Below are 57,671 nucleotides of genomic sequence, written 5' to 3' on the forward strand. Positions count from 1 at the left end.
CGGCCGACGTGCGGCGCGCCGCCGCGGCATCCGACCCGGTCGAGGCGCTCGTCGCGCTGGTGTCGCCGACGCTCGCGGCGCACCCGGCCTTCGTCGCCGCCGTGCGGGAGCGGGTCGCGGCCGTCGCCGTCGCCGCAGCCGACCGCTCGACGCCCGCCGATCCCGGCACGCTCCACGAGCCCGTCCCCTCATGACCGACCACACGACGAGCACCACCGAACCGTCCCGCGCGACGCCGCGCAGAAAGGCCACCATGCTCAAGCCCCAGACCTCCGCCACCCGCGAACTCGTGCGCCTCGACGGGCTCTGGCGGTTCGCACTCGATTCGGCCGACGTGCCCGAGCCGTGGGCGGCGCCGCTCGACACCCCCCTCGAGGCGCCCGTGCCCGCGAGCTACAACGACCTCTTCACCGATCCGCGCATCCGCGAGCACGTCGGCTGGGCCTGGTACCAGCGCTCCGTGCGCGTGCCGCGCGGCTGGGCCGGCGACCGCGTGATCGTGCGCGTCGATGCCGCGACCCACGAGGGCGTCGTGTACGTCGACGACGTGAAGGTCGCCGAGCACGTCGGCGGGTACCTGCCGTTCGAGGCCGACATCACCGAGCACGTCACCCCGGGAGCGGAGTTCCGCCTCACGATCGGGGTGGACAACGAGCTCACGATGGAGACGATCCCGCCCGGCACCATCGAGGTCGCGGCCGACGGCCGGCGCGTGCAGCGGTACTTCCACGACTTCTACAACTACGCCGGACTCGCGCGCTCGGTGTGGCTCGCGAGCCGCCCGGCGGTGCACGTCGACGACGTCACCGTGGTCACCGAGCTGGAGGGAACGACCGGCATCGTGCGCGTCGACACGGTCGTCTCGGCGGATGCCGCGGTGCGCGCCACGCTGCGCGATGCATCCGGAACCGTCGTGGGCACCGCCGACGGCGCATCGGCGACGATCCGGGTGGCGGACGCGACCCTCTGGCAGCCCGGCGCCGCCTACCTCTACCAGCTCACGCTCGAGGCGCTCGTCGACGGCGAGGTCGTCGACGAGTACGCGCTCCCGGTCGGCATCCGCACGATCGAGGTGCGCGGCGCCGAGTTCCTCATCAACGGCGAGCCGTTCTACTTCACGGGCTTCGGCAAGCACGAGGACACGGCCGTGCGCGGCAAGGGCCACGACGACGCCTACCTCGTGCACGACTTCCAGCTCATGGACTGGATCGGCGCGAACTCGTTCCGCACCGCCCACTACCCCTACGCCGAGGAGGTCATGGAGTTCGCCGACCGCCACGGCATCGTCGTCATCGACGAGACCCCGGCCGTGGGCCTCAACCTCGGCCTCATCGGCGGCATCACGGGCGCGCCGAAGCTCGCCACCTGGTCGCCCGGGACCATCGGCGACGCCGCGCAGGCCGCGCACGCGCAGGTGCTGCGCGAGCTCGTCGCCCGCGACAAGAACCACCCGAGCGTCGTCATGTGGTCGATCACGAACGAACCCGCTTCGAACGAGGAGGGCGCCCGCGAGTACTTCGAGCCGCTCGTGCAACTGACCCGGGAGCTCGACCCGAGCCGGCCCGTCACGTTCGTGAACGTCATGATGGCCCCGGCGGGCACCGACCTCGTCGCCGACCTCTTCGACGTCATCTGCCTCAACCGCTACTACGGCTGGTACGTGAACACGGGCGACCTCGCCGCCGCCGAGGCCGGCCTCGAGACCGAGCTGCGGGCCTGGGAGTCGCTCTACGGCAAGCCGCTCATCATGACCGAGTACGGCGCCGACACCATGCCCGGCGTGCACTCGGTGTGGGACCAGCCGTGGAGCGAGGAGTACCAGACCGCGGTGCTCGACATGTTCCACCGCGTGCACGACCGCGTCCCCGCGCTCGTCGGCGAGCAGGTCTGGAACTTCGCCGACTTCCAGACGAGCGCGGGCATCTTCCGCGTCGACGGGAACAAGAAGGGCGTGTTCACGCGCGACCGCAAGCCCAAGGCCGCGGCGCACGCCCTGCGCACGCGCTGGACCGCCATGCGGGATCGCGCGAGCTGACGGATCCGGCGGGCCCGCGGCATCCGCACCACCGCCGTCGGTGCGACCAGCCCCACCCGCCCTGCACCACCGCACCACCACCACCCACCCACCACTGCACCATCACCACGGCAAAGGAGCCCCCTGTGACCACGACCGACACCCCGACCCAGGCGACCGCCGCCGGGCCGAGCGCGCCGCGCCTGCGCCCGCTCAGCATCATCGGCTACGGCGCCGGCGATGCCGCGAACAACCTCGCCTTCACCACGGCGACCATGTTCCTGCTCGTGTACTACACGGATGTCGCGGGCATCTCCGCGGCGGCGGCCGGCACCCTGCTGCTCGTCGTGCGCATCTTCGACGCGTTCGCCGACGTGTTCGCCGGTCGCGTCGTCGACCGCACCTACAGCAAGCGGTTCGGCAAGTTCCGGCCGTTCATCCTGTTCGGCTCGGTGCCGCTGCTCGTGCTCAGCGTGCTGACGTTCTCGGTGCCGCAGATCGGCGCGACCGGCATGCTCATCTACGCCTACCTCACGTACGCGGCGCTCGGCCTCGCCTACAGCCTCGTCAACATCCCCTACGGCTCGCTCGCCGGGGCGATGACGCAGAACCCCTCCGACCGGGCGAAGCTCGGCACGGCCCGCACGATCGGCGCGGCCGTCGTCGGCGCCGGGCTCGGCATCTTCGTCGCACCGCTGCTCAAGCCCGACGCCGACCTGCAGTTCCTCTTCACGGCCATGACCCTCGGGTTCGTCGTCGTGGGCACCGCCCTCTACCTCTTCACGTTCTTCACGGCCAAGGAGGTCGTGCAGCGCGACGTGCCGCGCGTGACGATGAAGCAGAGCGTCGCGACCCTGAAGGGCAACACGCCCCTCCTGCTGCTGTGCATCTCCTCGCTCCTGCTGCTCACGGGCATGCTCTCGAGCTCGACGGCGCAGATCTACTTCCTCCGCGACGTGTTCGGCGCGCTGAACCTCTACCCGATCCTCTCCCTGCTGCAGCTCGTGCTGATCTTCGTCGTGGCGCCGTTCGTGCCCCGCATCGTGCGCCGGTTCGGCAAGCGCAACGTCTACATCGCGTCGGGACTCGTCTCGGCGGCCGGCAGCACCGTGGCGTTCCTCGCGCCCACCGTGTGGGTCGCCTTCGCGGGCATGGTGCTCTCGATGGTGGGCCTGCTGCTCATCAACATGCTCATCTGGGCGCTCGAGGCCGACACCGTCGAGTACGGCGAGTGGAAGACCGGCGTGCGCACCGAGGGCATCACGTACGCGCTCTTCTCGTTCACCCGCAAGACCGGGCAGGCCATCGGCGGCGCCCTCGCCGCGTATGCACTGGCGATCGGCGGCTACGTCGCGGGCGCCGAGGTGCAGACGGATGCCGCGACCTGGGGCATCCGCGCCGGCGCCGCGCTCGTCCCCGCGGTGTTCGCCCTGCTCGCCGTGCTCGTGATGCTGCTCTACCCGCTCACCGACAAGCGCCACGCGGAGATCGTCGCGGAGATCGCCGAGCGCCGCGCCGCCGCGGGATCGGCCGTGCCGATCGCGCCCGACCTCTCGACCGCGGCGTTCCGCGCCCAGGACGCGACCTCCCCCCGGCCGTCGGAAGACGACTGACCCTCCCGGGAGGGGCGGCCGCGGTCGCCCCTCCCGCACCGGCACCGACCCCTCCGACGAGGGAAGAAAGCGAGCACCACCGTGATCATCGACAGAGCCGAGATCATCGTCACGAGCCCCGACCGCAACTTCGTGACGCTGCGACTCACGACCGACGACGGCCTCGTGGGCATCGGCGACGCCACCCTGAACGGGCGCGAGCTGGCCGTCGTCGCCTACCTCAAGGAGCACGTCGCCCAGTTGCTCATCGGCCGCGACGCGAGCCGCATCGAGGACACGTGGCAGTTCCTCTACCGCAGCGCCTACTGGCGCCGGGGGCCCGTCACGATGGCCGCCATCGCCGCCGTCGACATGGCCCTCTGGGACATCAAGGGCAAGGCCGCCGGCATGCCGGTGTACCAGCTGCTCGGCGGCGCGAGCCGCAACGGCCTCATGGCCTACGGGCATGCCTCGGGCAAGACGAACGAGGAGCTCTTCGACTCGATCCGCGCGCACCAGGAGCAGGGCTACCGCTCGATCCGGGTGCAGACGGGCGTGCCGGGCCTGAAGTCGATCTACGGCATCGCGTCGAACGCCACCTTCGAGGCGAACGAGGGCGTGCGCTACGACCACGAGCCCGCCCAGCGCGGCGCGTTCCCGGCCGAGGAGGACTGGGACACGCGCTCCTACCTGCGGCACATCCCGACGGTGTTCGAGGCCGTGCGCAACGAGTTCGGCCCCGAGCTGCCGCTGCTCCACGACGGCCACCACCGGATGACGCCCATCCAGGCCGCGCAGCTCGGCAAGTCGCTCGAGCCCTACGACCTGTTCTGGCTCGAGGACTGCACGCCCGCCGAGAACCAGGAGGCGCTGCGCCTCGTGCGCCAGCACACGACCACGCCCCTCGCGATCGGCGAGATCTTCAACACCGTGTGGGACTACCAGCAGGTCATCCGCGAGCAGCTCATCGACTACGTGCGGTCGGCCGTGACCCACACGGGCGGCATCACGCATCTCAAGAAGGTGCTCGACTACGCGGCGCAGTACCAGATCAAGTCGGGCATGCACGGGCCCACGGATGTCTCGCCCGTCGGCATGGCCGCGGCGATGCACCTGGGCCTCTCCATCCACAACTTCGGCATCCAGGAGTACATGCAGCACGGCGCCCGCACGAACGAGGTGTTCCGGCAGACGTTCTCGTGGAGCGACGGTTTCCTGCACCCGGGCGACGAGCCCGGGCTCGGTGTGACCCTCGACGTCGACGAGGCGGGCAAGTACCCGTACGAGCAGGCCTACCTGCCGTACAACCGGCTCGCCGACGGCACGGTCCATGACTGGTGACGCATCGCGCGCGCCCGTCGTCGTGATGGGCGTCGCCGCGGCGGGCAAGTCGACGGTCGGCCAGGCGTTGGCCGCGCGGCTCGGTGTCGCCTTCATCGATGCCGACGACCTGCACTCCGACGCGAACCGGGCGAAGATGTCCGCCGGCGTGCCGCTCGACGACGACGACCGCGCGCCGTGGCTCGACGCGGTGGGCGCGGTGCTCGCCGCGCGCGGGCCGGCGGACGACGAGGGCGACGGGCCCGCGGCATCCGTCGTCGTCGCGTGCTCGGCGTTGCGGCGCCCGTACCGCGACCGGCTGCGCGCGCACGCGCCGGCGACCGTGTTCGTGCAGCTCGACGCCGCGCCCGAGGTGCTGCGGTCGCGCGCCGAGGCCCGCACGGGTCACTTCATGCCACCCGAGCTCCTCGACTCGCAGCTCGCGACCCTCGAGCCGCTCGCGGCCGACGAGCCCGGATGCCGCGTCGACGTCGGGGCCCCGGTCGCCGAGGTCGTCGCCGACGCGATCGCGGCCCTCGACGCGCTCGATGGAATCGCCGAGCTCGGCCGCGACCCTCACGGCGAGTCCGCCGGGCCCGACCGCGACGCGCTCCCCGTCTCGGGCTGATCGCGCGCCGATGGCCCGGCTGACGGCCGTTGCACGGGACCGGCCAATACAATCGCCCTCGATGACAGAAGCGCACCCCGAGCCTCCCGCGGCGGAGGCGGCTCCGTCGCGACGGCAGCCGAGGAAGAGCGCGCCGACGATCTACGACATCGCCGAGCTGGCCGGCGTCAACCCGTCGACGGTGTCGCGGGCGCTCGGCAAGCCCGGACGCGTGAGCGCGAAGACGGAGGCGAGGATCCGGGCGGCCGCCGCCGAGCTGAACTTCCGGGTCAACCCGATCGCGCGGGCCCTGCCCACGGGACGCACCAACACCCTCGCGCTCGTGGTCGCCGACATCACGAACCCGATGGTGTTCGGCATGGTCCGCGGCGCCGAGCATGCCGCGACGGCCGCCGGCTTCACGCTCGTGATCGCGGAGTCGCAGGAGTCGGGCGAGACGGAGTCCGCGGCCATCGAGCAGATCATGCCGAGCGTCGACGGCATCGTGCTGGCAACGACCCGCCTGGGCGGCGAGCGCATCGCGGACATCGCGGATCGCAAGCCGGTCGTGCTCATCAACCGCGAGGTCGCGGGCGTGCCGAGCGTCGTCTCCGACGTCGAGGTGGGCGTGCGGCAGCTCGTGACGCACCTGCACGCGCTGGGGCACCGCTCGATCGCCTACCTGTCGGGTCCGCCCGCCTCGTGGATCAGCGAGCGGCGTTGGGCGTCGCTCCTCGACATGGCCGAGGAGCTCGACCTGGCGCTCGTCGAGATCGGCCCGAGCCCGCCCACCATCGAGGGCGGTCGTGCGGCGCTGCGGCGCGTGCTCGCCTCACGAGCGACCGCGGTCGTCGCCTACAACGACCTCATGGCCATCGGCGTCATGAAGGAGGCGGCCGAGCGCGGCACCGCCGTGCCCGGAGAGCTCAGCGTCGCCGGGTTCGACGACATCTTCGGAAGCGACCTCATCAGCCCGCCGCTCACGACCGTGCGCGCGCAGCTCGTGACCGCCGGCGAGCGCGCCGTCGCCCGGTTGCTCGCCCAGGTGGTCGACGGCGAGGTGCCGCCCCCCGATGCGCCGCTCGCGACGGAGCTCGTGGTCCGCGGGTCGACCGGCCCGGCCAGCGCACCGAACGCCGGCTGACCGGGACTCCGGACTCGCCGACCCGCCGCCGACTGCCCCGCCCTCAGCGCCCGGCTTCGGGCCGGAGCAGCTCGAACTCGGTGCGGGTCGGCGCCGCCGGGCACCCCTCCCACTGCAGGCGGAACCGCTCCGCGTAGAGCAGCTCGCCGCGCGCGTCGCGCGCCGCGAGGGTCACCGACTCCGGCTGGTCGGCCGCGAGGTGCGCCGTCCACTCGCCCTCGCCTCCGGCGGGCTCGAGCTCGCGTCCTCCCGGTTCGCAGCCCGACCAGCACTGCACGGCGGAGACCCCCGGCTTCACGACGTGCACCGCGACGGCGCGCGAGTGCTCGGAGGGGCTGCAGTCGGGGGTGCCGCTGCATCCGGCCAGCGCGAGCACCGCGCACGCCGCCACCGTCGCGAGGGGGCCGAGGCTCGCGCCGAGCCCCCTGCTGCGGGCACCGCCCCGCCTCATTCCAGCGGCCCCGCCGGTCCGTCGGCGACCCCGAAGCCGGCCCCGGCTCCCGTGCCCGGGTCGAAGCGCCACCCGGTGATCCACTCCGGGTCCTCGCCGTGCTCGTAGGCGTGGGCGCGGGCCTCAGCGCGGGCGGCGTGCCACTCGTCGGCGATCTCGGCGACTCCGGGCCGCTCGGCCAGGCCGGGCACCCGATGCACGACGTCGAGCGCGAGCCGGTACCGGTCCAGGTCGTTGAGGTGCAGCATGTCGAACGGGGTCGTCGTCGTGCCGCGCTCGTTGAACCCGCGCACGTGCAGGTTGTCGTGGTTCGTGCGGCGGTACGTGAGCTGGTGGATGAGCGTCGGGTACCCGTGGAACGCGAAGAGCAGCGGCGAGCTGCGGGTGAAGATCGCGTCGAACTCGAGGTCGGGCAGGCCGTGCGGGTGCTCGCGCGGGTCCTGCAGGCGCATCAGGTCGACCACGTTCACGACGCGCACGGTGAGCTGCGGCATCCGCTCGCGCAGCAGTTGCGCCGCGGCGATCGCCTCGACGGTGGGCACGTCGCCCGCACACGCGATGACGACGTCGGGCACGGATGCCGCGGGGTCGGCCGGGTCGAACCCCGGCTCGTTGCCCGCCCACGGCCACACGCCCACGCCCGCCTCGACGTGGGCGACCGCCTCGTCGTGGTCGAGCCACTGCTGCTGCGGCTGCTTGCCGGCGACCACGACGTTGACCCGGTTGTGCGTGTCGAACACGTGGCGCATCGTCGCGAGCAGGGTGTTCGCATCGGGCGGCAGGTAGACCCGCACGACCTCGGCCTTCTTGTTCACGACGACGTTGAGGAACCCGGGGTCCTGGTGCGAGAAGCCGTTGTGGTCCTGCCGCCAGACGTGCGACGAGAGCAGGTAGTTGAGCGACGGGATGTCGCCGCGCCAGTCGATGTCGCGGGCGGCGTCGAGCCACTTGGCGTGCTGGTTGAACATCGAGTCGACGATGTGGATGAACGCCTCGTAGCTCGTGAGCAGCCCGTGCCGCCCCGTGAGCAGGTAGCCCTCGAGCATGCCCTGCATGAGGTGCTCGCTGAGCGCCTCGATGACGCGTCCCTCGCGGGCGAGGTGCTCGTCGAGCGGATGCAGCTGCGCCGCCCAGGCCCGCTCGGTCACGTCGAACACCGCGCCGAGCCGGTTCGAGAGCACCTCGTCGGGGCCGAAGAGGCGCACGTCATCGGGATGCTCCCGCATGAGCGCGGCGAGCCACGAGCCCGCCACCCGGGTCGCCTCGCCGATCGCGCCGCGGCCGCCGCCCGTGCCGTCGGCGGGGGCCGGGTCGATCCCGAACTCCGCCGTGCCGGGCAGGTCGAGCGGCCGCCGGATGCCGCCGTTGGCGTGGGGACTCGCGCTCATGCGCAGCTCGCCGCGGGGTCGCAGCGCGTCGAGCTCGGCGCTAGGCCGGCCGTCGTCGCCGAAGAGTTCGTCGGGGCGGTACGACCGCAGCCACGTGTCGAGCTGGGCGAGGTGCTCGGAGTTCTCGCGCACCTCGGCGAGCGGCACCTGGTGGGAGTGGAAGGTCCCCTCGACCTGCACGCCGTCGACGACCCGCGGGCCGGTCCAGCCCTTGGGGGTGCGCAGCACGATGCAGGGCCATCGGGGTGCGTCCTTCGCGAAGGCGCCGGCCGCGGCATCCGCCCGCATGTCGGCGAAGCGGTCGTAGGCCATGTCGAGCGCCGAGGCGAGCTGCGCGTGCACGATCATCGGGTCCTCGCCGTCGAACCCGCCGCTCACGATGGTCGGCTCGTAGCCGTTGCCGCGCAGGAACGCCACGAGCTCCGACTCGGGGATGCGCGCGAGCAGCGTCGGGTTCGCGATCTTGAAGCCGTTGAGGTGCAGGATCGGCAGCACGGCGCCGTCCGTCGTGGGGTTGAGGAAGGTGTGCCCGCGCCAACTCGCGTTCAGCGGCCCGGTCTCGGCCTCGCCGTCGCCGATGACGCACGCGACCACGAGCCCGGGATTGTCGAGCGCCGCGCCGTACGCGTGCATGAGCGAGTAGCCGAGCTCGCCGCCCTCGTTGATGGAGCCGGGCGTCTCGGGCGCCGCGTGCGAGGGGATGCCGCCGGGGAACGAGAACTGCCGGAACAGCCGTTCGAGCCCCTCGCCGTCGAGCGTGACCTTCGGGAAGAGCTCCGAGTAGGTGCCGTCGAGCCACGCGTTCGCGACCATCGCCGGGCCGCCGTGGCCGGGCCCGCACACGTAGATCGTGGGCGTGCCGCGCTCGACGATCACCCGGTTGAGGTGCGCGTACACGAGGTTGAGCCCCGGGGAGGTGCCCCAGTGGCCCAGCAGCCGGGGCTTGATGTCGTCGGCGCGCAGCGGCCCGTCGAGCAGGGCGTTCCGCAGCAGGTAGATCTGCCCGACGCTCAGGTAGTTCGCCGCGCGCCACCAGGTGTCGACGAGTTCGAGGGGCACGGACGCCGCGGCCGCACCGCTCGCCTCGTCGTCGTGCCGTGCGTGTGCCCCGCCCATGGGAACCCCCGTTCCGCTCGCCTTCGTGCGGTTCGAGCCTAGGTGCGGGGTGCGTCCCGCTGCCAGAGGTTGGTCCCGATGGCCCGCCGTCGGCGCTCGCGGCGCGGCGGTAGGGTCGGGGTGATGGACGCTGCGCGACGACCCCGACGCCGGGGCGGGCGCGCGTGATCGACATCCTCACCGGGTTCGCGGTCATCGCCCTCGCGGTGTTCCTGGGCTGGCTGGCCGGACGCACCGGGGTGCTGGGGCCCGAGGCGCGGCCGGTGCTCGTGCGCTTGACGTTCAACGTGCTCTCGCCGTTCCTGCTGTTCTCCGTGCTCGCGACGGCCGACGTGCACGCCCTGTTCTCGGCGCTGCTGCCGGTCTCGGCGATCGCCGCCGTCTCGGTCATGGCGATGTTCGCGCTCGTCTCGCTCGCGCTGCTGCGCCGCGGGATCGCCCGCACCACGATCGGCGCGCTCGCGGCCGGCTACGTCAACGGCAACAACATCGGCATCCCCATCGCGCTGTACATGCTCGGCGACGCGGCGTACTCGGCGCCCATCGTGCTGCTGCAACTGCTGCTGTTCGCGCCGCTCGCGCTCGCGATCCTCGGTGCGACGGTGGAGGGGCGCACCTCGTTCACGGGCATCCTGCGGTCGACGTTCACGAACCCGATCATCATCGGGTCGCTGCTCGGCGTGCTCGTGTCGGTCTCGGGCATCGAGTTGCCGCCGATCGTCCTCGACCCCGTGCAGCTCATCGGCCACGCGGCCGTGCCGGTCATGCTCATCGCCTACGGACTGTCGCTGCATGGCGGGCGGATGCTGGAGCCCGGCACGGGACTGCGCGACGTGATCCTCGCGAGTGCGCTCAAGCTCCTCGTGATGCCCGTCGTCGCCTGGGCCGTCGGTTCGTTCGTGTTCGGACTCGAGGGCATCGACCTCTTCGCGGTCACCGTGCTCGCGGCGCTGCCCACCGCGCAGAACGTGTTCACCTACGCGCAGCGGTACGAGACCGCCGAGATCGTGGCGCGCGACACGGTGTTCGTGACCACGATCGGGTCGGTGCCGGTGCTGCTCCTCGTGGCGGTGCTGCTCGGCTGAGCCGCGCCGGCCGTGCCGGCGCCGGTCGGCACCGGCATGATGGGGGGCGAGCCGAAGGAGACCCGATGCCGTTCCGCACCGACGACGACCAGCCGCTCGAGGAACTCCTCCTCGCCCAGCGGCCCGCGACCGGCTACCGCTTCGAGCTGCGCGCGCCCGTGGTGTACGTCGACCCCGTCGCGGGGCACCGCTATCGGGCGCCGGCCCGCGACGAGGCATCCGGATCGCACGGGTTCACCGACCTCGCGTCGGTGCCGACGCCGTTGTGGGGCTTCATCGCGAGCTACGGGCGGCAGTCGGCACCCGCGGTACTGCACGACGAGCAGTCGCTGCGTGCCGACGAGCTCGGCGACCGGCGGGCGGCCCTCGCCGCGCGACGGGAGGACGACCGCGTGTTCCGCACCGCGTTGCGCGAGCAGGGCGTGCCTCGGCTGCGCGCGCTCCTCATGTGGGCCTGGGTCTCGGCCGACCGCGAGCGCACCTTCGCGGGAGCAGCGGGGTGGCTGCTGCTCGCGCAGGTCGCACTCGGCGTGGTCGCGCTCGTCGCGGCGGTGGTGTTCGCCGTCGTGCCGTCGTGGTGGCTCGCGCTCGCGCTCCTCGTCGCGCCGGCGCTCGCCGCGCTCTGGTGGCGTGGCCTCGCGCGGCTCGTGATCGTGCTCACGTACTCGCTCGCGGCGTTCGGCCCGCTGTTCGTCGTGTCGCTCGCGGCGATCGGGGTGTTCCGCGTGGTGGAGGGGGTCGTCGAGCTCGTGGCAGGCGGAGACCCGCGCGACGTGGTGCGGCCGACGCTGCGGCCCGATCACGGCTGAGGCGAGGCGCCCGGCGTCGCGCCGGCCGCCGAATCCGGCGTCGAATGCGACGGCCACTTCGGGGGGTGGAAGAACCAGTCCTCGATCCGGCGGAGGAGGCGGCGTCGCACCCGGAGACGCAGCCGCCAGAACCAGCTCTCCCGGCGGGCGCGAAGGTCGTCTGCCTCGTCCTGTGCGTCGTACGCGCTCCTGCGCTGCTGCATGCGCGTGGTGAACTCGTTCCGGAACGCGTCGCTGCGCACCGAGTCACCGAGGGTGAGCCGGGACGGCTCGGGCGCGACGGGCGCCGGCGGCACGGCTCCCTCGGGCGCGGGCCTGCGCGCGGGGACCCGCACGGGCGCCGGCGCCACCAAGGGGGCGACGAACGCGAAGATCGCGGCCACGATCACGACCACCGCCACGAGTGGAAGCCAGGGTTGTCCTGCGTTCAGGCTCGAGCTGAGGAACCACAACGCGAGTGCGGCGATGAGCGTGTACATCGCGCGACCGACCGACGAGACGACGAGCCACCGCCAGGGATTCGGGGAGCACCGGTTCCAGAGGAGCGCTCGGGTCGTGCGCCCCGCCAGCAGCTGGTTGAGCCAGACGAGCAGCGCGAGGAGCAGGGCCGACGCGAACGCCCAGCCCCAGTCGCTCAACTGGGTGCCCTCGTCTCCCGGAGCGGTCAGGAACGAGATGGACCAACCCGGGAGGGCGTCCTCGGAATCGACGAAGGGCAGAATGCCCAGGAGCGCTGCGATCCACCCGCCCACCGTTCCGACCAGGCCCGCGAGGAATCGTGACACGGCCGGGATGCCGGGCACGCAGGCGGCGATCACCACGGCGAGCAGGATGTTGATGCCGAGCGATTCCCTGTCGATGACCATGAGGCGGTTCGCGACGTAGGCGACCTCGGGGGCGGGCTTCGGGAAGCGCTCGGGCAGCAGCGCGCGGGCCGCCGGCTCGACGACCTGCAACGTGTTGGCGTAGTACATCGCGTGATCGAGGAACGGCTGGCTCGTGTTGTGCACCGCCTGTTCGGCGGGCCCGTCGGGCGGTGCGTCGGCCCCCTGCTCGGGCACCCCCGGGAAGTAGCTGGCTCGCCAGCGCTCGCGCGCCGACCGGGTGTCGTCGGCGATGGGACCTGCGGCGAACGGATCCCAGACCGCCCACTGGTTCTCCCAGATCACGTCGCGGCTGTGATCGATCCACGCCTGCACGGGGTGGTACTCGTCCGGGCGGCCCTTCCACTTGTCGCGGCCGAGCAGCACCACGGCTGCGCCGACGGTCGTGAGGCGCAGCACCCGGTAGTCGCTCGGCACGAGGGTGTCGCTGAAGAGCGCGTAGGCCGCGACCGCTGCGCCCTGCGAATGGGCGAGCACCTGCACATGCGGCTCGGCCGGGCTGGGCGGCGCGCCGTCGCGGGGCCCGCCCCCAGCGACGCGCGCCTCCCGCGCAGCAGCCTCGGCATCGGGGTCCACGCCGACGAGCCGGGCGGCGTGGTCGAGGGCATCGCGGAAGACGAGGCGCATCGCAGCGGCCCGGAGCGGACGCTCCTTCCACGTCGCGACATCGCCGATGGACTCGATGATCCCGTCGATCACCTCCTGCGCCCGCTCCTTCACCCAGGGGATGAGCAGCAGCGGGCTGAGCAGCGGCATGACGATCGTCGCCACGGCGCCGAGCGCGACGATGACGACGTCGAGCGCGATCACCACGATCGCACCGGCGAGGAACCGGAGGGCATCGAGCAGGACGACGACGATCTTCCGCATGAGCGGCAGCGCAGCGCGTGCGTGCGCACGTGCCCTGAGCAGTGGAATGAGTGCGACCGTCCGGCCGTATTGCACGAGCATTCGCGAGATCGCCCGCCAGAGGAAGGTGACCGCCCAGCGGAACACCTGCCGGCGCGTCATCGGAGCGAAGGATTCGGACCACCTCGCCTCGACGATCGCGATCCGGCGCTCGACGATGCCGTCGGGCGCGTCGGCGTCGGGAACCCCGACCGTCGCCGTCACGATGGGGACCGGTCCGGACAGGTCGGACCTGGCGACCGTGACCCCGAAGCGCGGATCATCCTTCCTCGCGCCGGCCGCGAGGTCGCGGGTCATCCAGTCGATGCGCTCGAGCAGGGGCTCCGCCCATTCGAGCAGGATCTGGCTCTTGTACGCATTGCCCATCCCGTGCACGACCACGAGGGCGACGTCGAACGGATCCGCAGCGACTCCCTCGGGGGTGAAGTCGGCCGGCTTCGGCTTGGGTGCGATGAGCATGACGTCCTCCTGCTGGGCCGCATGATGGGAGGTCCTGTCCGCACGCTAGACCCGGCGCGGCGACGCGACAATCAGTGGTAGCACTGATCCCGCGTCGGCCCGAGGCTCGTAACGTTGGGTTCGGTCGAGCACCGCGGACTGCAGGGGGAACTGTCCCCGCGGACGCCGACCGGAGAGCCGGCCCCGCACGCCAACCCGAAACTGGCGGCGGAGGGCCGGCTCCCCCCTTTCCTCCGGCGGCGACTCGCTCAGGCGCCGACTTGCTCAGGCGCCGACGCGCTCGGGGGCCGACGCGCTCAGGGGCCGACGCGCTCAGGCGCCCGTGCGCCTCGCCGCCCGCGCAGCGCGCATCGCGCCGTGCGCCCGCAGGAGCCGCGGCACCACGACGTAGACCGCGAGCGGCACGACGACGAGGGTGAGCACGAACGCGCGAAGCACGGGGTGCCAGTGCTCGGAGAGGCGACCGAGCAGCATCATGCCCACGGCGACCATCGGGAAGATCGCGATCCAGGTGATCACGGCGCGCACGTGCACCGAGGGCGGCGCCGGTGCGACGGGGGCGACGGCGGATGCGGCCGCCTCGCCGGACGCGGTGGCGTCGACCGCCTCGACGGGGTCGAGGCGGTCGGAGGCTGCGTCGCCGGTGCGGACGACGGGGGTGGATGCGGTGGCGGTCATGGCGACGTCCCTTTCGCTCGAATCAATCTCCAACTGAATGGTTGTAATCGAATCACGCGCTCGGATATTCCGCAACCATCCAGTTGGGAATTGGTACACTCGCCCCATGGCCTGGGACACGGAACGCACGAAGCGCCTGCTCCTCGACGCGGCGACCGAGGAGTTCAGCCGCCACGGCCTCGCCGGCGCGCGCGTCGATCGCATCGCGGCATCCGCCGGCGTCAACAAGGAGCGCATCTACCAGTACTTCGGCAAGAAGGACGAGCTCTTCGAGATCGTGCTCACCACGCGCCTGCAGGAGCTCATCGACGCGGTGCCCATGCACGGCACCGGCCCCGAGGCGGTCGGCGACTACGCGGGCCGCCTGTTCGAGCACCACCTCCGCGACGAGATCATCCCGCGCCTCATCTTCTGGGAGGGGCTCGAGCTCGGCACGGCATCGCTTCCGCGGTCGCGCGCCGAGTACCACGCGGCCAAGATCGCGAGCTTCCAGGCGATGCTCCCCGGCATCGATCGGGTCATGGCGGGGGAGCTGCTGCTCACGATCGTGAGCCTCGTGAACGCCTGGCCTGTGCTCGCGCAGCTCGACCGGCAGCTCGTCGCCGACGAGCAGGGCGTGCGCCCCGACCGCGTCGCGCGGGTCGCCGCGCGCCGCGCCTACCTCGTCGCCGTCGCGGTCGCGCTCGCCGAGGCCGCACTGCGCTCCGAGGGCGCGCTCGCGGGGGCCGGCCGCACCGGCGGGCCCGCGGATGCCGCGCATGCGGCAGACTCGAACGGATGACCCAGCCGCTGCTCGACCGCGCCCCGCGCCCCTACGACGCCGACGCGATGTACGACGCCTTCGTCGACTGGGCCGGCGACCGCGGCCTCTCGCTGTATCCCGCGCAAGACGAAGCCGTGATCGAGATCGTCTCGGGCGCCAACGTGATCCTCTCGACGCCCACGGGCACGGGCAAGTCGCTCGTCGCGGTGGCCGCGCACGCGGCATCCGTCGCCCGTGGCGGCCGCAGCTACTACACGGCGCCCATCAAGGCGCTCGTGAGTGAGAAGTTCTTCCAGCTCGTCGACATCTTCGGCGCCCAGAACGTGGGCATGGTCACGGGCGACAGCTCGGTGAACCCCGACGCGCCCATCATCTGCTGCACGGCCGAGATCCTCGCCAACCTCGCGTTGCGACAGGGTCCGGATGCCGCGGTCGACCAGGTCGTCATGGACGAGTTCCACTACTACGGCGACCCCGACCGTGGCTGGGCGTGGCAGGTGCCCCTCATCACGCTGCACCGCGCGCAGTTCATCCTCATGTCGGCGACGCTCGGCGACGTCACGGCGATCGCCGACGACCTGAGCCGCCGGACCGGCCGCGAGACCGCCCGCGTGACGGGCGTCGACCGCCCGGTGCCGCTGCACTTCTCGTACGCGAAGACGCCCGTGCAGGAGACCGTCGAGGAACTCATCGAGACCCGGCAGGCGCCCGTGTACATCGTGCACTTCTCCCAGGCCGCCGCGATGGAGCGCGCGCAGGCGCTCTCGTCGATCCGCGTGGTCACGCGCGAGCAGCGCGACGAGATCGCGGATGCCATCGGCGGGTTCCGCTTCACCACGTCGTTCGGCAAGACCCTCTCCCGGCTCGTGCGCGCGGGCATCGGGGTGCACCACGCCGGCATGCTGCCGCGCTACCGCCGGCTCGTCGAGACGCTCGCGCAGCGCGGACTCCTGCGCGTGATCTGCGGCACCGACACGCTCGGCGTCGGCATCAACGTGCCCATCCGCACGGTCCTCATTACGGCGCTCGCGAAGTTCGACGGGCAGCGCATGCGACAGGTGAGCGCACGCGAGTTCCACCAGATCGCGGGGCGCGCGGGGCGCGCGGGCTACGACACCGCCGGCACCGTCGTGGTGCTCGCGCCCGAGCACGAGATCGAGAACGAGGCCGCCGTCCGCAAGGCGGGCGACGACCCGAAGAAGCTCAAGAAAGTCGTGCGCAAGAAGGCGCCCGCCGGCCAGATCACGTGGGGCGAGGGCTCATACGAGCGACTGGCGGCCGCCGAGCCCGAGCCGCTCCAGCCGCACCTGCAGCTGAGTGCCGCGATGCTCATCAACGTGATCGCCCGCGGGGGCGACGTGATCGGCGACATCCGCTCGCTCGTGCTCGACAACCACGAGCCGCGGGCTCGCCGGTACGAGCTCGCCCGCCGCGCGCTCGAGATCTTCCGCACGCTGCGCGACGCGGGGGTCGTCGAGATCCTGCCTGCCCCGGATGCCGCGAGCCCGCCGGTCGTGCGCCTCACCGTCGACCTGCAGCCCAACTTCGCCCTCAACCAGCCGCTGTCGCCGTTCGCGCTCGCGGCGATCGAGCTGCTCGATCAGGAGGCCGAGGCCGGGACCGGCATTGCGACCGGGCACTACGCACTCGATGTCGTCTCGATCATCGAGTCGACCCTGGACGACCCGCGACCGATCCTCTCCCAGCAGCAGTACAAGGCGCGCGGCGAGGCCGTCGCGGCGATGAAGCAGGAGGGCATCGAGTACGACCAGCGCATGGAGCTGCTCGAGCAGGTCACCTGGCCGAAGCCGCTCGACGAACTGCTCTCGCAGGCGTTCGAGACCTTCGCGTCGAGCCAGCCGTGGGTGCGCGACTTCGAGCTGTCGCCCAAGTCGGTGGTGCGCGACATGTTCGAGCGATCGATGTCGTTCGGCGAGTACGTGTCCTTCTACCAGCTCGCCCGCAGCGAGGGGCTCGTGCTGCGCTACCTCTCCGACGCGTTCCGCGCGATCCGGCAGACGGTGCCCACCGAGGCGAAGGACGAGGAACTGCTCGACATCATCGAGTGGCTCGGCGAGCTCGTGCGGCAGGTCGACTCGAGCCTCGTCGACGAGTGGAACGAGCTCGTCGATCCCACCTCGCACCTCCCCGAGGACGACGTGCCCGTCGTGCCGCCGGCACCGCCGTCGGTCGTGACCAACCGCCGCGCCTTCACGGTGCTCGTGCGCAACGAGCTGTTCCGCCGCGTGCAGCTCGCGGCCCTCGAGCGCGACGACGAGCTCGCCGAGCTCGATCCGGATGCCGGGTGGCCCGACGCGCTCGACCGCTACTACGCCGAGCACGACGACATCCTCACGGGCGGGGCGGCGCGCTCGCCGCGACTCGTCACGATCGACGAGTCGGATGCCGCGGCCGGCCGGTGGCGGGTGGAGCAGACCATCGACGACCCCGCCGGGGACCACGACTGGCGGATCCGCGCCGAGGTCGACCTCGAGGCCTCGGCCGAGGAGGGCGCCGCAGTCGTGCGCGTGACGGAGGTCGTGCGGCTGTAGGGGTGGACCCGCAGGCGTCAGGCGAGGGCGAGCATGCCCGCCGCCGTGAGCGCGAGCACGAGGCCCGCCCACTGCACCGGGGCGATCCGCTCCTTCAGCACGATGGCGGCCAGTAGGATCGTGCCCGCGGGATACATCGCACCCAGCACGGCCGCGACCGAGAGGTCGCCGGCCCGGATCCCGAGCAGCAGCAGCACGTTCGCCACGACGTCGACGACGCCGCACGCGATCGCCAGGCGGATGCCCGCCGCGAGGTCCGACGGCGCGGGGCGCGCGAGCGTCCTCGCCGGACCCGCGGTCCGCGTGATCGGGGATGCGGGCGGATCCGTCGGGTCGACGCCGACCACCGACGGGGCGGCGGAGCGCGGCATCCACTCGCCCATCACCGCGCCCGGACGGCGGTGGCGCACGAGCGCGACGAGCGCGAGCACCCCGATGACCGCGAACATGATCGCCGCGTTGACGAGCCGGTTGAGCAGGAGCGGCACGACCCCGCTCGCGTCGGAGGTCTGTGCGATCGTGATGTAGAACGCGCCGATCGCGATGCCCGAGCCGATCGCCATGAGGATGCCGCGCAGGCTCGGGCGCACGGCGCCGCGCTCGGGCACGAAGCCGACGAGCACCACGGCGACGAGGGCGATGCCGAGGGCCCAATAGCCGATGGCGGCGAGCCGCTCGGCGCTGACGAGGAGTCCCCAGGCCAGGGGCACGATCGCCGAGACGAGCGCGGTGAGCGGCGAGAGGATGCTCATCGGGCCGATCGCGAGCGACGCGTAGAGCAGCGAGATCGCCACGGCCCCGGTGACGCCGGACACGACGCCCCACATGACGTCCTCCGCGCGCCATTCGCCCCCGAGCACCGGGTACGCCGCCACGAGCACCACGAGGCCCGAGAGCGCACCGACGGCCGTCACGAGGATCGCGCTGACGCGCTTCGAGGCGAGGCCGCCGAGGAAGTCGGCCGCGCCGTAGACGAGGGCGCCGGTGAGTGCGAAGACGGCGGTGAGCATGGTCGCTCCAGCCTAGGGCGGAGCGTGACATCCGCTCATTCGCGCGCTCGTTCGCCTACTCGCTGCTCATGTGAGCGGCCTATGTAAACGATTGGTGTCGGGTGTGGGATGAATGGCTTGTGGGGCCTTCCCCCGCCCTGTGCCGCGTCGTAGGCTGCGAGGGCTTCCCCCCTCTCGGGGGAGCACTCGTCGGGGGGCGTCGGATCCGTCGCACCCTCGCCGCGACTCGCAGAGGAGACAACGGAATGCACGAACGTTCCATCGGCGCCGAGGCCCCAGCAGCCCGGCGCCCGCGTCGCAGCAGGGGCCGGGTCGGCGCCCTCGCGGCGCTCGCCACCGCATCGGCCGTCGGCCTGTCGCTGCTCGGAGGCGCCCCTGCCTTCGCCGCCGACGTGACGAACACCATCGCGCAGGTGCAGGGCACCTCGGCGAACCAGGGCCCGAACGCGGCCTCGCCGCTCGCCGGCTCCGTCGTCACGGTCGAGGGCATCGTCACGGGCGACCACCGCACGGGCGGCTACCGGGGCCTGTACGTGCAGACTGCCGGCTCAGGCGGGTCGACGGATGCGACGCCCGGTGCCTCCGACGGCATCTTCGTGTTCCTCAGCGGCAACCCCGCCGCCGGCGTCGCGATCGGCGACAAGGTCAAGGTCACCGGCCGCGTCAGCGAGTTCAACACCGTGACGCAGATCAGCGCCACCGCAGCAGGATCGGTCGAGCTCGTCCAGGCCGGCGTCGGCGTTCCGGCCGTGACACCGCTCGCGAACACCGTGCTCGGCAGTTCGCGCGAGCAGTTCGAGGGCATGCTCGTGCGCCCCAGCGGCACCTACAAGCTCGTCTCGAGCCACAACCTGCAGAGCTTCGGCGAGCTCTGGACGAGCGCTGGCAGCACGATGCCGGTCGAGGCGTTCGAAAGCCAGACGCCGAACACCAAGGCGGCGAACGACATCACCGCGGCGAACAACAATGCGCGGCTGCTCCTCGACGACGGCTACAGCATCCGTGTCGACAACGCGGGGCACCCCGGCGACCAGCCCTACTTCACGAAGGACGCCGTCGTCCGCAACGGCGATGTGGTGAATTTCCCGGCGGGCGGCTCGCTGCTCAGCTACGACTTCGGCAACTGGCGCCTCCAGCCGCCGACGCCGATCAACGACGCGAGCGATCCGGCCCTCAAGCCGACGTTCTCCACGGTCGACGAGGACGGAAAGGTCATCGGCAACCCGCGTCCGGCCGACCCGCCGGTCGTCGCGGGCGACATCCAGGTCGCGTCCTTCAACGTGCTGAACTACTTCACGACCCTCGGCGAGGACAACCCCGACGCCCGCGGCGCCGAGACGGCCGAGGAGTTCGCGATCCAGGAGTCGAAGATCGTCACGGCGATCAACAAGCTCGACGCCGACGTGGTCGCACTGCAGGAGATCGAGAACTCGGTCAAGCTCGGCGAGGCACCTGACGAGGCGCTCTCGACGCTCGTGAAGGCGCTCAACAAGGCCGCCGGATCGAAGGTGTGGGACTACGTCCGCACGCCCGCGGCACTGCACGACGCCGCGATCACCGACTACATCACGAACGCGATCATCTACAAGCCGTCGGTCGTGAAGCCCTCCGGCGAGGCGCAGACCGTCATCGACGAGTCCGTGTGGGACATCGCGCGCGAGCCGATCGCCCAGACCTTCAAGTACGGCAACCAGTTCGCAACGGTCATCGCCAACCACTTCAAGTCGAAGGGCGGCACCGACCCGACGCCCGAGACCGGGCAGGATGCCTTCAACGGCGAGCGCACGAAGCAGGCACAGTCGCTCCTGACGTTCGCGACCGCGCTCTCCGAGGGCAAGAAGAACGCCGTCTACCTGGTCGGCGACTTCAACTCCTACGCCAAGGAGGACCCGATCCAGGTCTTCGTCAAGGCAGGCTGGACCGACGTCCTCTTCAGCAAGGCGCGTGGGCAGTACACGTACACGTTCGACGGCGAGCTCGGCTCGCTCGACCACGTGATCGCCTCCCCCGCCGCGAACGACCGGATCACCAAGGCGGGCGTGTGGTCGATCAACTCCCCCGAGTGGTCGCAGCGCGAGTACTGGGGCAGCGCCGCCGAGGCGGGCACGCCGTTCCGCTCGAGCGACCACGACCCGATCCTCGTCGGCGTCGGCTCACCCGTCGTCTCCTCCACGGTCGACATCGACCTCGTGACGGTGAACGACTTCCACGGGCGCATCGAGCAGTCCGCGCCGTCGGGCGGCATCGCCGCGCTCTCATCCGCGGTCAAGCAGATCCGCGCGGCGAACCCGAACACGATCTTCGCCGCAGCGGGCGACATGATCGGCGCGTCGACGTTCACGTCCTTCATCCAGCAGGACAAGCCGACGATCGAGGCGTTGAACGCGGCCGGACTCGACGTGAGCGCCGTCGGCAACCACGAGTTCGACCAGGGCTTCGCCGACCTCACCGACCGCGTGATGCCGCTCGCCCTCTGGGAGTACCTCGGTGCCAACGTCTACGAGAAGGGCACGACGCAGCCGGCGCTTCCCGAGTACTGGGTCCAGGAGTTCCAGGGCGTCCGGGTCGGCTTCGTGGGTGCGGTGACCGACGAGCTGCCGTCGCTGGTGAGCCCCGACGGGATCAAGGACATCGAGGTGGGCGACCCCGCCGAGGCCGCGAACCGCGTCGCCGCGCAGCTCAGTGACGGCGACGATGGCAACGGCGAGGCCGACATCGTGGTGCTCCTCGTGCACGAGGGCGCGGCCACCACGAAGATCGAGGACGCGACCGACCCGAACTCGAGGTTCGGCGAGATCGTCAACGAGACCGTGATGCAGCCGAACTCGCTGATCGACGCGATCGTGTCGGGCCACACCCACCTCGCGTACAACCACGTGATCAACGGCCACCCCGTGATCTCGAGCGGCCAGTATGGCGAGCGGTTCTCGCGCATGGACATCCAGTTCGACAAGAAGACCAAGACCTTCACCATGAAGAACGAGATCTTCAACCTCATGGATGGCAGCACGGCGCTCTACCCCGACGACCCCGCGGTCGTGCCGATCGTCGCTGACGCGGTAGCCAAGGCCAGTGTGCTCGGCAGCGTGGTGCTCGGCCAGACCACCGGTGACTTCGGACGCGCGGTCTCGGCGAACCCCGTGGGCGCCTCGTCGTTCCCGGAGAACCGCGGCGGCGAGTCGACGCTCGGCAACTTCGTCGCCGACGTGCAGCGATGGGCCCTGAACGAGGACGGCACCCGTGACGTGGACATCACGTTCATGAACCCGGGCGGCCTCCGCGCGGACATCGACACGGGCGACGTCACGTACAAGGAGGCGGCGAACGTCCAGCCGTTCGCCAACACCCTGGTCACGCTGAACCTCACGGGAGCCCAGGTCAAGTCCGTGCTCGAGGAGCAGTGGCAGCCCACCGGGGCGACGCGTCCGTTCCTCAAGCTCGGCGTCAACAAGGAGCTCACGTACACGTACGACCCGGCTGCGGCCAAGGGCTCGCACATCACCGAGATCCGGCTCGGCGGCCAGCCGCTCGACCTTGCGGCCACGTATAGCGTCGGCGCCAACTCGTTCCTCGCGGCGGGTGGAGACAACTTCTTCACGCTCGCGCAGGGTACGGGCAAGGCCGACAGCGGCAAGATCGACCTCGAGTCGATGGTGGACTACTTCGACGCTTTCGGCACGGCAACGCCCGATCCGAAGCAGCGCGCCGTCGGCGTGGTCGTGCAGGGCGACGGAACGTACGCCCCGAACGAGTCGGTGACGGTGAACCTGTCCTCGCTCGACTTCACGCGCACCGAGATCGACGCCGACGAGGCGCGGATCACTCGTGCGGGTGGTGACGGCACGGTGCTCGGCAGTGCGCCGATCAACACCGCGTACACGCCCACCACCGACGAGGTCGGCAAGGCGAGCGTGACGTTCACCATCCCCGCCGACGCGAGCGGAGTGACGCGGTTCGACGTGACAGTGCCCAGCACCGGAACGACGAGCTCGTTCACGCTGAACATCGGCTGACCCGCCCCCAGCGGACGAACGGCCCCGGGCGCGAGCCCGGGGCCGTTCGGCGTCGGCGGGCCGTGAGGCCGGCCGGTTAGGCTGGACGGGTGATGTCCCGGGGAGCGCGCGCAGCCCGCGGAGCGGCAGTCGCCGTCTTCGCGACCTTCGTGGCCTCGCTCGCGCACACGATCGGCGGTGGAGCCCTGCCCGGCCCGGTCGCGGTGCTCGTCGCCCTCGCGTTCTCGACGCCGCTCGCGGTGCTCCTCACGGGCGCACGGATGCGGCTGCTCCGCACCTCGGTCGCCGCGCTCCTCGCGCAGGCCGCCCTCCACCTGCTGTACGCCATGGGCGGCAGCTGGACGGCCGTGCCGGTGAGCGATGGAATGACCGGCCACGCGGCGCACGCGGCATCCGCTGTGCACCTCTCGGCGGGCGGCCCGGCGCTCGACCACGGCCACGCCGCGATCATGCCGCTCGCCCACGTCGTCGCGGCGGCGCTCACCGTGGCGTTCCTCGCAGCGGCCGATCGCGCGATCGCCGCGATCGCCGTCGCCTTCGGCACCGTCGTGCGCGGCATCCGACTGCTGATCGCCGTGCTCGCCGGCTTGCCGGTGCCCACTCGGCCGGGCACGCTCGCGGCGACCATCGTTCCCGACGTCTCGCCCAACCGCGAGGCGCTCCTCCTCTCGTCACTGCGGCACCGCGGTCCGCCGGTCGCGACGCTCGCCGCCTGAGCGGCGCACTCGCACCCACCTCCGCAGAATCCGCACGCGCGGGCGCACCGACCCCCTCGGACCGACCGGCCACGTCACGCCCGGCACGCCCGCGCACCCGACGAAGAGAGACCCTCCCCGAATGCGTACCACCACCCGCACCACCCGCACCACCCGCACCACCCGCACCACCCGCACCACCCGCACTGCCCTGGCCGCCGCGACCGCCCTCGGCGGCGGCGCCCTGCTCGCCCTCGCGGCCCCGCTCGCCGCGCAGGCGCACGTCAGCGTCGCCCCGACCTCGACCGCGGCTGGCGCCTCCACCGTGCTGACGTTCTCGTCGGCGCACGGCTGCGAGGGCTCGCCCACGACGGCCTTCACCGTCGACATCCCCGAGGGCGTCGAGTCCGTCGCACCGACCCTGAAGTCCGGGTGGACGGTCGAGAAGGTCATGGTCGACCTCGACGAACCCATCGACGACGGCCACGGCAACACCATCACCGAGCGCGTCGGCCAGGTCGTGTACACGGCGGCCACGCCGGTTCCCGACGGGTTCCGCGACACCCTCGAGATCCAGCTGCGGCTCCCCGAGGACGCCGCGGGCGAGCGGCTCGAGTTCCCCGTGCTGCAGGAGTGCGAGGTCGGCGAGACCGCCTGGAACGAGTCGCCCAGCGCAGACGGCGCCGAGCCCGAGCACCCGGCGCCGGCGATCGAGGTGACGGACGCGGCCGCCGAGGGCGACGGCCACGGGCACGACGACGCCGCCGGATCGGCCGACCACGCGGCATCCGACACCATGGCCGACGCCGAGTCGACCGCCGTGACGAGCGACGACGACGTGCTCGCGCGGGTGCTGGGCGTCGCCGGCCTCACGGTCGGCGTCGTGGGCATCGTACTCGCCGTGAACGCCCGACGCTCCGGGAAGGCCTGACATGCGTCGCGTGACCGCGATGCTCGGACTCGTGCTCGGCGCGGCGGTGCTCGCCGTCGCCCCGAGCGCGCCCGCCTTCGCGCACAACTACCCGGTCGCCGAGTCGCCCGACGAGGGCTCGACGATCGACACGCAGCCCGAGGTGGTGTCGCTCACGACGAACGACGCACTGCTCGACTTCGAGGACACCGCCGTCATGGACGTGCTCGGGCCCGACGGCCGGCACTACGCGACGGCGTGCGCGACCGTCTCCGGCGCCACCGTCGAGGTGCCGGCGACGCTCGGCACGCCGGGCGACTACACGGTCGAATGGCAGGCGGTCTCGACCGACGGCCACCCGATCTCGGGCGAGTTCGGGTTCACGTGGGCGCCCGCCGATGGGGTCGAACTGGCCGAGGGCGCAGCCACGGCCGTCTGCCCGGCCGCGGCGGGTGAGCCCACGGATGCCGCGACCGACGATGCCGGCACCGGGGTCGACTCCGAGGGCGTCGCCTCGAGCGACCTCTTCTGGGTGCTCGGCGCGTTCGGCGTCGTCATCGTCGCGGGGATCGTGACCTGGCTCCTCGTGCGCCCGCGCGGCGCCGGTCGGCACGAACCCGAGCCGCACGCACCGGACCCGCACGAACCAGACCCGCACGAACCGGACCCGCACGTACCAGACCCGCACGTACCAGACCCGCACGAACCGGACCCGCACCGCCCGCTGGAGTGAGGTTTCCGCGCCGGAGTGATCGTTGCTCGATCACTCCGGCGCAGAAAACGGCCTCCGGCGCGGAAACCGACTCCTGCGTGGCAACCGGCCCCCGGGGCGGCCGTTGCCGTCAGGCGTCCGTGAACGCGCTCGCGGGCAGCGAGGTCTCGCCCTCGACGATCGCGCGCACGACCCGATCCGCGACGGCGGCCGGGTCGTGTCCGGCGGGGAAGGCGGGCGCCGTTCCGAAGAGCGGTCGTCCGGCGAGGCCCGTCTCGGTGTGGCCCGGGTGGGCGTCGAGCAGTCGGATGCCGCTGCGCCGCAGTTCGCGTCCCGCCGCCGTCAGGTACGCCGCCAGGGCGGCCTTCGAGGCGGAGTAACTCGCCAGCCCCGCGGTGGGCAGTTCGGCGACGATTCCCGTGAGCGCCAGGACCACGGGCTTGCGGCCCGCGCCCGCCGATTCCGCGAGGGCGGGGATCGCCGCCGAGATGATGCGCATGGGTGCGAGCGCGTTCACGGTGAACAACGTCTCGAGGTCCTGGGCAGCGGTCTCGGCGGCCGTGTCGAACCCCACGACTCCCGCCGCGAGCACGATGACGTCGAGCCCGCCGAGCGCGTCGACGGCGCGCGAGACGATCGTCTCCGGCGCATCCTCGTCGGTGAGGTCGACGGCGATGACGAGCGTGTCGCCCCCGCCCGCCCGCTCGGCGAGGCGCGCCTCGTCGCGTCCGCTCAGCGCGAGGCGGGCGCCGGCGTCGCCGAGACGTTGCGCGATGAGCGTGCCGAGCACGCCGGTCGCGCCGACGATGAGGGCGCGCGAGCCATCGAGATCCGTCATGGCGCGAGCCTACGTCGGGGCACCCGTCCTCCCCATGGCTTCACAGCAAGCTCGCACGCTCATCGCACCTGATCGACCGGCGACGGTGTCGTCGACTGCGGGTATGGTCATCGGGTGAGTTGGAACGAGAACGGAGCCGCGCGCGAGTCCGGCGCACCGTCGTGGGCCGACGATGCCCCGTGGGATCCCGACGAGCTCGTTCCGCCCGACGACGAGTGGGGTGCGCCGCCGCCGCCGGCCGACCCCGTGTTCGGCGGGGGCGCGGGCACGCGCGGGGGAAGCCCGGCCGCCGGCGGCGCGCCCGCGGCATCCGCTCGCATCGCGGTCGCGCCTGCGCGGTTCGACTCGGCGCTCGAGGCGCTGCACACGGTCTACGGCTACGACGCGTTCCGCGGCGAGCAGGCCGAGATCATCGACCAGCTCGCCCGCGGCGGCGACGCGGTCGTGCTCATGCCCACCGGCGGCGGCAAGAGCCTGTGCTACCAGATCCCGTCGCTCCTGCGCGAGGGCACGGGGGTCGTCGTCTCGCCGCTCATCGCGCTCATGCACGACCAGGTCGACGCGCTCATCCGCAACGGCGTGCGGGCCGCCTACCTCAACTCGAGCCAGACCGCGTTCGAGCGTGCCGAGGTCGAGCGGGCCTACCTCGCGGGCGAGCTCGACCTGCTCTACGTCGCGCCCGAGCGCCTCGGCTCCGAGGCGACGAAACGGTTCCTCGAGCGCGGCACCGTGGCCCTCTTCGCGATCGACGAGGCGCACTGCGTGGCGCAGTGGGGCCACGACTTCCGTCCCGACTACCTCGCGCTCTCCGAACTCGCCGAGCGCTGGCCCGGGGTGCCGCGCGTGGCCCTCACGGCCACGGCCACCGAGGCCACCCACCAGGAGATCACCGAGCGGCTCTCGTTGCAGGGCGCACGGCACTTCGTCTCGAGCTTCGACCGGCCCAACATCCAGTACCGCATCGCACCGAAGCTCGAGGTGCGCAAGCAGCTGCTCGACTTCATCCGCACCGAGGGCCGGGATGCCGCGGGCAATGCGGTCGCGGGCATCGTCTACGCGCTCTCCCGCGCGAGCACCGAGAAGATCGCGGCGTTCCTCGCGCAGAACGGCATCGACGCGATGCCGTACCACGCGGGCCTCGACGCGGCCACGCGCCGCCGCACGCAGGAGCGCTTCCTGCGCGACGACGGCGTGGTGGTCGTCGCCACGATCGCCTTCGGAATGGGCATCGACAAGCCCGACGTGCGCTTCGTGGCGCACATCGACCTGCCGAAGTCGGTCGAGGGCTACTACCAGGAGACCGGTCGTGCCGGCCGCGACGGCCTTCCCGCCACCGCCTGGCTCGCCTACGGGCTCAACGACGTCGTGCAGCAGCGCCGCATGATCGACGAGAGTCCGGGCGACCTCGCCCATCGTCGGCGTCTCGCGAGCCACCTCGACGCCATGCTCGCGCTCTGCGAGACGGTGTCGTGCCGCCGCCAGAACCTGCTCGGCTACTTCGGCCAGCAGAGCGAGCCCTGCGGCAACTGCGACACCTGCCTCGAGCCGCCGGCTTCGTGGGACGGCACGGTCGCCGCGCAGAAGTTCCTCTCCACGGTCGTGCGCCTCCAGCGCGAGCGCAACCAGCGCTTCGGCGCCGGACACCTCATCGACATCGTGCGCGGCAAGCGCACCCCGCGCGTCGACCAGTACGGTCACGATGCGCTCGCCACGTGGGGCATCGGCCAGGATCTGAGCGAACAGCAGTGGCGCGGTGTCGTGCGGCAGCTGCTCGCACAGGGCCTGCTGCAGGCCACCGGCGAGTACGGGGTGCTGACGCTCACCGACGAGTCCGCCGCGGTGCTGTCGGGGTCGCGCACCGTCGCGTTCCGCACCGAGCCCGAGCGCGCGGTGCGCTCGACGCGACGCGCGGCACCTGCGGCAGCCGATCTCGATCCGGTCGCCGCCGAACTCTTCGAGGCGCTGCGAAGCTGGCGGGCGGGGGAGGCGCGCGAGCAGGGCGTCCCCGCGTACATCGTCTTCGGCGACGCGACGTTGCGCGCCGTCGCGGAGGCCCGCCCGGCGACGGCGCGCGAGCTCGACGGCATCACCGGCATCGGCGCGAAGAAGCTCGCGTCCTACGGCGAGAAGCTGCTCGCGGTGGTCGCCGAGCACGGCTGAGCGAGGGAGAGCGCCGCCGCCGGAGCAGCCAGGCCGGAGCCCGTCGCCGTGCCCGGCTGCCGGTTGCGATCGACGACACCTCGGGAGCGCCCTCCCGGGCGAGCGCACCCGCCCGCTAGGATCGCCGCATGCAGGCCGGGCCCGCGGCATCCGGGCGGCACCGTCTCCGCACGATCCCGAGGGAGCACCATGGCAGATCAGTTCGGACCGAAGCGTCCCCTCGGCGTCACGATCGTGGCGGCGCTCGCGATCGTGTCGGGAGTGTTCGACGTGATCGGCGGCGTCTCGCTGCTGGTGGCCGGCGATGCCGAGGCCGCCGATCGATTCGGCGGGGCGGGCGTGCTCACCACGGTCGCGATCGTCTCGATCGCCACCGGCGTCCTGATGCTCGTCATCGCCGTCGGCCTCCTGCGCGGCAACGCCGTGGCGCGTGTCGCCGCGACGATCGTGCAGGCCTTCTCGCTCGCCTCCTCGATCTGGATCGGCATCGCGGAGCCGTCGCAGCTCGCGACCGAGATCGTGAGTGCGCTCATCGCGCTCGCGATCCTCCTGCTGTTGTGGTCGGGGGAGTCGTCGCGCTACTTCCGAGGCCTCGCGCCCGACCAGCCGACTGCCTGAGTCGCACGACCAGCGAGCGCCGACCCGCACGATGACGCGGGGTCGGCGCTCTCGTCGTCTGCGCCCGCAGCCGGATGCGGCGGCCGCGCGCACCACGCGGCGCAGCGGCGTTCGTCCACATCGCAGTCAAAAACCTAGCGATATTCGGTTTATGATGGACCGCGATGCCGGTGCCACCCCGCCGGCACGAGCATGAAGGAGTGCTGCGGATGACCGACACGACCACCACGACCCACTCGACGAACGGCGCGCAGGTCGATTCCCGCTACCTCGACCCGAGCCTCCCCGTCGCCGAGCGCGTCGAGATCCTCCTCGGCCAGATGACGCTCGAGGAGAAGGCCGGCCTCTTCTTCCAGACGATGATCACGATCGGCGAGGGCGGCGAGCTCGCGGGGACGAACCCGATGTTCGGCACGCCGTCGACCGACGAGTACGTGCTCGGCCGCGGACTGACGCACTTCAACGTGCTCGGCGCCGCCCCGACCGCGCGCCAGATGGCGGAGTGGCACAACCGCCTGCAGGAGTTGGCGGCATCCACCCGTCTCGGCATCCCCGTCACGATCTCGACGGATCCCCGCCACTCGTTCAGCGACAACCCCGGTGCCGCGATCATGGCCGGCCCGTTCTCCCAGTGGCCCGAGTCGGTCGGCCTCGCCGCGATCGGCGACGAGGCGCTCGTCGAGCGCTTCGGCGACATCGCACGTCAGGAGTACACGGCCGTCGGCATCCGCGTGGCCCTGCATCCGCAGGTCGACCTCGCCACCGAGCCGCGCTGGGCGCGCCAGGTCGCGACGTTCGGAGAGGACGCCGAGCTCACGTCGAGGCTCGGAGCCGCCTACATCCGCGGATTCCAGGGCCCCGAGCTCGGCCCCGACTCGGTCGCCACCATGACGAAGCACTTCCCGGGCGGCGGCCCGCAGCAGGACGGCGAGGACCCGCACTTCCCGTACGGGCGCGAGCAGGTCTACCCGGGCGGGCAGTTCGAGCTGCACCTCACGCCCTTCGAGGCGGCGTTCGAGGCCGGCACGAGCCAGATCATGCCGTACTACGGCATGCCCGTCGGAACCGAGTACGAGGAGGTCGGCTTCGGCTTCAACAAGTCGGTCATCACGGGCCTGCTGCGCGAGCACTACGGCTTCGACGGCATCGTGTGCACCGACTGGGGCCTGCTCTCCGACGCCGAGATCATGGGGCAGCCGTTCCCGGCCCGTGCTTGGGGCGTCGAGCACCTCTCCACCCGCGAGCGCATGCTGAAGGTGCTCGAGGCGGGCGTCGACCAGTTCGGCGGCGAGGCGATCCCCGAACTCCTCGTCGAGCTCGTGCGGTCGGGCGAGGTGAGCGAGGCCCGCCTCGACGTCTCCGCCCGGCGCCTGCTGCGCGAGAAGTTCGTGCTCGGCCTGTTCGACCGCCGCCTCGTCGACGTCGACGCCGCCGAGCGCATCGTCGGCGCGCCCGAGTTCCGCGCGGCGGGCGAGGCGGCGCAGCGCGCGTCGATCACGCTGCTCACGAACGTCGAGCGAGCGGATGCCTCCGGCGAGCGCCGGCCGACGCTCCCGTTCACGCGCGGCATCCGCCTGTACGTCGAGAGCGTCGCGCCCGAGCTCGCCGCCGAGTACGGCGAGGTCGTGGCGACCCCGGAGGAAGCCGACCTCGCGATCCTGCGCCTGCAGGCGCCGTACGAGCAGCGCACCACCGTGTTCGAGAACTTCTTCCACGCGGGCTCGCTCGACTTCCCCGACGAGACGGTCGCGCACGTGCGCGAGGTCGCGGCATCCGTGCCCACCGTCGTCGACGTGTTCCTCGACCGACCGGCGATCCTCACCCCGTTCGCGGGCGAGGCGGCGGCCCTCGTGGGTGACTTCGGCGCGAACCCCCGCGCGCTGCTCGACGTGCTGTCGGGCGCGGCGCGTCCAGAAGGGCGCCTTCCGTTCGACCTGCCGAGCAGCATGGCGGCGGTCGAGGCGAGCCGCCCCGACGTGCCGTTCGACACGGCAGGTCCGCTCTTCCGCTTCGGCCACGGGCTCGCCTACGGCGAGTGAATCCCGGGCCGCTCGGGCGCGGGACCGATGGGCGGATGCCGCGACGCATCGTCGCGGCATCCGCCAGTGCCGTTCGGCCCTGTCGTGGGCATCGTCGCTGCCGATACGCTCGGGCGAACCGACCGCGCGGACGCGGCGGAGGAGGAGGAACCCATGGCTGGAACCCGGCCCGGCGGCGTGACGCTCGTCGCGGTGCTCACGTGGATCTCGGGAGCGATCAACATCATCGCCGGCGTGTTCGGGCTGTTCCCGGGCGGCACCGACTTCTGGTACGCGGTGGGGCTGATCATCCTCGGCCTCGTCATCGCGGCGGTCGCGAGCGGACTCCTGCGCGGCAGCAGGCTCTCGCGCACGCTCGTCACGATCGTGCAGGTCATCTCGCTGATCAGCGGGGTGTTCGCGATCGTCAACGGCCCGCTGTGGTCGGGGCTCGGCACGGTGCTCATCGCGATCATCGTGCTCGTGATCCTCTGGTCGCGACGCGCGAACGAGTTCTTCCAGGGCTGACGTCCATGCGGGACCCTGGGGCGATAGCATCGCCCCAGGGTCGCCGCGACGACGTGGCGCCGGAGCCGTGGGGGGAAATCATGGCGGAGTCAGCGGTTCGTCGGCCGGCGGGGGTCACCCTCGTCGCGGTGCTCATCTGGATCTCGGGGGCGCTCGACATCATCTCGGGCATCATCCTCTTGACGCAGTCGGGCGATCCCGAGATGAACGTGCGGTTCGCGGGTCAGACCGGCTTCTTCAGCGTGGGCGTCACCTCGATCGTGCTCGGCGCGATCGCCATCATCGTCGCGATCGGCCTCTGGCGTGGCAACACCGCGGCGCGCATGATCATCACCGTCATCGAGGTGCTGTCGATCATCGGGTCGCTGTTCCTCGCGATCGCCTACATCGGCGAGCCCATCGGCGAGTGGATCGGCATCGTGGTGTCCCTCGTCGCCGTGATCCTGCTCTGGTCGCGCAAGGCGAGCGAATTCTTCAACGCCTGAACCGAGGTCGGATGCCGCGGCGCGCGGCCGTCCGTCGCGGCATCCGCTTGTCGATACCCCAATGGCTGTGTGCGCGCCGTTTGTAGGTTCGATACACACGCCATGCGAGCCGCGGCGCGCCGCTTTGTAGGCCGGGAACGCACCGTTTCCGGCCCGCCGAGGTCCGTCCTACCGTGGAAAGCGGCCCATGATCCGCGTATGAAGGACGAGAACCGACGATGGTCGACACGGCATCCCGCACTGCACCTACCGCTTCCGCGCACGCCACTCCCGAACCGCCCCGGCCCTCGACGGTCGACACCGTCACGCCGACCGCGATCGAGCCGAGCGATGCGCCCGTCGTCGACGTGGCGGCCCTCGGCCGCCAGCTGCTCGGCACCTGGCCCGACATCCGCATCGCCGCGCGCGAGCGCTCCGCCCGCCCCGACCTGCAGCGCATCGAGGGCCAGACGATGGCCGAGCACCGCGAGCGCGTGCTCGCGCAGCTGAAGCTCCTCGTGGAGGACGGTGCCGTGCACCGCGCCTTCCCGAAGTCGGTCGGCGGCGAGGACGACCACGGCGGCAACATCGCCGCGTTCGAGGAGCTCGTCATCGCCGACCCGAGCCTGCAGATCAAGTCGGGCGTGCAGTGGGGCCTCTTCGGCGCCGCGGTGCTGCACCTCGGCACCGAGCGCCACCACGAGAAGTACCTGCCGGGCATCATGTCGCTCGAGGTCCCCGGCGCCTTCGCGATGACCGAGACCGGCCACGGGTCGGATGTCGCATCGATCGGCACGACGGCGACCTACGACGAGTCGACCGAGGAATTCGTGCTGCACACGCCGTTCCGCGGCGCCTGGAAGGACTACCTCGGCAACGCGGCGCTCCACGGGATCGCCGCCGTCGTGTTCGCCCAGCTCGTCACGAAGGGCGTGAACCACGGGGTCCACGCCTTCTACGTGCCCCTCCGCGACGAGCACGGCGACTTCCTCCCCGGCATCGGCGGTGAGGACGACGGCCTCAAGGGCGGCCTGAACGGCATCGACAACGGCCGCCTGCACTTCACGAACGTGCGCGTCCCGCGTGAGAACCTGCTCAACCGCTACGGCGACGTCGCGGCCGACGGCACGTACTCGAGCCCCATCGCGAGCTCCGGCCGCCGGTTCTTCACGATGCTCGGCACCCTCGTGCAGGGCCGCGTCTCGCTCGACGGCGCCGCCACCTCCGCGTCGGCCATGGCGCTCGCGATCGCGATCACCTACGGAACGCAGCGCCGCCAGTTCAACGCGACGAGCGAGACCGACGAGGAGGTGCTGCTCGACTACCAGCGCCACCAGCGCCGCCTGCTGCCGAAGCTCGCCACCACGTACGCGCAGATCTTCGCGCACGACGAGTTCCTGCAGAAGTTCGACGCCGTGTTCTCGGGCAAGGCCGACACCGACGACGACCGCCAGGACCTCGAGACGATCGCCGCTGCGCTCAAGCCGCTGTCGACGTGGCACGCACTCGAGACGCTGCAGGAGGCGCGCGAGGCGTGCGGCGGCGCCGGCTTCCTCGCCGAGAACCGCCTCGTGGGCCTGCGGCAGGACCTCGACGTCTACGTCACCTTCGAGGGCGACAACAACGTGCTGCTCCAGCTCGTGGCCAAGCGCCTGCTCACCGACTACTCGAAGCAGTTCGCGAAGTCGGGCGTCGGCGTCATGGCGCGCTACGTCGTCGGCCACGCGGCCGACCGCGCCGTGCACGGCACGGGCCTGCGGAGCCTCGCGCAGACCGTGGCCGACTTCGGCTCGACCGCCCGCTCGGTCACCGAGCTCCGCGACGAGCGCACGCAGCGCGAGCTGCTCACCGATCGCGTCGAGGCGATGATCGCCGAGATCGCCGGCCGGCTGCGCGACGCGCGCAAGCTGTCGAAGGCGGATGCCGCGGCCGCGTTCAACCGCAACCAGAACGAGCTCATCGAGGCCGCCAGGGCGCACGCCGAGCTGCTGCAGTGGGAGGCGTTCACCCGCGCGCTCGCGCGCACCGAGGACCCGGGCACCAAGCAGGTGCTCACCTGGGTGCGCGACCTCTTCGGGCTCGGCCTCCTCGAGAAGCACCTCGCGTGGTACCTCATCCACGGGCGGCTCTCGCCGCAGCGCGCCCAGGCGGTCTCGGCGTACATCGACCGGCTCATCGAGCGCCTGCGGCCCTACGCGCTCGACCTCGTCGACGCGTTCGGCTACTCGCCCGAGCACCTGCGCGCGAAGATCGCGTCGGGCGCCGAGCAGGAGCGCCAGGACGAGGCCCGCGCCTACTACGCCGCGCAGCGCGAGGCCGGCACGCTCCCGGCTCCGGAGAAGCACAAGCGGTAGTCGGCGCCGGTGGCGCAGTTCCGCCGGTCGAGTAGCGCCCGCCGGAGGCGGCCGCGTATCGAGACCCGCTCACCGTGATCTCGATACGCGTCGTGCTTCGCGCGTCGCTACTCGATCGGCGGGAGACGCGTCGTGCTTCGCGCGTCGCTACTCGATCGCCGTCGTCGCGCCGACGGTCAGTCCTCGCCCGGCGGCCGCATGATCGCGCCGGCGGCGAGGCCGACGATGGCGCCCGTCACGACCCAGAGCCAGAACCCCGTCCAGAGGCTGATGCCCACGCCGACGAGGAGTCCGACGACCAGGCCGACGATGAGCTGGCGGCGTCGGGCGGGCGAGAACGGTTGGGAGGCCATGCCACCAGCCTACGAGCGAGCGGATGCCGCGGCATCCGCTCGCTCGTCGTGAAGCCCGTGGCGTCGGTTCAGTCGGCCTGCGCCGCCCGCCGCGCGTCGGCGAAGCCGAGGGTGTTCTCGGCGGGCTCGGACGGGCCCCGGGGAGCGAGGGGCCCGCCGGGGCACCAGCCGGTCACTGCCGCGACGGCGAGCAGTGCCGCGCAGATCCCCGCGGGGATCGCGACGAGGGGAGTGTCGAGCATCGACACCGCGACGGCCGCGACGAAGAGCGCAGCGATGCCGCGCACGATCCGCTCGCCGCGGGTGGCGGCGCAGCTCGCGGCTCGCGTCATCGCGCGGCGGACTCGCTCTCGACGGCCCCGGACTCCTCCTGCTCGGCCATGCGTCGGCGGATGTCCTCCATGTCGAGGCCGCGAACGCCGCTGATGAGCTGGTCGAGCTGGGCGGAGCCGAGCGCGCCGGGCTGCGCATAGACGATCATGCCCTCGCGGAAGGCGACGAGGGTGGGGATCGAGGTGATGCCGAAGCCGGCGGCGAGCTGGCGCTCGGCCTCGGTGTCGATCTTGCCGAACACGATGTCGGGGTTCGCCTCGGAGGCGCGCTCGAACACGGGGCCGAACTGACGGCACGGTCCGCACCACTCGGCCCAGAAGTCGAGCAGCACGATGTCGTTGTCGGTCACCGTGGAATTGATGGTGTCGAGGGTGATGGCACGCGAAGTCATGGCTCGAGTATACCCCCCGGGGTGTTTTGCATTCCTGAGAGCCGACTCAGATGAGCCCGAGCGACCGCACGGCCTCGCGCTCCTCGACGAGCTCCGCGACCGAGGCGTCGATGCGGTGTCGCGCGAAGAGGTCGATCTCCAGGCCCTCGACGACCCGCCACGTGCCGCCCTCGGCGACTGCCGGGAACGAGCAGATGACGCCCTCGGGGACGCCGTAGGCGCCCTCCGACCACAGCCCGGCGCTCGTCCAGCCGCGATCGGCGGTGCCGAGCACCCAGTCGTGCACGTGGTCGATCGCCGCGCTCGCCGCGGACGCGACAGAGGAGGATCCGCGGACCTCGATGATCTCCGCGCCGCGTTTCGCGACGCGCGGGATGAACTCGTCGACCAGCCACGAGCGGGCGCCCTCGGGTCCGCCGAGACGGCCGGCGAGCAGGGCGGGCACCGAGTCGCCGCCGGCCGTCGCGTGCGCGACATCCGGGAACTGGGTCGCCGAATGGTTGCCCCAGATCGTGACGCCGCGCAGGTCGCCGACCGGCGAGTCGACCGCGACCGAGAGCTGGCCCAGCGCCCGGTTGTGGTCGAGGCGCGTGAGCGCGGTGAACCGGTCGCGCGGCACGTCGGGCGCGTTCGACGCGGCGATGAGCGCGTTTGTGTTCGCGGGGTTGCCGACGACGACCACGCGGATGTCGTCGGCGGCGTGGTCGTTGATGGCCCGCCCCTGCGGGCCGAAGATGCCGCCGTTCGCCTGGAGCAGGTCGGCGCGCTCCATGCCCGCCGTGCGCGGGCGCGCGCCGACGAGGAGGGCGAGGTTCGCGCCGCCGAACGCCACGGCCGGGTCGTCGGTGACCTCGACGTGCGAGAGGAGCGGGAACGCGGAGTCCTGCAGTTCGAGCGCCGCGCCCTCAGCCGCGCGCAGTCCCTGCGGGATCTCGAGGAGGTTCAGCCGTACTGGCGTGTCGGGCCCGAGCATGGCCCCCGAGGCGATGCGGAACAGGAGCGCGTAGCCGATCTGGCCGCCCGCGCCCGTGATGGTGATCGAGACCGGTTTCTTCGCAGCCATGGTGCGAGCCTACGCCCGCCGCCGGGTCGCGGCATCCGCTCGGTGGGGGCCGTCACCAGCCCATCGTGCCGGGCTCGCCCTTGAACGGGCCGACGACGTCGGAGGTGACCCAGCCGCCGTAGAACCCGCCGGCCTGCGGCACCACGACCTCGCCGTCGACGGTGCACGCGTCCATCGGGCCGGCGTACACGGCGACCCGGTCGGCGAGCTCCTCGAAGCCGGGCGACGGCGTGGGATAGTTCCACGCGGCGCGGTCGACCTCGACGTCGCCGCCCCGCACCGCGAGGTAACGGGCGCCGCCTTTGAACTCGCAGAACGACGAGCCGCGGGTCGGTCGCAGGGCGCCCGGCGCGAAGGCGGCGATCGGCAGGTAGTACACCGGCGGATGACTCGTCTCGAGCACGCGCACGACATCCGTCGTGTCGACGATGCGCTCGCCGCCGAGGTCGATCGTGACGCGCGCATCGACGTGCTCGAGTCGCGGGGGACGCGGGTAGTCCCAGACGGACTCCTGTCCGGGGCCTGCGGGAAGGGGTGCCGGTCGCATGACGGGAGGCTACGGCGCGAGCCTGAGAGCCCTCCGCGACCGGTGCCGTCGCGGCGCGGCGTTCGGACGCGGCATCCGCGCGTCGCTACCGTTCAGGCATGAGGGAGATGTATCCGGAGATCGAGCCGCTCGAAACGGGCATGCTCGACGTGGGGGACGGCCAGCACATCTACTGGGAGGTGTCGGGAAACCTCGAGGGCAAGCCGGTCGTCTTCCTGCACGGCGGACCCGGCGGTGCCACGACGCCCGCGCACCGGCGCCTCTTCGACCCTGCGCGGTACCGCATCGTGCTCTTCGACCAGCGCGGCTGCGGGTTCTCGATCCCGCACGCCTCCGAACCCGCCGCGGACCTCTCGGCGAACACGACGTGGCACCTCGTCGCCGACATGGAGCGGCTGCGCGGCCACCTGGGCATCGAGCGGTGGCAGGTGTTCGGCGGGTCCTGGGGGAGCTCGCTCGCCCTCGCCTACGCCGAGACCCACCCCGAGCGGGTGACCGAGATGGTGCTGCGGGGCGTCTTCACGCTGCGGCGGCAGGAGCTCGACTGGTTCTACGAGGGCGGCGCGTCGGCGATCTTCCCCGACCTGTGGGAGGAGTTCATCGCCCCGATCCCGATCCTCGAACGCACCCACCTCATCGAGGCGTACGGGCGGCTGCTGGCCGACCCCGATCCCGAGGTGCACCAGGCGGCGGCGATCGCGTGGTCGCGCTGGGAGTCGGCGACGATCACGTTGCTGCCCCAGGCCGAGACGATCGCGCGTTTCACCGCGCCCGAGTACGCGACCGCGTTCGCCCGCATCGAGAACCACTACTTCCGGCACGGCGGGTGGTGGGAGGACGGACAGCTGATCCGGGATGCCTCGCGGCTCCGCCACATCCCCGCGGTGATCGTGCAGGGCCGCTACGACATCTGCACCCCGGTCATGACCGCGTGGGACCTGCATCGGGCCTGGCCGGAAGCCGACCTGCGCATCATCGACGACGCGGGCCACGCGTTCGACGAGCCGGGCATCCTCGACGCGCTCATCGAGGCCACCGACCGGTTCGCAGAGCTGTCGACGACGGATGCCGCGGGCGACGAGGATGCGGCGGAGGGCATGCCGGCGGGCGTCGGCATGGTCGGGGAGGACGAGTCCGACGGGGGTGCCGAGGCGGAGTCGGACGACGACGAGTCCGACGACGACGGCGACGAGCCGGACGACGACGATGATCACGACGAGTCGGACGACGACGATGATGACGATGAGTCGGACGACGACGACGATGACGACGACGAGTCGGATGATGACGACGACGACGAGTCGGATGACGATGACGATGACGATGACGACGACGACGATGACGATGACGACGACGACGACGATGACGAGTCGGAGGACGACGACGATCACGACCTCGACGATTCCGACGATGAGCACGACTCGGAGGCCCTGGACGAGGACGAGGATGGCGCGGACCGCGTCGACGAAGCAGAGGAGCCTACCGCCGAACGGCCCGAGGCGGGAAGCGATCGTCCGGCGGATGCCCCGTCGCGTTCCGCGGAGTAGCGTCGTGGCATGACGTTCAACCCGAATTCCGACATCGGGGGCGGCAAGACCTCTCGACGTGGTCGCACGACCGGGATCGCGGTCGGCGGCGGCCTCGGGGTACTGGCGCTCTTCCTCCTCTCGCAGTTCCTCGGCGTGGACCTGACCGGGCTGGCCGGCGGCGGAGGCGGCGAACCCGCGGCGAGCGACTCGGCGCTCGAGGAGTGCCAGACGGGCCAGGACGCGAACGAGCGCGTCGACTGCCGCATGAAGGGCGCCGCGGCATCCCTCGAGGCCTACTGGCAGCAGGAAGCCCCGGCCATCGGGGTCGACTACGTGAGCCCGCAGGACTTCGTGCTGTTCAGCCAGGCGGTGTCCACCGGATGCGGCCAGGCCTCGTCGGCCACCGGGCCGTTCTACTGCCCGCCCGACCAGACGCTGTACGTCGACACGAGCTTCTTCGACCAGCTCGAGCAGCAGTTCGGCGCGAACGACAGCCCGCTCGCCGAGATGTACGTCGTCGCACATGAGTGGGGTCACCACGTGCAGAACCTGGCCGGGATCCTCGCGCAGACGCAGGACGGCCAGACCGGCCCCACCTCCAACAGCGTGCGTGCCGAGTTGCAGGCCGACTGCTTCGCCGGTGCATGGGCGGGTGCGGCATCGCAGACGCCCGACCAGAACGGCGTGCCGTTCCTGCAGCCGATCACCCAGCAGCAGTACTCCGACGCGATCGGCGCCGCCGCAGCAGTCGGGGACGACCGCATCCAGGAGGCCACGCAGGGCCAGGTGACGCCGCACTCGTTCACGCACGGCACGAGCGAGCAGCGCGTGCGCTGGTTCCAGACCGGCTACGAGCAGGGCGCAGGAGCCTGCGACACGTTCGGCGTCGACGGCGGCAGCCTCTGATGCGTCGCGTCCTCGCGATCGTCGTCGCCGTCGTGGGGGTGCACGCACTGTCGGTGGTGGCGTTCCTCGTGTGGGCGAACATCGTGTTCCAGGGCGAACGCGGCCCGTCGCTCGAGGCGTGGCGATCGGACGCGGTGGAGATCTCGACCACCGACGACGGCTCGTTCGTGATCGCCCCGACGAGCGGCGCCACCGACGTGGGTCTCGTGTTCATCCCGGGCGCCCGGGTGCATCCGTCGGCCTACCTGTACAAGCTGAGCGGCATCGTCGAGGAGACGGGGATGACGGTCGTCATCACGCATCCGACCCTGAACCTCGCGTTCTTCGACACGCGCCCGCTGTCGACGTTCACCGACGATGTGCCCGGGGTCGACCGCTGGTTCGTGGGCGGCCATTCCCTCGGCGGCGTGCGTGCGTGCCAGCTCGCCGACCAGGGTGTTTCGGATGCCGGGCCCGACGTCGTGGGCCTCATGCTGTTCGGCAGCTACTGCGCGAACGACCTGTCGGGCGCCGACCTCGCGGTGCTCTCGTTCGTGGGCAGCGACGACGGGCTCAGCACGCCCGACAAGGTCGACGAGGCGGCGCACCTGCTTCCCGCCGACGCCGAGACGGTGCTGCTCGAGGGCGCCAACCATGCGTCGTTCGGCGACTACGGCCCGCAGCCGGGCGATGGCGTCGCCACGATCGACAGCGCCGAGGTGCGCGAACTCATCGCGTCGGCGACGGCCGGATTCCTCGCCGATCGCGAGCCCTGATCGCCGCGCAGTCGCCCTGCGCGGTGACCGCCGAGCCCCGGGCGCGCTGCACCGGCGCGTCGCCTCCCCGTGATCAGCGCGCCAGGGCCTCGACGAGCGCCCGCCCGAGCTCGGCGGGCCGCGTGAACTGGGGCCAATGCCCCGTGGGCAGATCGAGGTAGTCGACGTGCTTCGCCTGGGCGAGCTCGCGCACCCACGGCTTGCCGGCGGCGAGCCACTCGCCGATCAGCGACGATGGGAACTCGCACGCGATGATCGTGACCGGCACGTCGTGACGTCGGTCGTTCGAGAGTCGGAGCGGATCGCTCGCGACGCGCGCCGGCTCGGGCACGGCCCGCTCGCGGAACCGCGACCGCAGCTCGTCGTCGAGGTCGGTGAGGTCGGCGTCTTCGAAGACCGACCAGTCGGGCAGGGGGATCTCGTCGCCGACGACGGGGAGTTCGTCGTTGACGCAGTCGCCGTCGGCGACCGGGCCGGCGTCGACGAACACGACCCGCGCGATGCGCTCGGGCAGGCGGTCGGCCACGCCCTGGGCGATCGCGCCGCCGCCGGAGTGCCCGACGAGCGCGACGGGACCCGGGAGGGCCTCGACCTGCCGGACGACCGCATCGACGTGGTCGGCGAGGCCGATGCCCGTGCGGTCGGCGTCGACCGACTCGAGGCCGGGGAGGGTGACGGGATGCGGCCGGTGTCCGGCCTGATCGAGCGCGGGGGTGACCGCCTGCCAGGAGCTCGCGTCGAGCCAGAATCCGGGGATGAGGATGACGTCCATGGCGGCGACGCTACGCCGCGCCGCCGACATCCGCCGCGGTCGCGGACAGGGTGCGCCGCGGCATCCGCGCCCCGCCCGCCGCGAGCACGGCGATGCCGGCCGCGAGCACCAGCAGCCCCGCCACGGCGCCGGGCGGCAGGGTCTCGCCGAGCACCGCGACGCCGAGGATGCCCGCGGTGAGCGGCTCGGCGAGCGTGAGGGTCGACACGGTGGCGGGAGCGAGGGTGCGCAGCCCGATTCCGAAGAGCACGTAGGCGAGGGTGGTCGTGACGAGGCCGAGCCACAGCGCCATCGCGAGGCCCGAGGGCGTCGCGAGCCAGCCCGTGTCGGTCGTGAGCAGCAGGGGAACGCTCACCGCTCCCGCGACGCCGAACATGGCGCCCATGCTGTTCGTCGACGACCAGCGCCGGTCGATGAGGGCCTTGCCCGCGAGCGTGTACACCGCATACGAGGCGCCGGCGCCGACGGAGGCCGCGAGCCCGAGCGGCTCGAGGGGGGCGCCGCCGCCGCCGTCGGAGGCGAGGGCGAGGATCGCGACCCCCGCGGTCGCGATGACGGTCGCGACCAGCCAGCGGGCGCCGGGGAAGCGCCGGTGGAGCGTCCAGTCGAGCGCGCCCGTGAGCACGGGGGCGGACCCGAGCGCCACGACCGTGCCGACGGCGACGCCGTTGGCCGCCGTCCCCGCGAAGAAGGCGGGCTGGTAGGCGAGCACGCCCGTGGCGCCGACCGCCACGAGCAGCCACGCGGGTGCGCGGAGACCGCGCCCGCCCACATCGAGGGCATCGCCGGGCGCGCGGGCGACGGATGTCCCGGTCGCGTCGCCCGGGCGCCCGGCGAAGTGGAGGGCGAGCGCCACGAGCCCGAGGGCGCCCCCGCCGATGAGGATGCGTGCGAAGCCCACCGACGCCGGGTCGGCATCGGGGCCGAGCGCCTGCGCCGTGCCGGTGGTGCCGAAGCACACGGCGGCGAGCAGCACGGCGAACACGGAACGCATCCCATATTGTTACACAATCCTGTCGCGGCCGACAGTTCGCCGCCGACGGTGCGGCGCGGCGCGGGGTCGCGCGACGGATAGGATTCCGGATGTCGCGTCGCCGCGGCATCCGTCATGTGACACGCCGGGGGGCGCGGCCGGCGCACGCGGATCCTCCCTGAGGGCGACGCGGTGGACACCCCCGAGGAGGACCTGTGCGCGCCATCATGTACCGCAGCTTCGGTGACGAGCCACGCGTCGTCGAGGTCGACGCCCCGGCCTGCCCGCCGCGCGGCGCCGTCATCCGCGTGCGCGCCACGGGGCTCTGCCGCAGCGACTGGCACGGCTGGATGGGCCACGACGGCACCATCGCCCTGCCGCACGTGCCGGGGCACGAGTTCGCGGGCGAGATCGCCGAACTCGGCACCGAGGTGCCCGAGTCGGCCGGCTGGGCGATCGGCGACCGCGTGACCGCTCCCTTCATCTGCGCGTGCGGCCGCTGCCCCGAGTGCCGCTCGGGCAACGAGCAGGTCTGCGACGCGCAGTCGCAGCCCGGTTTCACGCACTGGGGCTCCTTCGCCGAGTACGTCGTGGTCGACGAGGCCGCGCTCAACCTCATCCGGCTGCCCGACGCCCTCGGCTTCGTCGAGGCCGCATCGCTCGGATGCCGCTTCGCCACCGCGTACCGCGCCGTGGTGACCCGTGGCCGGCTCCATCCAGGTGAGCAGATCGCGGTGCACGGATGCGGCGGCGTCGGCCTCTCGGCGATCATGATCGCCGTCGCGGCGGGCGTGACCGTCTACGGCGTCGACGTGTCGGACGGCGCGCTCCAGGCGGCCACCCTGCTCGGGGCGGTCCCCGTCCGCGGCGGCGACGGCGCGGCGGAGCGCGTGCGGCAGGCGAGCGGCGGCGGCGTCGACCTCTCCGTCGACGCCTTCGGCAGCCCCGAGACCTCGTTCGCCTCGGTGCGGAGCCTCAGGAAGCGCGGGCGTCACGTGCAGATCGGCCTCATGCTCGCCGAGAACGCGACCGCGCCCATGCCCATGGATGCGGTGATCGCGGGCGAGCTCGAGATCCTCGGCAGTCACGGCATGGCGGCGCACGAGTACCCGTCGATGCTCGGTGCGGTCGCGTCGGGGGCGTTCCGCCCCATCGAGCTCGTGGGGCGCACGATCGCCCTCGACGAGGTGCCGGGCGCGCTCGCGTCGATGGGCCACGCGGGCGGCGCGGGTTCGGGCATGACCGTCGTGGAGCTGTAGCCGGCATGCGCGGCGGGGCGGCCCGCCATCACCCGACGCGCCGACGCGGTGACGCGGTGACGCGGTGACGCGGTGACGCGACGGGTGGCGGGCGGGCGGGGAGCTCTAGCATGGCCTCGACCCCACAGGAGGAACGGATGAGCAACCCCCACGTCGCGCCCGCCGGCTGGTACCCCGCACCCGACGGCACCGGCGGCCAGCGCTGGTGGGATGGGACGCAGTGGACCGAGTACGCCTCGCCGCTGGCTCCGCCGCCGGCGCCGCAGCATCAACAGCAGTACGCGGCGCAGCAGTACGCGGTGCAGCCGTACGCGCCGTACGGTGAGGTGGCGAGGCCGCGCGTCCCCGAGGGCACGCCGGTCGACACGGCCTGGATCTGGCTCATCGTGGTGCTGCCGTTCCTCTCGCTCGTGCCCCTCCTGTTCTGGGACTTCGAGGGGTACCTCCTGCGGTCGATGAACGAACCGAACGACCCGATGGCGCAGCTGGCCCTCTACACCGACCCGGCCTACCTCAGCGCGATCGGGCTCGGTTGGGTGGCCTACGGCCTGTCGGCGTGGTTCGCCCACCTCGACGTGGTCGCGCTGCGCAGGCTCGGATACCAGCGGCAGTTCCATTGGGCGTGGGCGTTCCTGAATTCGCTCGTCTACGTGATCGGGCGATCGGTCGTGGTGAAGCGCCAGGCAGGGCGCGGATCGGCGCCCATGTGGGCCGCGATCGCGCTCACCGTCGCGTTGTTCGTCGGCTCGATCGTGTGGGTCGTCTCGGTGGTCGTGACCGTGGTGAACGACACGATCTCGATGTATCCGTCCGCCTAGGGCGCGGCCGCGGCATCCGCTCGTCGACTCGCCCTTGTGCGATGCGACGGCGTTGCCTAAGGTGGGCGCTACGCCGTAGTGACACGAGTCACTGCGCGCGCTCGTGCGGGCCCCCTCGCCCGGAACGAGCGCGCCGGCCCTCGACGAGGAGGACACGACCATGAGCACCCCCACCAAGCCGAGGCGCACGCTGCGCCGATCGGCACCCGCCCTGGCCGCCGTGGCGGCCGTGATCGCCGTGGCGAGCGCCGCGGGCCCGGCACAGGCCCTCACGACGCAGCAGGTCGATCCGTTCGCGCCCGACTTCGGGCCCAATGTCACCGTCGTCGATCCGGCGATGCCCGTCGGTGACGTGCAGGCCCTGCTCGACGGGCTCGCCGCGGCCCAGACCGACGCCGAGATGGGCTCCGCGCGGCAGAGCGTGCTGTTCCTGCCCGGCGCCTACGGCTCGGCCGAGCAGCCGCTGCAGGCGAAGGTCGGCTACTACACCGAGCTCGCCGGACTCGGCGCGTCGCCCGACGGCGTCGACATCACCGGCAAGATCGAGGTGTACAACCGGTGCCTCGACGGCGGCGGCACGACCAACTGCATCGCGCTCAACAACTTCTGGCGCACGATCTCGAACCTGAAGCTCGAGATCAACGGCGCCGGCCAGGACGGATGCCGCGCCTCGGCCAACTTCTGGGCCGTGTCGCAGGCGGTGTCGATGCGCCGCCTCGACATCTCGGGCGCCAACCTCTCGCTCATGGACTACTGCACCGCGGGGCCGCAGTACGCGAGCGGCGGCTTCATCGCCGACTCGCGCCTGCCGTTCACGATCAACGGCTCGCAGCAGCAGTGGCTGACGCGCAACAGCGACGTGGCCGGCTGGTCGAACGGTGTCTGGAACCAGGTGTTCTCGGGCGTCGAGGGCGCACCGGATGACGCGGCGTTCCCGAACCCGCCCTACACGACGCTCGACGAGACGCCGGTGAGCCGCGAGAAGCCGTACCTGTTCGTCGACGCTGACGGACGCTACGCCGTGCGGGTGCCCTCGGCGCACGAGGGGACGCGCGGCATCAGCTGGGCCGACGGCGAGACCCCCGGTCGCACCATCCCGATCACCGACTTCTACATCGCCCACCCGGGCGACGCGATCGGCACGATCAACTCGGCGCTGCAGCGCGGCAAGCACCTCCTGCTCACCCCGGGCGTGTACGACGTCGACAGCAGCATCCAGCTGAAGCGCGCCGGCACCGTCGTGCTCGGCATGGGCCACGCGACGCTCACCGCCGTCGGCGGTGCGGTGCCGATCAAGGTCGCCGACGCGCCGGGCATCGTCGTCGCGGGCGTCACCATCGACGCCGGCACGGTCGAGTCGCCCGTACTGATGCAGGTCGGCAAGCCGGGCGCAGGGCAGGCGGCGAAGGTCGATCCGGCCGACCCGATCACCCTCTCCGACGTGTACTTCCGAGTCGGCGGCCCGCACGTCGGCAAGGCCGACACGGCGCTCGTCGTGAACAGCGACCACGTGCTCATCGACCACACCTGGGTGTGGCGGGCCGACCACGGCATCGAGGGCTTCACGCAGGGCGTGAACGGCGACACCGACCGCTGGAACACCAACATCGGGCGCACCGGCGTCGTGGTGAACGGAGATGACGTGACTGCGACGGGCCTGTTCGTCGAGCACTTCCAGCAGTACAACACCATCTGGAACGGCGAGCGGGGCACCACGGTGCTGTACCAGAACGAGCTGCCCTACGACCCGCCCACCCAGGCCGACTGGACGCGCCCCGACGGCACGCTCGGCTACCCGGGCTACCTCGTCGCCGATGGCGTCGCCGAGCACCACCTGTACGGCGGCGGCGTCTACGTGTTCAACCAGAACAATCCGTCGATCGTGACCGAGAACGGGTTCGAGGCGCCCGACGGCGCGGGCATCTCGCTCGAGCACATCATGACCGTGAACCTCAGCGCCGGCACGATCTCGCACATCGTGAACGGCATCGGCGACGCAGCCGATACGACGGTCATCGGCCTGCCGAGGTACCTGACGCACTACCCGCTCCCCTGAGCGGACGGCGGCCGCTCCCGTGAGCGGACGGCGGGGTGGCGGCGTGGGCCGCCACCCCGCTTCGCGCGCGCGGCGGGCGATGCGACGACGGATGCCGCGTCGTCGCGCCCCCGGTGATCAGGCCGACTCGCGAGGCACGAGCTTCGGCGCATCGTGCGGATGCGGCGGCGGTTCCACGCCGTCGAGCGCCGCGAGCACGCGTGCCGCGAGATGCTCGGCCTCCCGGTCGATCGACTGCGTGACGGTCGTGAGCGGCGGCGAGGCGAGGGCGGCGAGCGGGACGTCGTCGACCCCGATGACCGCGAGGTCTTCCGGCACGGCGAGGCCGGCGATCCGCGCCCCCGCGAGCACGGCGAACGCGACCTCGTCGTTGTATGCGGCGACGCCGCCGACGCCCGCGGCGCGCCATGCGTCGACGGCGGCCGTGCCCGACGCGGCATCCACGTCGACCGCGATCACGAGGGGGTCGGCGAGCCCCAGTTCGGCGCACGCCGCGCGGACGCCGGCGAGACGCGCGTCGGCGAACTCGGCGACGCGCCGGTCGGACGTGGTCGCGTAGCCGATGCGGGTGCGGCCGCCCGCGACGAGCCGTTCCGCCTGGATCCGCCCGATGCGCGGTTGCGGGTCCTCGACGTCGGGGTCACCGGCATCCGTGTCGACCACCTGGATGCCGGCCCGGCGCATCGCCTGCACCTCGTCGGGCGCGAACGGCGTGAGTCCGACCACGGTGCGCGGGGTGACGGTTCGCCACAGCTCGGTGAGCGGTCGCTCGCCGCGCACGTGGTGCACGAGCACCGACAGGCCCCGCCCGGCGAGCTCGTCGGCGAGGTGGTCGAGCATGGTCTCGACGACGGGCCCGACCGGCCAGTCGGGCAGCACGCACAGCACGAGATCGCTGCGTCCGCTCCGCAGGGTGCGGGCGGCGGCCGACGGGGCGTACCCCAGCCTCGCCGCGGTCTCGAGCACGCGACGTCGCGTCGCGTCGGAGATCGACGTGTTGGGCGTGCCGTTGAGCACGTAGCTGACCGTCGTGCGCGACACCCCGCTCTCGCGCGCGACATCCGCGCTCGTCACTCCCGCCACGCGCCCTCCTGAAACTTCCGTCGAGTGCACCTTAGCCGCAGGGCGCACCCGCAGTGCCCGGCCATGGGGCACACGAACGAGCGCCCGCGCGAACCCGCAGGGGTTCGCGCGGGCGCCGTGGCCGGCGACGCGGTCGGTCAGGCGTCGACGGTCTCGCGCGCGGCCTCCGGCTGCGCGGCGCGGTTCGTCCGCAGGAATGCGGCGGCGGCCACGAGGCCGAGGACCGCGATCACGGCGGCCCCGAGGAACGCGGCCGAGTAGCCGTCCGTGAGCACCGCGACATCCGTGCCGCTCGCCGTGACGCCGGCGGCGACGGCCGTCAACGCGGCGAGGCCGACCGCGGAGCCGATCTGGTAGCTCGTGTTGACGAGCCCGGCGGCCACGCCCGTCTCGGCCATGGGCGCCGCGCCGATCGCGGTGCCGAGGCTCGGCACGAACGCGAGCGCCATGCCCGCCGCCGCGACGAGCGACGCCGGGAGCACGTCGAGCACGTACGAGCCGTCGGGGCGCACGAGCGCGAGCCAGCCGAGGCCGGCCGCGAGCAGCGCGAAGCCGGTCACGATGAGCGGCTTGGCGCCGAAGCGGGCCTGCAGTCGGGGTGCCACGGCGACCATCCCGACGACGATGAGGGTCGTCATCGGCAGCAGGGCGGCTCCCGAGGCGAACGCCCCGGCGCCGAGCACCTGCTGCAGGTAGAGGTTCAGGAAGAACCACATCGGTACCCAGGCGGCGCCGAGGAGGAGCTGGGCGAGGTTCGCGGCGCCGAGCTGGGGCGCCCGGAAGATGCCCAACCGCAGCAGGGGGTCGCGCCGGCGGGCCTGGATCGCGAAGAACGCCACGAGCAGGAGGCCGCCGACGGCGAGCGCGACGAGCGTCTCGGCGCTCGCCCAGCCCACCTCGGGCGCACGCACGATGCCGTAGACGAGGCTCGCCAGGCCGAGCGTGCCCGTGAGGGCGCCCGCGACGTCGACCCGGCCGCGACCACCGGAGACGCGGGGGAGTGCGAGCGGAGTGAGTGCGATGACGACGGCCGCGATGGGCACCGTGATGTAGAAGACCCACGGCCAGCTGGCGTACTCGGTGAGCACTCCGCCGAGGAACACGCCTGCGGTGCCGCCGATCGGTGCGGCGGCGCCGTAGACCGCGAAGGCCCGGGGGAGCTCCGGCGTGCCGCCGAAGAGCGTCATGAGCAGGGTCAGCGCCGCGGGGGCGATGAGGGCCGCACCCGCGCCTTGGACGGCGCGGCCCGCGATCTCGACGCCGACCGTTCCGGCCGCTCCAGCGAGCACGGAGCCGGCCAGGAGCAGCGCCCAACCGCCGACGAAGACCCGGCGAGCGCCCCACAGGTCGGAGAGCCGGCCGCCGAGGAGCAGGAGGCCGCCGAACGCGACCACGTACGCGTTGAACACCCACGAGAGCGACTCCGGCGTGAAGCCGAGGTCGGCCTGGATGTCGGGCAGGGCCACCCCGATGATCGAGGTGTCCATGATGACGACGAACTGCGCCGCCGCGATGAGTGCGAGCCCGAGCCAGCGACGGGATGCCGGCCGGGCGGAGGTCGATTCCATATGGGGACTCCATTCCGTGTAAATACCCCTAGGGGGTATAGATATAGCAGTCAACCGACCGAGCCGCAAGGTTGTTCCCGATTGCGCTGATCCACCGGATGACGCGGTCGGCTGCCCCACTCGGAGCGCGCCGCAGCGCGGCGCGTCGCGTCACGTCGCGCCAATCCGCGCGGCCCACGGCGCCGAACCCCCATCGACGGGCGACTCGCAGGCCCGCGGATGCGGAGGCGCCCCATGGAGGCGATGACGAACGTCGTGCCGAGCCAGAAGCGGTTCCGATGGTGGGCGTGGGCGGCCCTGGCGGGTGTCGTGAGCGCGGGGGTGTTCCTCGCCGCTGCGGAGCTGGCCGCGCTGCTCGTCGCACGCGACGGGAGTCCGATCCTCGCCGTGGGCTCGTTCGTGATCGACATCGTGCCGCAGCCCGTCAAGGAGTTCGCGATCGCGACCTTCGGCGAGCTCGACAAGGTCGCGCTCCTCGCGGGGCTCGGTCTGGCAGTGCTCGTCGCGTCGGCGGTCGCCGGCGTGCTGCAGCTCGTGCGTCCTCCGCTCGGGTCCGTGGCCCTCGGTGTCGCGGGCGCGCTCTCCGTCGCGGCGATCGTGACCCGCGCGGCCGCGACGCCCCTCGCGTTCGTGCCGCCCGTCGTGGGCACTGCGGCGGGCATCGTGGCGCTGACGTTGCTCGTGCGGCGGCTCCGGCGCTGGCGCGACGGCGCGCAGGGGGCGGATGCCGCGGCGGCCGGGCTCGGTCGGCGGGGCTTCCTCCGGTTCGCCGGCGTGGCCGCGGCATCCGCCCTGCTCGTGGGGGTGGGTTCCCGCATCGTCGCCGCGGCGGGGTCGTCGATCGCCGCGATCCGGGACGCCGTGAAGCTGCCCGCGCCCCGCACGACGGTGGCGATTCCCGAGGGGGCGGAGCTCGACATCCCCGGCCTCTCGCCGCTGTACACCCCGAACGCCGACTTCTATCGCGTCGACACGGCGCTCACCGTGCCGGAGATCGACCCCGCGAGCTGGCGCCTCACGATCGACGGCATGGTCGATCGACCCGCCGAGCTCACGTTCGACGACCTCGTGGGCATGGGCCTCGACGAGTACTCGGTCACGCTCACGTGCGTGTCGAACGAGGTCGGGGGCGAACTCCTCGGCACGGCGAGGTGGCTCGGCATCCCGGTGCGCGAGGTGCTGCGGCGAGCCGGCCCGCAGGCGGGCGCCGACATGGTGCTCTCGCGGAGCGTCGACGGCTTCACCGCGAGCACGCCGCTCGCGTCGCTCACCGACGACGGGCTCGACGCGATCCTCGCCGTGGGCATGAACGGCGAGCCGCTGCCGCTCGAGCACGGGTTCCCGGTGCGCATGGTGGTGCCCGGGCTCTACGGCTACGTCTCGGCGACGAAGTGGCTCACCGCACTGAGGGTCACCACGTTCGCCGCCGACGAGGGGTACTGGACCCCGCGCGGCTACAGCGCGACCGCCCCGATCAAGCTGTCGAGCCGCATCGACACCCCGCGCCTCGATCGGGCGATCCCGGCCGGCCCGACCAAGATCGCGGGCGTCGCGTGGGCGCAGCCCGTGGGCGTGGAGCGCGTCGAGGTGCAGCTCGACGACGGCGAGTGGCGGGCCGCTCGGCTCTCGACTCCCATCAACGGCGCGACCTGGGTGCAGTGGGTCGTCGACTGGGACGCGACGCCCGGCACGCACTACGTCGCTGTGCGTGCGACCGACCGCGACGGGCGGCTGCAGGCGGAGGAGCGCGCGCCGATCGCGCCCGACGGGTCCACCGGCTGGCAGCGCACCCTGCTTCGCGTGCGCTGATCCGTCAAGCCCCTGTTCGCGATTCCGGCCGCGACGGGCCATCTGCTTACACTGTGCAGATCTCGCGCCCCGTGCCGTCCGCGCGGGCCGTAAGGAACGTCATGCCAGGTCTCGATCGCTCATCCCTCACCACGGACGATCCCGAGGTGGCCCGGCGTGCGTTCGGCCCCATGGTTCCCCGGCTCTCGTTCGGACGGGTCGATCCTGCGGCGTTCCGGGTGCGGCTGGGCTTCGACGTGGCGCCGAGCTTCACCATCATCGAGTACGCCTTCGCGGCGCCGGCGGCGACCGTCGCCGGCTCCGACGACCTCGTCGTCATCTCCGCGAAGGGCCGCGGGTTCGAGCTCTGGCACGGCCGGACCATGGTCGATCCTCGCCTGCCGTACCTGCAGGCCGCGGAGGGACTCTCCGCGAAGTGGGACACCGTCGCAGCCCGTGCGACGATGCTCGATCGTTCCCGCGTCGCAGAGGTCGCGCGATCGGCGACGGGCGACGCGGGCGCGCGGCTCGAGGACATCGGGCTCGCACCCGTCAGCGCCGCACTCGGCCGCTCCTGGGAGGTCGCGGTGCACCGCGTGCGCGGCGCGATGTGGAGCGCGCCCGAGGCGTTCGCCGAGCCGATCGTCGAGCAGGCCGCATTCCACCGGCTCGCGATGGCGTACCTCGCCGCATTCCGGCCCGACTGGGTCGACGCGGCAGGCAGACGGGCGCCGGTCGGCGCCCGCTCGCGGGTCGTGCGCGTCGCCCTCGAGTTCATGCGGGCCCACGCGGCGGAGCCGATCACCGTGCAGCACGTCGCGGATGCCGTGCACATCACGACGCGCGGCCTGCACGCCGCGTTCGTGGCCGAGCTCGGCTCCCCGCCCTCGGACGTCCTGCGCGGCATCCGCCTCGAGGGGGCGCGCGACGAGCTGCGATTCTCGGAGCCCGGGGTCGCGGTGTCGACGGTCGCCCGGCGCTGGGGCTTCGTGCACCTGTCGAGGTTCGCCGAGACCTACGGCCGCACGTTCGGCGAGAAGCCCTCGGAGACGCTCAGGCGCTGATGGGTTCGCGGCGGCGGCGGGCGGGCGCTGGCGGGGCGGCCGGAGCCGACTGCTCGCGCGGCTCCGGCACGATGAAGAGCCCCTCGGTCGATGCGGCGGCCTGGGCGAGCAACTCGAGCCAGTCGCGGTTGAGGATCGGGTGCCGGCTGCCCGAGTAGACGAACTCGAGCGCCACCGACGGTCCCATCCACGCGACGATCTGGCGTCCGTCGACCGTCGCCGTGAACGCGAAGCTCTCGCGTCGACGCAGCTTGCTGATGACGACCACCTGCAGGTGGGCGAGGGTGCGGTCGTCGAGGGGGATCGAGGTACGACCGTTGTAGATGAGGGTTCCCATCGCGCCTCCGAATGCGTCGACCGTCGTGGTCGATCCAGTGAACGTGATCACGGCATCGAGGCCGCGCGGCGAAGTTCCCCCCTGGCTCCGTCGCGCGGCCTCGGCCGCAGTTCCCACGCTACGGCCGAGGGGCGTTCGGCGCGCACGGATGCCGCGAGGTGTTCCGTTCGCGGATAGTGCGAGGTGCCGACCCGGGGCACGCGTTCGCCCCCCAGCGGGTCGCGGCGGGCATCGCCTGGGTCGCGTCGACGTCTACCGTTGCCTGACCGGCGGATGATGCGTGCCCCGGTGGATCTCGTACAGGCGGGCGTGGCCCGGCGAATCGGGGTCGTCGACGATCGGCTGGTCGGCCATGAACAGGCGGATCAGGTGGGCGAGCTCGCCCGGGTGACTGAAGTTGATGGCGTGCGCCGCTCCCTCGATCTTGACGACGAGCAGGTGGTTGTCGGTCATGCGCGCGATCTCCTGCACGCGTTCGGGGCTCGGCATCAGCGGGTCCCGGTCGCCCAGCACCACGAGCGTCGGGATGTTCAGGGCGAGCAGCCGTTCGAGCGACGGGTACTGCGTCAGCGCCCGGAACATCCGCACGGTGCTGGGCACGCCGAAGCGCAGGTAGTCCGGTGTCGCCACGGTGACCATCTTGGGCGGCTCGCGGCGGCCGTCGCGAGCGAGCTGCCCGATCGCCCGACGCAGCGGCTGGTTGTACTTGCCGCCCGCGGGCGAGACGAGCACCGCGCGGTCGAGGCGGTCGGCGTGGTGGTGCGCGAACTCCAGGATGACCGGGCAGCCCATCGAGTTGCCCACGAGCGTGGCCTTCTCGACCCCGCGGTCGTCGAGGAACCTCGCGGCGGCGTGCGCCAGGTCGGGCACGTCGAGGGTGTTCACCGCCTTGCCGCTCCGCCCGAACCCGGGGAGGTCGGGGACGAACGTGTGGAACTCGTCGGCCAGCAGCTCCGCCGTCGGCAGGAGGTACCGGCCCGACAGCCCGAAGCCGTGCAGGTGCATCATCACGGGGGCGCCGGGCGGCGGCACGGGCGATTCGCGGTAGAAGACGTCGATGCCGTCGACGGTCGTCCAGCGTTCGGCGAGGCTCGAGGCCGGATGCCGCGGCTGGTGGCGGTGCCGACGGCGGGTCTCGTTCGACTCGGACGATCCGCTCGACCCGGTCGGTCTGCTCGATCCGCTCGACTGGCTGGTGCTCGGGGGCATCGTCGACTCCCATCCGTCAGGGCGATTCCCGACGCTTGGGACGGTCGCAGAGCCTCGAGGCGAAGTCAAGGGTCCTCCGACCCATCGCGCGCCGTCCGCTCCACCCCTCGGGACCTGCCCGACCGGACGTAGGATCGGGACACCACAGCGCTCGCGGGAGATGAGACCGATGCCGAACCACGACCCGGAACGCCTCGCCGAGCTCGAGGCCGAGCAGCACGAGCTCGTCTTCCCCGCGTTCGATCACGCCGACGCCTGGCGCCTGGGCTGCCGCATCACCGAGACCGCGCTCGAGGCCGAGCACCCGGTGGTCATCGACATCCGCCGGCCCGGTCTCGTGCTGTTCCGGGCAGCGCTCGCCGGATCGGCCCCCGACCAGGAGGAATGGGTCCGCGGGAAGTCCGCCGTCGTGTTCCGCATGGACGCGAGCACCGCGCTCGTCGCCGAGCGGCTGGCCGCCCGCGGGATGGACCCGACGCGGGGCTGGCTCCCGTTCCCCGAGTACGCCGTCGCGGGCGGGTCGGTGCCCGTGCGGGTCGCGGGTGTCGGCGTCGTGGCCGCCGTGACCGTCTCGGGCCTCGCCTCCGACGATGATCATCGCCTGGTCGTCGACGGCATGCGCGCGTACCTCGACGAGGTCGCGGGGGCGGATGCCGCGGGCGACGACGGTCGGTGACCCGCGCGCGTGACGGGCGTGCGGCTCCGGTGGGCCCGGCCGACGCCGACCGGCCGTTGGCGCGAGCCCGCGCTGCGGCTGCTCACGACCGACGAGCGGAGGCGCTGGGAGGCGATCCCGTTGCCGGAGCGGCGTGACCGGTTCCTGCTCGGACGGCTCCTCCTCCGGCAGGCGGCGGCGGAGCTGTGCGGCGTTCCGATCGACGCCGTGCGGGTGCGGGCGGAGTGCCCTCGCTGCGGGGGGCCGCACGGGCGGCCGACCATCGAGGGCGTGGGCGGCCGCGCGCCGCATGCGAGCCTGTCGTCCACGTCGGGCCTCGTGGTCGCCGCCGTGCTCCCCGCGGAGCTCGGCACCGCCCTCGGAGTCGATGTGGAGCGGGCATGGCCGGGTCGCGAGCGGCGTGCCGCCATCGACGCACTCCTGCCGCCCACTCGGTGGCCGGATGCGGGCGGCGTCTCGCCGCTCCGCCGCTGGACGCGCGCCGAGGCCGTGCTCAAGGCGGACGGACGCGGACTGCGCGTCGAGCCACGGCTGGTGTCGGTGCACCGCGTGCGCGGCCGGCTCGTGGCATCCGTCGGCGACGAGCCCGTGCGCTACGACCTCGTCGATCGCCGCATCGGCGGCACCGGGCGCCTCGGCGGTCTCGGCGGCGGCGCCCGCCGGAGCAACGGAACCGGCGCGATCCTCAGCGTCGCCGTCGCGCGCACCGAGCGGTGACGCCGGCGCCGCCGCAGTGACGTCAGCGGGGCCCGGCGTGCGGCAGGGCCGGGAGCGCCTTCGCGTGCAGCCAGGCGTCGAAGAGCGGATGCAACGACATCCCGGTGCGCGCCTCGGCGAGCTCGACGAACTGCGCCGTCGACGCGGTGCCGTGCCGGTGCCGCGTCGTCCAGTCGTGCAGCAGGTCGAAGAACGGGGTGTCGCCGATCGTGAGCCGCAGCGCGTGCAGCGTGAGCGCGCCGCGCTTGTAGACGCGGTCGTCGAACATGCGAGCCGGGCCGGGGTCGCCGATGACGAGGTCGGCGGGCAGGTGCGAGAGCGCGACGCGGAACTGGTGCGCGAGGGCGTCGGCGCTCACCGACCCGGATGCCTCCGACCAGATCCACTCCGCGTAGCAGGCGAAGCCCTCGTTCAGCCAGATGTCGCGCCACGCCCCGATGCCGACGCTGTTGCCGAACCACTGGTGCGCGAGCTCGTGGGCGACGAGCCGCTCCGATCCGCCGCGCCCGTCGGCGTGGTTCGAGCCGAACACCGCCAGTCCCTGGGCCTCGAGGGGGATCTCGAGCTCGTCGTCGGTCACGACGATCGCGTAGGAGGCCATCGGGTAGGGCCCGAACGCGCGCTCGAAGACCGCGATCATGCGCGGCACGTCGCCGAAGTCGGCGCGGACCTCGCGCTCGATGCGGCGGGGGAAGGAGACCGTCGTGGGCACGTCGGCGGGTGAGAGGTCGAGCGAGGCGTACCGGCCGATCTGCACGGTGACGAGGTAGGTGGAGGTGGGTTCCGGCTGCTCGTAGAGCCAGTGGCCGCGCCCGCCGGCCGCGTGGTGGCGCGCCAGTCGCCCATTGCAGACCACCCGATACGCGGCATCCGTCTCGACGCGGATGCGGTACGCGGCCTTGTCGCCGGGCGTGTCGTTGCAGGGGAACCACGTGGGCGCGCCCGACGGCTGCGAGGCCACGAGGAGTCCGTCGTCGAGCTCCTCCCAGCCGAGCTTCCCCCAACGGGTGCGGCGCGGCTGCGGCGCCCCCGCGTAGTCGACGACGACCTCGAAGGCGTCGCCCTCCGCGAGCGGCGCCTCGGGAGTGACGCGGAGCTTCGTGGCGGTCTGCCGGAAGGCGGCCCGGCGCCCGCCCACGAGCACCCGTGAGACACGGAGCCCGAGCAGGTCGAGGCTGAAGCGGGCGAGCGGCGCGGTCGCCGTGGCCGCGATCGTCGCCGTCGCCGTGAGGCGGTTCGTGGCGATGCGGTACCGCAGGTCGAGGTCGTACGAGCGCGTGCGGTAGCCGCCGTTGCCGCTCGCGGGGAGGTAGGGGTCGCCCGCGCTCTCCGCGCCGAGGCCGGTCGTCGGCATCAACGGACCCGCACGTGGTAGTCCGCGGTGGACACGACCCGCCACGGCCCGATCGGGTTGCCGCTCCACCTGCTGCCCACGGGCACCTCCTCGCCGCGCATCACGAGCGACGCGGGTCCGACGGTGGCGTGGGCGCCGATGCGCGCGGCCGGCAGGATGACGCTGTGCGGCCCGAGCGTGGCCCCGGCTTCGAGGGTGACGACATCCATGCTCATGATTCGATCATGGAAGAGGTGCGTCTGCACGACGCATCCGCGATTCACGGTGGACCCGTCGCCGAGGCGCACGAGATCGGCCTCGGGCAGCCAGTAGCTGTCGCACCACACGCCCCGCCCGATCGAGGCGCCGAGCGTGCGCAGCCACAGGGCGAGCGCCGGGGTGCCGGCCGCCGACTGCGCGAACCACGGCGCCGCGACCATCTCGGTGAAGGTGTCCGACACCTCGGTGCGCCACACGAAGCTCGACCACAGCGGGTGCTCGGCGACGCGGATGCGGCCCACGAAGACCCACTTGGCGAGCGACGTGACGGCGGCGGCGACCGCGCCGGCCAGGAGCATGACGACGCCGCTGAGCAGGATCGTGGCGATCGGTCCCACCCACGACAACAGCGCCGCGAACGTGAAGAACACGGCGAGCCCGATCCCGCAGGTGACGATGACGGGCAGGATGCGGCAGAGCTCCCACAGCCCGCGGGCGACGCGCAGGCCCGGGGTCGGCCGGTACGTGCGGGACTGGTCGCCGGCGACGTTCGCCCGGCGCAGGCGCATCGGCGGCGACCCGAGCCACGACGACCCCGGCTTGGACTTCACGGGCGCCGCCGAGAGCACCGCGACGAGGGCGTCCCGCGCCACGCGGTGCCACGGGGCGGCCATCCCCGAGTTGCCCAGGAACGCCCGCTTGCCGATCCGCGCCGGTCCGATGACCATCCACCCGTCCTGCAGCTCGTACGAGGCGACCATGGTGTCGTCGGCGAGGAACGCGTGGTCGTCGATCGTGGTCATCGACGGGATCAGCAGCACCGTCGACGCCTCGACGTCGCGGCCGACCTTCGCTCCCAGCATCCGCAGCCAGATCGGCGTGAAGAGACTCGAGTAGAGCGGGAAGAGCAGGGTGCGCGACGCGTCGAGCAGCCGTTCGGTCGTCCACGCCTGCCAGCCGATCCGGCTGCGAACCGGGTGGCGTCCTTCGCGGAGGCCGATCGCGAGCAGGCGCACGAGCACGACGACGCTGCCCGCGAACACGACGCCGGCGAGCAGGGTGGCGGGCACGAGCCACGCCGCTGCACGCAGCGCCGCCTCGCCGAGGTCGGCGGCGCCCCGCATCCCGAGCGCGATGAGGGCGCCGCCCGCTCCGAAGGCGACGATCGGCAGCAGGCCGAGGCCGAGGGATGCCGCGGCGTACGCCCACACCCAGCGGGTGCGGCGCGGCGGCTGCACGCGGTCGCGACGCGGCGACGCGGCCCCGACCCGCTCGGCAGGGGAGCCCGCCCAGTACTGCCCCGACGGCACTCGGCCGAACACGGCGGATCCCGGGCCGATCTCGGCGTACTTGCCGATGCGGGCTCCGGGCAGGAGCGTGCTGCGAGCGCCCACCGTGCTGTGCGCCCCGATGCGCATGCGTCCGATCCGCACGACGTCGCCGTCGATCCAGTAGCCGGCGAGGTCGACCTCGGGTTCGACTGCGGCGCCCTCGCCGATGGTGAGCATCCCCGTGACCGGCGGCAGCGTGTGCAGGTCGACGTCGCGGCCGATCGTCGCGCCGAGCGCGCGGGCGTAGTAGCTCACCCACGGCGCCCCGGCGAGTCCCACGGCGCCGATCTGGTGGGCGATCTGGTCGGCGAGCCACATGCGCATGTGCACGGAGCCGCCGCGCGGGTGGTCGCCGGGCTCGACGCCGGCGAGCAGCATCCGCGCGCCGGCGACGGCGATGGCCATCCGCCCGAACGGGGTCACGAACACGAGGAGGCCGATGACGAGCAGCCAGAGCGGGATGACGGGGAGGAACGCGAACACGTCGCCGAACCAGGAGA

At 72.3% G+C, this 57,671-nt stretch carries 48 protein-coding genes and 1 pseudogene (1 of these 49 running past the window's edge); 30 read left to right on the top strand and 19 right to left on the bottom strand.

What is annotated here, in order from left to right; genetic code table 11:
- The 6 genes from EDM22_RS19545 to EDM22_RS09560 all read left to right on the top strand — a co-directional run.
- A partial coding sequence (locus EDM22_RS19545; protein WP_212591928.1) for a hypothetical protein occupies positions 1-194 on the top strand: 194 nt, incomplete at its 5' end.
- Entirely contained in the window at positions 191-2,035 is a 1,845-nt protein-coding gene (gene uidA, locus EDM22_RS09540; protein ID WP_245989300.1) for a beta-glucuronidase, read from the top strand. The genes EDM22_RS19545 and uidA, both read left to right, overlap by 4 nt.
- A 125-nt stretch (positions 2,036-2,160) precedes the next feature.
- Positions 2,161-3,627, top strand: coding sequence for a glucuronide transporter (gene uidB, locus EDM22_RS09545; protein WP_245989301.1), 1,467 nt, complete (start codon positions 2,161-2,163; stop codon positions 3,625-3,627).
- A gap of 81 nt (positions 3,628-3,708) precedes the next feature.
- Positions 3,709-4,947 (top strand): D-mannonate dehydratase ManD, encoded by a 1,239-nt coding sequence (gene manD / locus EDM22_RS09550; RefSeq protein WP_122936829.1) that lies wholly within the window; start codon positions 3,709-3,711, stop codon positions 4,945-4,947.
- Positions 4,937-5,554, top strand: a complete 618-nt coding sequence (locus tag EDM22_RS09555) for a gluconokinase (RefSeq protein WP_122936830.1) — start codon at positions 4,937-4,939, stop codon at positions 5,552-5,554. The genes manD and EDM22_RS09555 overlap by 11 nt, the downstream gene beginning before the upstream one ends.
- Positions 5,555-5,615: 61 nt before the next feature.
- The gene (locus EDM22_RS09560; protein WP_122936831.1) at positions 5,616-6,677 is read left to right on the top strand and encodes a LacI family DNA-binding transcriptional regulator; all 1,062 of its coding nucleotides are present in this window, start codon (positions 5,616-5,618) and stop codon (positions 6,675-6,677) included.
- 43 nt (positions 6,678-6,720) lie between these two features.
- Here the strand turns inward: EDM22_RS09560 and EDM22_RS09565 are convergent, their stop codons facing one another.
- Together EDM22_RS09565 and EDM22_RS09570 are read right to left on the bottom strand one after the other, a co-directional pair.
- Entirely contained in the window at positions 6,721-7,128 is a 408-nt protein-coding gene (locus tag EDM22_RS09565) for a hypothetical protein (protein ID WP_122936832.1), read from the bottom strand.
- On the bottom strand, positions 7,125-9,632 hold the full coding sequence (locus EDM22_RS09570) for a phosphoketolase family protein (protein ID WP_122936833.1): 2,508 nt from the start codon (positions 9,630-9,632) through the stop codon (positions 7,125-7,127). Before EDM22_RS09570 ends, EDM22_RS09565 begins: the two co-directional genes overlap by 4 nt.
- 164 nt (positions 9,633-9,796) lie before the next feature.
- Between EDM22_RS09570 and EDM22_RS09575 the strand changes: the two genes are divergently transcribed.
- On the top strand, positions 9,797-10,717 hold the full coding sequence (locus EDM22_RS09575) for an AEC family transporter (RefSeq protein WP_122936834.1): 921 nt from the start codon (positions 9,797-9,799) through the stop codon (positions 10,715-10,717).
- A gap of 65 nt (positions 10,718-10,782) precedes the next feature.
- Positions 10,783-11,526, top strand: a complete 744-nt coding sequence (locus EDM22_RS09580; RefSeq protein ID WP_122936835.1) for a DUF1353 domain-containing protein — start codon at positions 10,783-10,785, stop codon at positions 11,524-11,526.
- Here EDM22_RS09580 and EDM22_RS09585 read toward each other — a convergent pair.
- Both EDM22_RS09585 and EDM22_RS20230 read right to left on the bottom strand, forming a co-directional pair.
- Positions 11,517-13,778, bottom strand: coding sequence for a hypothetical protein (locus EDM22_RS09585; RefSeq protein WP_122936836.1), 2,262 nt, complete (start codon positions 13,776-13,778; stop codon positions 11,517-11,519). The two genes, EDM22_RS09580 and EDM22_RS09585, sit on opposite strands and share 10 nt — an antisense overlap.
- A 312-nt stretch (positions 13,779-14,090) precedes the next feature.
- The gene (locus tag EDM22_RS20230; RefSeq protein WP_342768510.1) at positions 14,091-14,456 is read right to left on the bottom strand and encodes a hypothetical protein; all 366 of its coding nucleotides are present in this window, start codon (positions 14,454-14,456) and stop codon (positions 14,091-14,093) included.
- A gap of 106 nt (positions 14,457-14,562) precedes the next feature.
- Between EDM22_RS20230 and EDM22_RS09595 the strand changes: the two genes are divergently transcribed.
- Both EDM22_RS09595 and EDM22_RS09600 read left to right on the top strand, forming a co-directional pair.
- Entirely contained in the window at positions 14,563-15,237 is a 675-nt protein-coding gene (locus EDM22_RS09595; protein ID WP_122936837.1) for a TetR/AcrR family transcriptional regulator, read from the top strand.
- A complete protein-coding gene (locus tag EDM22_RS09600) occupies positions 15,234-17,771 on the top strand; it encodes a DEAD/DEAH box helicase (protein ID WP_122936838.1) in 2,538 nt (845 codons plus the stop codon). The genes EDM22_RS09595 and EDM22_RS09600 overlap by 4 nt, the downstream gene beginning before the upstream one ends.
- A gap of 17 nt (positions 17,772-17,788) precedes the next feature.
- Here the strand turns inward: EDM22_RS09600 and EDM22_RS09605 are convergent, their stop codons facing one another.
- A complete protein-coding gene (locus EDM22_RS09605; protein WP_122936839.1) occupies positions 17,789-18,781 on the bottom strand; it encodes an EamA family transporter in 993 nt (330 codons plus the stop codon).
- 245 nt (positions 18,782-19,026) lie between these two features.
- Here EDM22_RS09605 and EDM22_RS09610 point away from each other — a divergent pair, with 245 nt between their 5' ends.
- The 4 genes from EDM22_RS09610 to EDM22_RS19845 all read left to right on the top strand — a co-directional run bounded on the left by EDM22_RS09610 (position 19,027) and on the right by EDM22_RS19845 (position 25,132).
- Entirely contained in the window at positions 19,027-22,794 is a 3,768-nt protein-coding gene (locus EDM22_RS09610; protein WP_122936840.1) for an ExeM/NucH family extracellular endonuclease, read from the top strand.
- 92 nt (positions 22,795-22,886) lie between these two features.
- A complete protein-coding gene (locus EDM22_RS09615) occupies positions 22,887-23,510 on the top strand; it encodes a hypothetical protein (protein WP_122936841.1) in 624 nt (207 codons plus the stop codon).
- A 121-nt stretch (positions 23,511-23,631) separates the two neighbouring features.
- The gene (locus EDM22_RS09620) at positions 23,632-24,420 is read left to right on the top strand and encodes a YcnI family copper-binding membrane protein (RefSeq protein WP_122936842.1); all 789 of its coding nucleotides are present in this window, start codon (positions 23,632-23,634) and stop codon (positions 24,418-24,420) included.
- A 1-nt stretch (position 24,421) separates the two neighbouring features.
- The gene (locus tag EDM22_RS19845; protein ID WP_212591929.1) at positions 24,422-25,132 is read left to right on the top strand and encodes a copper resistance CopC family protein; all 711 of its coding nucleotides are present in this window, start codon (positions 24,422-24,424) and stop codon (positions 25,130-25,132) included.
- Positions 25,133-25,241: 109 nt separating this feature from the next.
- Here the strand turns inward: EDM22_RS19845 and EDM22_RS09630 are convergent, their stop codons facing one another.
- Positions 25,242-25,949 carry an SDR family NAD(P)-dependent oxidoreductase gene (locus EDM22_RS09630; protein WP_122936843.1) on the bottom strand — a complete coding sequence of 236 codons (708 nt, stop codon included), beginning with the start codon at positions 25,947-25,949 and terminating at the stop codon, positions 25,242-25,244.
- Between the two features lie 114 nt (positions 25,950-26,063).
- Between EDM22_RS09630 and recQ the strand changes: the two genes are divergently transcribed.
- From recQ to EDM22_RS09660, 6 genes are all read left to right on the top strand, one after another.
- Positions 26,064-28,109, top strand: coding sequence for a DNA helicase RecQ (recQ, locus tag EDM22_RS09635; protein WP_122936844.1), 2,046 nt, complete (start codon positions 26,064-26,066; stop codon positions 28,107-28,109).
- A gap of 189 nt (positions 28,110-28,298) precedes the next feature.
- Complete coding sequence (locus EDM22_RS09640) at positions 28,299-28,727, top strand: DUF7144 family membrane protein (protein ID WP_122936845.1); 429 nt, start codon at positions 28,299-28,301, stop codon at positions 28,725-28,727.
- Between the two features lie 209 nt (positions 28,728-28,936).
- Complete coding sequence (locus EDM22_RS09645) at positions 28,937-30,766, top strand: glycoside hydrolase family 3 protein (RefSeq protein ID WP_122936846.1); 1,830 nt, start codon at positions 28,937-28,939, stop codon at positions 30,764-30,766.
- A gap of 153 nt (positions 30,767-30,919) precedes the next feature.
- Entirely contained in the window at positions 30,920-31,273 is a 354-nt protein-coding gene (locus tag EDM22_RS09650) for a hypothetical protein (RefSeq protein WP_138708061.1), read from the top strand.
- Between the two features lie 80 nt (positions 31,274-31,353).
- Positions 31,354-31,758, top strand: coding sequence for a DUF7144 family membrane protein (locus EDM22_RS09655; RefSeq protein WP_122936848.1), 405 nt, complete (start codon positions 31,354-31,356; stop codon positions 31,756-31,758).
- A 218-nt stretch (positions 31,759-31,976) separates the two neighbouring features.
- A complete protein-coding gene (locus EDM22_RS09660; RefSeq protein ID WP_122936849.1) occupies positions 31,977-34,091 on the top strand; it encodes an acyl-CoA dehydrogenase family protein in 2,115 nt (704 codons plus the stop codon).
- Between the two features lie 176 nt (positions 34,092-34,267).
- Here the strand turns inward: EDM22_RS09660 and EDM22_RS09665 are convergent, their stop codons facing one another.
- From EDM22_RS09665 to EDM22_RS09685, 5 genes are all read right to left on the bottom strand, one after another.
- Complete coding sequence (locus EDM22_RS09665) at positions 34,268-34,444, bottom strand: HPP family protein (protein WP_122936850.1); 177 nt, start codon at positions 34,442-34,444, stop codon at positions 34,268-34,270.
- Positions 34,445-34,512: 68 nt separating this feature from the next.
- Positions 34,513-34,776, bottom strand: coding sequence for a YgaP-like transmembrane domain (locus EDM22_RS09670; RefSeq protein WP_122936851.1), 264 nt, complete (start codon positions 34,774-34,776; stop codon positions 34,513-34,515).
- A complete protein-coding gene (locus EDM22_RS09675) occupies positions 34,773-35,168 on the bottom strand; it encodes a thioredoxin family protein (protein ID WP_122936852.1) in 396 nt (131 codons plus the stop codon). The genes EDM22_RS09670 and EDM22_RS09675 overlap by 4 nt, the downstream gene beginning before the upstream one ends.
- A gap of 46 nt (positions 35,169-35,214) precedes the next feature.
- On the bottom strand, positions 35,215-36,231 hold the full coding sequence (locus EDM22_RS09680; RefSeq protein WP_122936853.1) for a malate dehydrogenase: 1,017 nt from the start codon (positions 36,229-36,231) through the stop codon (positions 35,215-35,217).
- Between the two features lie 52 nt (positions 36,232-36,283).
- Complete coding sequence (locus EDM22_RS09685; RefSeq protein WP_122936854.1) at positions 36,284-36,778, bottom strand: DUF427 domain-containing protein; 495 nt, start codon at positions 36,776-36,778, stop codon at positions 36,284-36,286.
- Between the two features lie 98 nt (positions 36,779-36,876).
- On the opposite strand from EDM22_RS09685, the pseudogene pip reads away from it, so the two are divergent.
- The 3 genes and pseudogenes from pip to EDM22_RS09705 all read left to right on the top strand — a co-directional run.
- Positions 36,877-37,830: pseudogene (gene pip, locus EDM22_RS09690) on the top strand (prolyl aminopeptidase); the annotation flags it as partial.
- 504 nt (positions 37,831-38,334) lie between these two features.
- Positions 38,335-39,213: a KPN_02809 family neutral zinc metallopeptidase gene (ypfJ, locus tag EDM22_RS09700; protein WP_122936855.1), complete on the top strand. Its 879-nt coding sequence runs from the start codon at positions 38,335-38,337 to the stop codon at positions 39,211-39,213.
- Positions 39,213-39,968 carry an alpha/beta hydrolase gene (locus EDM22_RS09705; RefSeq protein WP_122936856.1) on the top strand — a complete coding sequence of 252 codons (756 nt, stop codon included), beginning with the start codon at positions 39,213-39,215 and terminating at the stop codon, positions 39,966-39,968. Before ypfJ ends, EDM22_RS09705 begins: the two co-directional genes overlap by 1 nt.
- Before the next feature lie 73 nt (positions 39,969-40,041).
- Here EDM22_RS09705 and EDM22_RS09710 read toward each other — a convergent pair whose 3' ends face one another.
- Together EDM22_RS09710 and EDM22_RS09715 are read right to left on the bottom strand one after the other, a co-directional pair.
- Positions 40,042-40,740 carry an alpha/beta fold hydrolase gene (locus EDM22_RS09710; protein WP_122936878.1) on the bottom strand — a complete coding sequence of 233 codons (699 nt, stop codon included), beginning with the start codon at positions 40,738-40,740 and terminating at the stop codon, positions 40,042-40,044.
- Positions 40,741-40,750: 10 nt separating this feature from the next.
- Entirely contained in the window at positions 40,751-41,734 is a 984-nt protein-coding gene (locus EDM22_RS09715; protein ID WP_122936857.1) for an EamA family transporter, read from the bottom strand.
- Positions 41,735-41,928: 194 nt separating this feature from the next.
- On the opposite strand from EDM22_RS09715, the gene EDM22_RS09720 reads away from it, so the two are divergent.
- The 3 genes from EDM22_RS09720 (at position 41,929) to EDM22_RS09730 (ending at position 45,846) form a co-directional block, all read left to right on the top strand.
- The gene (locus tag EDM22_RS09720) at positions 41,929-42,972 is read left to right on the top strand and encodes a zinc-dependent alcohol dehydrogenase family protein (RefSeq protein ID WP_122936858.1); all 1,044 of its coding nucleotides are present in this window, start codon (positions 41,929-41,931) and stop codon (positions 42,970-42,972) included.
- A gap of 137 nt (positions 42,973-43,109) precedes the next feature.
- Positions 43,110-43,790, top strand: coding sequence for a DUF2510 domain-containing protein (locus EDM22_RS09725; RefSeq protein ID WP_170964079.1), 681 nt, complete (start codon positions 43,110-43,112; stop codon positions 43,788-43,790).
- A gap of 160 nt (positions 43,791-43,950) precedes the next feature.
- The gene (locus EDM22_RS09730) at positions 43,951-45,846 is read left to right on the top strand and encodes a pectate lyase family protein (RefSeq protein ID WP_122936879.1); all 1,896 of its coding nucleotides are present in this window, start codon (positions 43,951-43,953) and stop codon (positions 45,844-45,846) included.
- 117 nt (positions 45,847-45,963) lie between these two features.
- Here EDM22_RS09730 and EDM22_RS09735 read toward each other — a convergent pair whose 3' ends face one another.
- Positions 45,964-46,929: a LacI family DNA-binding transcriptional regulator gene (locus EDM22_RS09735; protein WP_122936860.1), complete on the bottom strand. Its 966-nt coding sequence runs from the start codon at positions 46,927-46,929 to the stop codon at positions 45,964-45,966.
- Positions 46,930-47,066: 137 nt separating this feature from the next.
- Positions 47,067-48,497 carry an MFS transporter gene (locus tag EDM22_RS09740; RefSeq protein ID WP_122936861.1) on the bottom strand — a complete coding sequence of 477 codons (1,431 nt, stop codon included), beginning with the start codon at positions 48,495-48,497 and terminating at the stop codon, positions 47,067-47,069.
- Positions 48,498-48,731: 234 nt separating this feature from the next.
- On the opposite strand from EDM22_RS09740, the gene EDM22_RS09745 reads away from it, so the two are divergent.
- Together EDM22_RS09745 and EDM22_RS09750 are read left to right on the top strand one after the other, a co-directional pair.
- Positions 48,732-50,306 carry a molybdopterin-dependent oxidoreductase gene (locus EDM22_RS09745; protein ID WP_122936862.1) on the top strand — a complete coding sequence of 525 codons (1,575 nt, stop codon included), beginning with the start codon at positions 48,732-48,734 and terminating at the stop codon, positions 50,304-50,306.
- A 101-nt stretch (positions 50,307-50,407) separates the two neighbouring features.
- Positions 50,408-51,349, top strand: coding sequence for a helix-turn-helix domain-containing protein (locus EDM22_RS09750; protein WP_122936863.1), 942 nt, complete (start codon positions 50,408-50,410; stop codon positions 51,347-51,349).
- Here the strand turns inward: EDM22_RS09750 and EDM22_RS09755 are convergent.
- Positions 51,339-51,686 (bottom strand): DUF7882 family protein, encoded by a 348-nt coding sequence (locus EDM22_RS09755; RefSeq protein WP_122936880.1) that lies wholly within the window; start codon positions 51,684-51,686, stop codon positions 51,339-51,341. The two genes, EDM22_RS09750 and EDM22_RS09755, sit on opposite strands and share 11 nt — an antisense overlap.
- 252 nt (positions 51,687-51,938) lie before the next feature.
- On the bottom strand, positions 51,939-52,895 hold the full coding sequence (locus tag EDM22_RS09760; RefSeq protein ID WP_122936864.1) for an alpha/beta fold hydrolase: 957 nt from the start codon (positions 52,893-52,895) through the stop codon (positions 51,939-51,941).
- A gap of 169 nt (positions 52,896-53,064) precedes the next feature.
- Between EDM22_RS09760 and EDM22_RS09765 the strand changes: the two genes are divergently transcribed.
- Both EDM22_RS09765 and EDM22_RS09770 read left to right on the top strand, forming a co-directional pair.
- Positions 53,065-53,571 carry a heme-binding protein gene (locus EDM22_RS09765; RefSeq protein ID WP_122936865.1) on the top strand — a complete coding sequence of 169 codons (507 nt, stop codon included), beginning with the start codon at positions 53,065-53,067 and terminating at the stop codon, positions 53,569-53,571.
- A 9-nt stretch (positions 53,572-53,580) separates the two neighbouring features.
- Positions 53,581-54,288: a 4'-phosphopantetheinyl transferase family protein gene (locus EDM22_RS09770; RefSeq protein WP_122936866.1), complete on the top strand. Its 708-nt coding sequence runs from the start codon at positions 53,581-53,583 to the stop codon at positions 54,286-54,288.
- Positions 54,289-54,310: 22 nt separating this feature from the next.
- Here the strand turns inward: EDM22_RS09770 and EDM22_RS09775 are convergent, their stop codons facing one another.
- Together EDM22_RS09775 and EDM22_RS09780 are read right to left on the bottom strand one after the other, a co-directional pair.
- Positions 54,311-55,642, bottom strand: coding sequence for a M1 family metallopeptidase (locus tag EDM22_RS09775; protein ID WP_122936867.1), 1,332 nt, complete (start codon positions 55,640-55,642; stop codon positions 54,311-54,313).
- On the bottom strand, positions 55,642-57,671 hold the 3' portion of the coding sequence (locus tag EDM22_RS09780) for a Pls/PosA family non-ribosomal peptide synthetase (protein ID WP_122936868.1). Its footprint extends 1,927 nt past the window's final position; only the last 2,030 of its 3,957 coding nucleotides appear in the window; the start codon falls outside the window, past its right edge — the gene reads right to left on this strand; the stop codon is at positions 55,642-55,644. The genes EDM22_RS09775 and EDM22_RS09780 overlap by 1 nt, the downstream gene beginning before the upstream one ends.

This window comes from Agromyces tardus (assembly GCF_003710805.1).
Lineage (GTDB): Bacteria > Actinomycetota > Actinomycetes > Actinomycetales > Microbacteriaceae > Agromyces > Agromyces tardus.

Coding starts and splice junctions, on each gene's coding strand:
- uidA (WP_245989300.1), top strand. CDS start 191: ATGACCGACCACACGACGAGCACCACCGAACCGTCCCGCGCGACGCCG.
- EDM22_RS09555 (WP_122936830.1), top strand. CDS start 4,937: ATGACTGGTGACGCATCGCGCGCGCCCGTCGTCGTGATGGGCGTCGCC.
- EDM22_RS09560 (WP_122936831.1), top strand. CDS start 5,616: ATGACAGAAGCGCACCCCGAGCCTCCCGCGGCGGAGGCGGCTCCGTCG.
- EDM22_RS09565 (WP_122936832.1), bottom strand. CDS start 7,128: ATGAGGCGGGGCGGTGCCCGCAGCAGGGGGCTCGGCGCGAGCCTCGGC.
- EDM22_RS09570 (WP_122936833.1), bottom strand. CDS start 9,632: ATGGGCGGGGCACACGCACGGCACGACGACGAGGCGAGCGGTGCGGCC.
- EDM22_RS09580 (WP_122936835.1), top strand. CDS start 10,783: ATGCCGTTCCGCACCGACGACGACCAGCCGCTCGAGGAACTCCTCCTC.
- EDM22_RS09585 (WP_122936836.1), bottom strand. CDS start 13,778: ATGCTCATCGCACCCAAGCCGAAGCCGGCCGACTTCACCCCCGAGGGA.
- EDM22_RS20230 (WP_342768510.1), bottom strand. CDS start 14,456: ATGACCGCCACCGCATCCACCCCCGTCGTCCGCACCGGCGACGCAGCC.
- EDM22_RS09595 (WP_122936837.1), top strand. CDS start 14,563: ATGGCCTGGGACACGGAACGCACGAAGCGCCTGCTCCTCGACGCGGCG.
- EDM22_RS09600 (WP_122936838.1), top strand. CDS start 15,234: ATGACCCAGCCGCTGCTCGACCGCGCCCCGCGCCCCTACGACGCCGAC.
- EDM22_RS09605 (WP_122936839.1), bottom strand. CDS start 18,781: ATGCTCACCGCCGTCTTCGCACTCACCGGCGCCCTCGTCTACGGCGCG.
- EDM22_RS09610 (WP_122936840.1), top strand. CDS start 19,027: ATGCACGAACGTTCCATCGGCGCCGAGGCCCCAGCAGCCCGGCGCCCG.
- EDM22_RS09615 (WP_122936841.1), top strand. CDS start 22,887: ATGTCCCGGGGAGCGCGCGCAGCCCGCGGAGCGGCAGTCGCCGTCTTC.
- EDM22_RS09620 (WP_122936842.1), top strand. CDS start 23,632: ATGCGTACCACCACCCGCACCACCCGCACCACCCGCACCACCCGCACC.
- EDM22_RS19845 (WP_212591929.1), top strand. CDS start 24,422: ATGCGTCGCGTGACCGCGATGCTCGGACTCGTGCTCGGCGCGGCGGTG.
- EDM22_RS09630 (WP_122936843.1), bottom strand. CDS start 25,949: ATGACGGATCTCGATGGCTCGCGCGCCCTCATCGTCGGCGCGACCGGC.
- EDM22_RS09640 (WP_122936845.1), top strand. CDS start 28,299: ATGGCAGATCAGTTCGGACCGAAGCGTCCCCTCGGCGTCACGATCGTG.
- EDM22_RS09645 (WP_122936846.1), top strand. CDS start 28,937: ATGACCGACACGACCACCACGACCCACTCGACGAACGGCGCGCAGGTC.
- EDM22_RS09650 (WP_138708061.1), top strand. CDS start 30,920: ATGGCTGGAACCCGGCCCGGCGGCGTGACGCTCGTCGCGGTGCTCACG.
- EDM22_RS09655 (WP_122936848.1), top strand. CDS start 31,354: ATGGCGGAGTCAGCGGTTCGTCGGCCGGCGGGGGTCACCCTCGTCGCG.
- EDM22_RS09660 (WP_122936849.1), top strand. CDS start 31,977: ATGGTCGACACGGCATCCCGCACTGCACCTACCGCTTCCGCGCACGCC.
- EDM22_RS09665 (WP_122936850.1), bottom strand. CDS start 34,444: ATGGCCTCCCAACCGTTCTCGCCCGCCCGACGCCGCCAGCTCATCGTC.
- EDM22_RS09670 (WP_122936851.1), bottom strand. CDS start 34,776: ATGACGCGAGCCGCGAGCTGCGCCGCCACCCGCGGCGAGCGGATCGTG.
- EDM22_RS09675 (WP_122936852.1), bottom strand. CDS start 35,168: ATGACTTCGCGTGCCATCACCCTCGACACCATCAATTCCACGGTGACC.
- EDM22_RS09680 (WP_122936853.1), bottom strand. CDS start 36,231: ATGGCTGCGAAGAAACCGGTCTCGATCACCATCACGGGCGCGGGCGGC.
- EDM22_RS09685 (WP_122936854.1), bottom strand. CDS start 36,778: ATGCGACCGGCACCCCTTCCCGCAGGCCCCGGACAGGAGTCCGTCTGG.
- ypfJ (WP_122936855.1), top strand. CDS start 38,335: ATGACGTTCAACCCGAATTCCGACATCGGGGGCGGCAAGACCTCTCGA.
- EDM22_RS09705 (WP_122936856.1), top strand. CDS start 39,213: ATGCGTCGCGTCCTCGCGATCGTCGTCGCCGTCGTGGGGGTGCACGCA.
- EDM22_RS09710 (WP_122936878.1), bottom strand. CDS start 40,740: ATGGACGTCATCCTCATCCCCGGATTCTGGCTCGACGCGAGCTCCTGG.
- EDM22_RS09715 (WP_122936857.1), bottom strand. CDS start 41,734: ATGCGTTCCGTGTTCGCCGTGCTGCTCGCCGCCGTGTGCTTCGGCACC.
- EDM22_RS09725 (WP_170964079.1), top strand. CDS start 43,110: ATGAGCAACCCCCACGTCGCGCCCGCCGGCTGGTACCCCGCACCCGAC.
- EDM22_RS09730 (WP_122936879.1), top strand. CDS start 43,951: ATGAGCACCCCCACCAAGCCGAGGCGCACGCTGCGCCGATCGGCACCC.
- EDM22_RS09740 (WP_122936861.1), bottom strand. CDS start 48,497: ATGGAATCGACCTCCGCCCGGCCGGCATCCCGTCGCTGGCTCGGGCTC.
- EDM22_RS09745 (WP_122936862.1), top strand. CDS start 48,732: ATGGAGGCGATGACGAACGTCGTGCCGAGCCAGAAGCGGTTCCGATGG.
- EDM22_RS09750 (WP_122936863.1), top strand. CDS start 50,408: ATGCCAGGTCTCGATCGCTCATCCCTCACCACGGACGATCCCGAGGTG.
- EDM22_RS09755 (WP_122936880.1), bottom strand. CDS start 51,686: ATGGGAACCCTCATCTACAACGGTCGTACCTCGATCCCCCTCGACGAC.
- EDM22_RS09760 (WP_122936864.1), bottom strand. CDS start 52,895: ATGCCCCCGAGCACCAGCCAGTCGAGCGGATCGAGCAGACCGACCGGG.
- EDM22_RS09765 (WP_122936865.1), top strand. CDS start 53,065: ATGCCGAACCACGACCCGGAACGCCTCGCCGAGCTCGAGGCCGAGCAG.
- EDM22_RS09775 (WP_122936867.1), bottom strand. CDS start 55,642: ATGCCGACGACCGGCCTCGGCGCGGAGAGCGCGGGCGACCCCTACCTC.